Origin of the sequence: Pseudomonas sp. PvP001 (genome assembly GCF_040546375.1) — a bacterium.
Taxonomy (GTDB): Bacteria; Pseudomonadota; Gammaproteobacteria; order Pseudomonadales; family Pseudomonadaceae; genus Aquipseudomonas; species Aquipseudomonas coleopterorum.
Window position 1 is genome coordinate 1,199,476 of the sequence record NZ_JBEPNQ010000001.1, and the last position, 57,122, is coordinate 1,256,597.

General features: G+C 62.4%; 55 protein-coding genes, 2 tRNA genes and 2 pseudogenes (2 of these 59 only partly in view). 22 read left to right on the plus strand and 37 right to left on the minus strand.

Annotated features, from left to right (window positions below; all coding sequences use genetic code 11):
• Both ABMD26_RS05485 and ABMD26_RS05490 read left to right on the plus strand, forming a co-directional pair.
• Positions 1–811: the end of a DEAD/DEAH box helicase gene (locus ABMD26_RS05485; protein ID WP_354308513.1), read on the plus strand. 3,482 nt of this gene lie to the left of the window's left edge; 811 of the gene's 4,293 nt are visible here — the last part of the coding sequence; its start codon lies beyond the left edge, outside the window; it ends in the stop codon at positions 809–811.
• A 254-nt stretch (positions 812–1,065) separates the two neighbouring features.
• Positions 1,066–2,226, plus strand: a complete 1,161-nt coding sequence (locus tag ABMD26_RS05490) for an OpgC family protein (protein WP_134721607.1) — start codon at positions 1,066–1,068, stop codon at positions 2,224–2,226.
• Here the strand turns inward: ABMD26_RS05490 and nadA are convergent, their stop codons facing one another.
• From nadA to ABMD26_RS05585, 19 genes are all read right to left on the minus strand, one after another.
• Positions 2,227–3,285 carry a quinolinate synthase NadA gene (gene nadA / locus ABMD26_RS05495; RefSeq protein ID WP_134721608.1) on the minus strand — a complete coding sequence of 353 codons (1,059 nt, stop codon included), beginning with the start codon at positions 3,283–3,285 and terminating at the stop codon, positions 2,227–2,229.
• Between the two features lie 214 nt (positions 3,286–3,499).
• A tRNA-Lys gene (locus ABMD26_RS05500) sits at positions 3,500–3,575 on the minus strand.
• Positions 3,576–3,635: 60 nt separating this feature from the next.
• Positions 3,636–4,325 (minus strand): 7-cyano-7-deazaguanine synthase QueC, encoded by a 690-nt coding sequence (gene queC, locus ABMD26_RS05505; RefSeq protein ID WP_192000141.1) that lies wholly within the window; start codon positions 4,323–4,325, stop codon positions 3,636–3,638.
• 1 nt (position 4,326) lies between these two features.
• Entirely contained in the window at positions 4,327–4,974 is a 648-nt protein-coding gene (queE, locus tag ABMD26_RS05510; protein ID WP_043187201.1) for a 7-carboxy-7-deazaguanine synthase QueE, read from the minus strand.
• Positions 4,975–5,135: 161 nt separating this feature from the next.
• A complete protein-coding gene (gene ybgF / locus ABMD26_RS05515; protein ID WP_049861513.1) occupies positions 5,136–5,972 on the minus strand; it encodes a tol-pal system protein YbgF in 837 nt (278 codons plus the stop codon).
• Positions 5,973–5,978: 6 nt separating this feature from the next.
• A complete protein-coding gene (pal, locus tag ABMD26_RS05520; protein ID WP_043187198.1) occupies positions 5,979–6,482 on the minus strand; it encodes a peptidoglycan-associated lipoprotein Pal in 504 nt (167 codons plus the stop codon).
• Between the two features lie 52 nt (positions 6,483–6,534).
• Positions 6,535–7,839 carry a Tol-Pal system beta propeller repeat protein TolB gene (gene tolB, locus ABMD26_RS05525; protein ID WP_090356762.1) on the minus strand — a complete coding sequence of 435 codons (1,305 nt, stop codon included), beginning with the start codon at positions 7,837–7,839 and terminating at the stop codon, positions 6,535–6,537.
• Complete coding sequence (gene tolA, locus ABMD26_RS05530; protein WP_049861514.1) at positions 7,836–8,945, minus strand: cell envelope integrity protein TolA; 1,110 nt, start codon at positions 8,943–8,945, stop codon at positions 7,836–7,838. The genes tolB and tolA overlap by 4 nt, the downstream gene beginning before the upstream one ends.
• Positions 8,942–9,397 (minus strand): protein TolR, encoded by a 456-nt coding sequence (gene tolR, locus ABMD26_RS05535; protein ID WP_049861515.1) that lies wholly within the window; start codon positions 9,395–9,397, stop codon positions 8,942–8,944. The genes tolA and tolR overlap by 4 nt, the downstream gene beginning before the upstream one ends.
• Before the next feature lie 14 nt (positions 9,398–9,411).
• Positions 9,412–10,107, minus strand: a complete 696-nt coding sequence (gene tolQ / locus ABMD26_RS05540) for a protein TolQ (RefSeq protein ID WP_043187191.1) — start codon at positions 10,105–10,107, stop codon at positions 9,412–9,414.
• A 2-nt stretch (positions 10,108–10,109) separates the two neighbouring features.
• Positions 10,110–10,565, minus strand: a complete 456-nt coding sequence (gene ybgC / locus ABMD26_RS05545; RefSeq protein ID WP_192000143.1) for a tol-pal system-associated acyl-CoA thioesterase — start codon at positions 10,563–10,565, stop codon at positions 10,110–10,112.
• A gap of 140 nt (positions 10,566–10,705) precedes the next feature.
• Positions 10,706–11,761, minus strand: a complete 1,056-nt coding sequence (gene ruvB, locus ABMD26_RS05550; protein WP_049861517.1) for a Holliday junction branch migration DNA helicase RuvB — start codon at positions 11,759–11,761, stop codon at positions 10,706–10,708.
• Positions 11,762–12,370, minus strand: a complete 609-nt coding sequence (gene ruvA / locus ABMD26_RS05555; protein ID WP_049861518.1) for a Holliday junction branch migration protein RuvA — start codon at positions 12,368–12,370, stop codon at positions 11,762–11,764.
• A gap of 125 nt (positions 12,371–12,495) precedes the next feature.
• Positions 12,496–13,020 (minus strand): crossover junction endodeoxyribonuclease RuvC, encoded by a 525-nt coding sequence (ruvC, locus tag ABMD26_RS05560; protein WP_043193311.1) that lies wholly within the window; start codon positions 13,018–13,020, stop codon positions 12,496–12,498.
• A 224-nt stretch (positions 13,021–13,244) separates the two neighbouring features.
• Positions 13,245–13,991 (minus strand): YebC/PmpR family DNA-binding transcriptional regulator, encoded by a 747-nt coding sequence (locus tag ABMD26_RS05565; protein ID WP_049861519.1) that lies wholly within the window; start codon positions 13,989–13,991, stop codon positions 13,245–13,247.
• Positions 13,992–14,093: 102 nt separating this feature from the next.
• Positions 14,094–15,869, minus strand: a complete 1,776-nt coding sequence (gene aspS / locus ABMD26_RS05570; RefSeq protein WP_134721610.1) for an aspartate--tRNA ligase — start codon at positions 15,867–15,869, stop codon at positions 14,094–14,096.
• Between the two features lie 101 nt (positions 15,870–15,970).
• Complete coding sequence (locus tag ABMD26_RS05575; protein WP_049861560.1) at positions 15,971–16,192, minus strand: FmdB family zinc ribbon protein; 222 nt, start codon at positions 16,190–16,192, stop codon at positions 15,971–15,973.
• Between the two features lie 60 nt (positions 16,193–16,252).
• Positions 16,253–16,624, minus strand: coding sequence for a ribbon-helix-helix domain-containing protein (locus tag ABMD26_RS05580; protein ID WP_122741587.1), 372 nt, complete (start codon positions 16,622–16,624; stop codon positions 16,253–16,255).
• A gap of 223 nt (positions 16,625–16,847) precedes the next feature.
• Positions 16,848–17,318 carry a Dps family protein gene (locus ABMD26_RS05585; protein WP_043187180.1) on the minus strand — a complete coding sequence of 157 codons (471 nt, stop codon included), beginning with the start codon at positions 17,316–17,318 and terminating at the stop codon, positions 16,848–16,850.
• Between the two features lie 312 nt (positions 17,319–17,630).
• On the opposite strand from ABMD26_RS05585, the gene ABMD26_RS05590 reads away from it, so the two are divergent.
• Positions 17,631–18,221: a cold-shock protein gene (locus tag ABMD26_RS05590; RefSeq protein ID WP_049861522.1), complete on the plus strand. Its 591-nt coding sequence runs from the start codon at positions 17,631–17,633 to the stop codon at positions 18,219–18,221.
• A gap of 62 nt (positions 18,222–18,283) precedes the next feature.
• Here ABMD26_RS05590 and ABMD26_RS05595 read toward each other — a convergent pair whose 3' ends face one another.
• Positions 18,284–18,490 (minus strand): SlyX family protein, encoded by a 207-nt coding sequence (locus ABMD26_RS05595; protein ID WP_134721611.1) that lies wholly within the window; start codon positions 18,488–18,490, stop codon positions 18,284–18,286.
• Positions 18,487–18,918, minus strand: a complete 432-nt coding sequence (locus ABMD26_RS05600) for an HIT domain-containing protein (RefSeq protein WP_134721612.1) — start codon at positions 18,916–18,918, stop codon at positions 18,487–18,489. Before ABMD26_RS05600 ends, ABMD26_RS05595 begins: the two co-directional genes overlap by 4 nt.
• A 902-nt stretch (positions 18,919–19,820) precedes the next feature.
• Between ABMD26_RS05600 and ABMD26_RS05605 the strand changes: the two genes are divergently transcribed.
• The 3 genes from ABMD26_RS05605 to ABMD26_RS05615 all read left to right on the plus strand — a co-directional run bounded on the left by ABMD26_RS05605 (position 19,821) and on the right by ABMD26_RS05615 (position 23,935).
• Complete coding sequence (locus tag ABMD26_RS05605; protein ID WP_122741585.1) at positions 19,821–21,092, plus strand: OprD family porin; 1,272 nt, start codon at positions 19,821–19,823, stop codon at positions 21,090–21,092.
• A 161-nt stretch (positions 21,093–21,253) separates the two neighbouring features.
• The gene (locus ABMD26_RS05610; RefSeq protein ID WP_122741584.1) at positions 21,254–22,969 is read left to right on the plus strand and encodes a proline--tRNA ligase; all 1,716 of its coding nucleotides are present in this window, start codon (positions 21,254–21,256) and stop codon (positions 22,967–22,969) included.
• Positions 22,970–22,984: 15 nt separating this feature from the next.
• Positions 22,985–23,935, plus strand: a complete 951-nt coding sequence (locus tag ABMD26_RS05615) for a hypothetical protein (RefSeq protein ID WP_122741583.1) — start codon at positions 22,985–22,987, stop codon at positions 23,933–23,935.
• A gap of 9 nt (positions 23,936–23,944) precedes the next feature.
• Here ABMD26_RS05615 and dinB read toward each other — a convergent pair whose 3' ends face one another.
• A complete protein-coding gene (gene dinB / locus ABMD26_RS05620) occupies positions 23,945–25,009 on the minus strand; it encodes a DNA polymerase IV (protein ID WP_049861528.1) in 1,065 nt (354 codons plus the stop codon).
• Positions 25,010–25,264: 255 nt separating this feature from the next.
• On the opposite strand from dinB, the gene ABMD26_RS05625 reads away from it, so the two are divergent.
• Positions 25,265–25,341 (plus strand) — tRNA-Met (locus tag ABMD26_RS05625).
• 68 nt (positions 25,342–25,409) lie between these two features.
• Here the strand turns inward: ABMD26_RS05625 and ABMD26_RS05630 are convergent.
• The 8 genes and pseudogenes from ABMD26_RS05630 to ABMD26_RS05665 form a co-directional block, all read right to left on the minus strand.
• Complete coding sequence (locus ABMD26_RS05630; RefSeq protein WP_354308525.1) at positions 25,410–26,000, minus strand: nucleotidyltransferase family protein; 591 nt, start codon at positions 25,998–26,000, stop codon at positions 25,410–25,412.
• A gap of 53 nt (positions 26,001–26,053) precedes the next feature.
• Positions 26,054–27,076: a UDP-N-acetylmuramate dehydrogenase gene (gene murB / locus ABMD26_RS05635; protein WP_354308527.1), complete on the minus strand. Its 1,023-nt coding sequence runs from the start codon at positions 27,074–27,076 to the stop codon at positions 26,054–26,056.
• Positions 27,073–27,837, minus strand: a complete 765-nt coding sequence (gene kdsB / locus ABMD26_RS05640; RefSeq protein ID WP_122741580.1) for a 3-deoxy-manno-octulosonate cytidylyltransferase — start codon at positions 27,835–27,837, stop codon at positions 27,073–27,075. Before kdsB ends, murB begins: the two co-directional genes overlap by 4 nt.
• Positions 27,834–28,019: a Trm112 family protein gene (locus ABMD26_RS05645; RefSeq protein WP_049861532.1), complete on the minus strand. Its 186-nt coding sequence runs from the start codon at positions 28,017–28,019 to the stop codon at positions 27,834–27,836. The genes kdsB and ABMD26_RS05645 overlap by 4 nt, the downstream gene beginning before the upstream one ends.
• Positions 28,020–28,043: 24 nt before the next feature.
• Positions 28,044–29,039, minus strand: a complete 996-nt coding sequence (gene lpxK, locus ABMD26_RS05650) for a tetraacyldisaccharide 4'-kinase (protein WP_354308529.1) — start codon at positions 29,037–29,039, stop codon at positions 28,044–28,046.
• Positions 29,039–29,467 (minus strand): flagellar polar localization protein PocB, encoded by a 429-nt coding sequence (gene pocB / locus ABMD26_RS05655; protein ID WP_056843368.1) that lies wholly within the window; start codon positions 29,465–29,467, stop codon positions 29,039–29,041. The genes lpxK and pocB overlap by 1 nt, the downstream gene beginning before the upstream one ends.
• Positions 29,464–30,099: a flagellar polar localization protein PocA gene (gene pocA / locus ABMD26_RS05660; RefSeq protein WP_043193308.1), complete on the minus strand. Its 636-nt coding sequence runs from the start codon at positions 30,097–30,099 to the stop codon at positions 29,464–29,466. The genes pocB and pocA overlap by 4 nt, the downstream gene beginning before the upstream one ends.
• 80 nt (positions 30,100–30,179) lie before the next feature.
• Positions 30,180–32,411: pseudogene (locus tag ABMD26_RS05665) on the minus strand (DNA internalization-related competence protein ComEC/Rec2).
• A 147-nt stretch (positions 32,412–32,558) separates the two neighbouring features.
• Here ABMD26_RS05665 and ABMD26_RS05670 point away from each other — a divergent pair.
• The 3 genes from ABMD26_RS05670 (at position 32,559) to ABMD26_RS05680 (ending at position 35,319) form a co-directional block, all read left to right on the plus strand.
• Positions 32,559–33,071 (plus strand): DUF2062 domain-containing protein, encoded by a 513-nt coding sequence (locus ABMD26_RS05670; protein ID WP_122741577.1) that lies wholly within the window; start codon positions 32,559–32,561, stop codon positions 33,069–33,071.
• A gap of 177 nt (positions 33,072–33,248) precedes the next feature.
• A complete protein-coding gene (gene mlaY, locus ABMD26_RS05675; RefSeq protein ID WP_122741576.1) occupies positions 33,249–34,547 on the plus strand; it encodes a lipid asymmetry maintenance lipase MlaY in 1,299 nt (432 codons plus the stop codon).
• Positions 34,540–35,319 (plus strand): MlaA family lipoprotein, encoded by a 780-nt coding sequence (locus ABMD26_RS05680; protein WP_056843371.1) that lies wholly within the window; start codon positions 34,540–34,542, stop codon positions 35,317–35,319. Before mlaY ends, ABMD26_RS05680 begins: the two co-directional genes overlap by 8 nt.
• 76 nt (positions 35,320–35,395) lie before the next feature.
• On the opposite strand, the gene ABMD26_RS05685 is transcribed toward ABMD26_RS05680, so the two are convergent.
• Positions 35,396–36,328: a lipid A biosynthesis lauroyl acyltransferase gene (locus ABMD26_RS05685; protein WP_049861539.1), complete on the minus strand. Its 933-nt coding sequence runs from the start codon at positions 36,326–36,328 to the stop codon at positions 35,396–35,398.
• A 138-nt stretch (positions 36,329–36,466) separates the two neighbouring features.
• Here ABMD26_RS05685 and minC point away from each other — a divergent pair, with 138 nt between their 5' ends.
• The 6 genes from minC (at position 36,467) to ABMD26_RS05715 (ending at position 42,870) form a co-directional block, all read left to right on the plus strand.
• Entirely contained in the window at positions 36,467–37,192 is a 726-nt protein-coding gene (gene minC, locus ABMD26_RS05690; RefSeq protein WP_049861540.1) for a septum site-determining protein MinC, read from the plus strand.
• Between the two features lie 153 nt (positions 37,193–37,345).
• Positions 37,346–38,158 carry a septum site-determining protein MinD gene (gene minD / locus ABMD26_RS05695; protein WP_134721618.1) on the plus strand — a complete coding sequence of 271 codons (813 nt, stop codon included), beginning with the start codon at positions 37,346–37,348 and terminating at the stop codon, positions 38,156–38,158.
• Entirely contained in the window at positions 38,158–38,412 is a 255-nt protein-coding gene (minE, locus tag ABMD26_RS05700; protein ID WP_049861542.1) for a cell division topological specificity factor MinE, read from the plus strand. The genes minD and minE overlap by 1 nt, the downstream gene beginning before the upstream one ends.
• 89 nt (positions 38,413–38,501) lie before the next feature.
• Positions 38,502–39,137 (plus strand): RluA family pseudouridine synthase, encoded by a 636-nt coding sequence (locus ABMD26_RS05705; RefSeq protein ID WP_090356722.1) that lies wholly within the window; start codon positions 38,502–38,504, stop codon positions 39,135–39,137.
• A gap of 193 nt (positions 39,138–39,330) precedes the next feature.
• Positions 39,331–40,620 (plus strand): M18 family aminopeptidase, encoded by a 1,290-nt coding sequence (locus tag ABMD26_RS05710; protein ID WP_354308535.1) that lies wholly within the window; start codon positions 39,331–39,333, stop codon positions 40,618–40,620.
• 111 nt (positions 40,621–40,731) lie between these two features.
• Entirely contained in the window at positions 40,732–42,870 is a 2,139-nt protein-coding gene (locus ABMD26_RS05715) for a mechanosensitive ion channel domain-containing protein (protein ID WP_134721621.1), read from the plus strand.
• Between the two features lie 89 nt (positions 42,871–42,959).
• Here the strand turns inward: ABMD26_RS05715 and ttcA are convergent, their stop codons facing one another.
• Entirely contained in the window at positions 42,960–43,784 is an 825-nt protein-coding gene (gene ttcA, locus ABMD26_RS05720; RefSeq protein ID WP_049861546.1) for a tRNA 2-thiocytidine(32) synthetase TtcA, read from the minus strand.
• Positions 43,785–43,948: 164 nt separating this feature from the next.
• Between ttcA and ABMD26_RS05725 the strand changes: the two genes are divergently transcribed.
• From ABMD26_RS05725 to ABMD26_RS05735, 3 genes and pseudogenes are all read left to right on the plus strand, one after another.
• Positions 43,949–44,443 (plus strand): SprT family zinc-dependent metalloprotease, encoded by a 495-nt coding sequence (locus ABMD26_RS05725; protein WP_134721623.1) that lies wholly within the window; start codon positions 43,949–43,951, stop codon positions 44,441–44,443.
• 41 nt (positions 44,444–44,484) lie between these two features.
• A pseudogene (locus tag ABMD26_RS05730) lies at positions 44,485–45,193 on the plus strand (4'-phosphopantetheinyl transferase family protein).
• Entirely contained in the window at positions 45,190–47,049 is a 1,860-nt protein-coding gene (locus ABMD26_RS05735; RefSeq protein WP_354308541.1) for a DUF4350 domain-containing protein, read from the plus strand. Before ABMD26_RS05730 ends, ABMD26_RS05735 begins: the two are co-directional and overlap by 4 nt.
• 15 nt (positions 47,050–47,064) lie before the next feature.
• On the opposite strand, the gene ABMD26_RS05740 is transcribed toward ABMD26_RS05735, so the two are convergent.
• Positions 47,065–47,427, minus strand: coding sequence for a PilZ domain-containing protein (locus ABMD26_RS05740; RefSeq protein WP_320522444.1), 363 nt, complete (start codon positions 47,425–47,427; stop codon positions 47,065–47,067).
• Positions 47,428–47,547: 120 nt separating this feature from the next.
• Positions 47,548–47,922: a tetratricopeptide repeat protein gene (locus tag ABMD26_RS05745; RefSeq protein WP_056843377.1), complete on the minus strand. Its 375-nt coding sequence runs from the start codon at positions 47,920–47,922 to the stop codon at positions 47,548–47,550.
• Positions 47,923–48,112: 190 nt separating this feature from the next.
• On the opposite strand from ABMD26_RS05745, the gene pyk reads away from it, so the two are divergent.
• A complete protein-coding gene (gene pyk / locus ABMD26_RS05750; RefSeq protein WP_049861550.1) occupies positions 48,113–49,567 on the plus strand; it encodes a pyruvate kinase in 1,455 nt (484 codons plus the stop codon).
• An 82-nt stretch (positions 49,568–49,649) separates the two neighbouring features.
• On the opposite strand, the gene ABMD26_RS05755 is transcribed toward pyk, so the two are convergent.
• The 3 genes from ABMD26_RS05755 to ABMD26_RS05765 all read right to left on the minus strand — a co-directional run bounded on the left by ABMD26_RS05755 (position 49,650) and on the right by ABMD26_RS05765 (position 53,409).
• Positions 49,650–50,909 carry a delta-60 repeat domain-containing protein gene (locus tag ABMD26_RS05755; protein WP_354308544.1) on the minus strand — a complete coding sequence of 420 codons (1,260 nt, stop codon included), beginning with the start codon at positions 50,907–50,909 and terminating at the stop codon, positions 49,650–49,652.
• Positions 50,910–51,380: 471 nt separating this feature from the next.
• Positions 51,381–52,310, minus strand: coding sequence for an iron-sulfur-binding ferredoxin reductase (locus tag ABMD26_RS05760; protein ID WP_354308546.1), 930 nt, complete (start codon positions 52,308–52,310; stop codon positions 51,381–51,383).
• Positions 52,303–53,409 (minus strand): GGDEF domain-containing protein, encoded by a 1,107-nt coding sequence (locus ABMD26_RS05765; protein ID WP_122741565.1) that lies wholly within the window; start codon positions 53,407–53,409, stop codon positions 52,303–52,305. Before ABMD26_RS05765 ends, ABMD26_RS05760 begins: the two co-directional genes overlap by 8 nt.
• Before the next feature lie 330 nt (positions 53,410–53,739).
• Between ABMD26_RS05765 and ABMD26_RS05770 the strand changes: the two genes are divergently transcribed.
• Positions 53,740–55,263: a fumarate hydratase gene (locus ABMD26_RS05770; protein WP_049861553.1), complete on the plus strand. Its 1,524-nt coding sequence runs from the start codon at positions 53,740–53,742 to the stop codon at positions 55,261–55,263.
• A 139-nt stretch (positions 55,264–55,402) separates the two neighbouring features.
• On the plus strand, positions 55,403–57,122 hold the 5' portion of the coding sequence (locus ABMD26_RS05775; protein ID WP_354308549.1) for an RHS repeat-associated core domain-containing protein. The gene runs 1,142 nt beyond the window's last position; 1,720 of the gene's 2,862 nt are visible here — the first part of the coding sequence; it begins with the start codon at positions 55,403–55,405; the stop codon falls past the right edge of the window.

Sequence of the window (57,122 nt, forward strand, 5' to 3'; positions counted from 1 at the left end):
CCTGCCCCTGTGGCGCAGTCTGGCGCCGACAGTCCAACCGCAGGAATTGTCCATGCGCGCGCAGAAGGTCGAACAAACCCTGGCCTCACAGGGCGCGATGTTCTTCGACGATCTCGTACACGATGTGCGCCTGCTGCGCACCGAAGTGGAGAACGCGCTGCAGGAACTGGTCGCCGCAGGCCGCGTGAACGCCGACAGTTTCGCCGGATTGCGCGCGCTGATCACACCGGCCGGCAAACGTCAGGCGCGCAGCAGTCGCCGTGGTCGCGGTGCTTTCATTGGCGGCATGGACGATGCGGGGCGCTGGGCCTTGCTCCAGGCAAACGGCAGTGCCCCCGATGAAGCCGTCGAACAGATCGCGCTGGTGCTGTTGCGTCGCTACGGGGTAGTGTTCTGGCGCCTGCTGCAACGCGAAGCCGACTGGCTGCCCAGCTGGCGCGACCTGCTGCGGGCATTGCAGCGACTGGAGGCGCGCGGACAGATTCGCGGTGGGCGTTTCATCGACGGCTTGTCCGGCGAGCAATTCGCCTTGCCAGAGGCCATTCCAGCCCTGCGCGAGGTGCGCAAAAGACCTGTGGATGGCAGCCTGGTGTCCATTTCGGCCAGCGACCCATTGAACCTGGCAGGTACCCTGCTGCCATTGCCGGGCGCCGACCCCCAGCAGATCCACAAGACCGTGCCAGCGTTGCCGAGCAACCGTGTGCTCTACCGCGACGGACTGCCCGTGGCGGCCTTGATCGCCGGCAAGCCGGTGTACTGGAGCGAAGAAACCACGGAGCTACGCCAGCAGCTGATCCATCCCCCCCTGTAGCAGCGGCGCAAGCCGCGTCATCGGTGCACGCGGTGTGCCTTAACAGACGCGGTGAGGCCGGACGCGGCTTGCGCCGCTGCTACGGGGCTGCGGTAACTTGGCGTTGTGACATTCCGTAATAGCCAAACTTTTGCAATTCGTTGCGAAACCCGCCACCCTCCGCGCCGCTGGTCGATAATGGCCGCCGACGCGGAACCGCAATGCCCGCTGTCCCATCCCTACTACATCCTTCCTATTCGCAAGAGCCTGTCGCCATGACTAACGATCGAGACCATCGGATCGATTTCTATCGGGGTTTGGCGTTGATCTTCATTTTCTGGGATCACATACCGCAAAACCCGCTGGCCAGCTTCACGCTGCGCAACTTCGGCTTCAGCGATGCTGCAGAAGTGTTCGTGTTCCTCGCCGGCTATGCCGCCGTGTTGGCCTACGGCAAGATCGCCCTGCGCGACGGCTATCTGGTGGCCGGCATGCGCATCCTGCGTCGCGCCTGGGTGCTTTACGTGGTCCACATCTTCCTGCTGGCGGTCCTGATGGGCATCATCTTCGTCGCCAACAATCACGTCGAAACCCGCGACATGATCCAGGAGATGAACCTCACCTATTTCGTGTCCAACCCGCAACAGGCGATGGTCGACGAACTGCTGCTGCGCTTCAAACCCAACCTTATGGACCCCTTGCCGTTGTACATCGTGTTGCTGCTCGGCCTGCCGATCGTCCTGCCGTTGCTGATCAAGCGCCCAGCCCAGGCCATCGGCCTGTCGCTGGTGTTGTACCTGATGGTGCAATGGCTGGGCTGGAACATTCCTGCGCACGACAACGGCCTCTGGTATTTCAATCCTCTGGCCTGGCAGGTGCTGTTCGTCCTGGGTGGCGCCACGGCGCTGCATTCGGGGCGCGGGCAGGCCGCGCCGACCCGACCCTTGAGCCGCCAACCACTGTTCCTGGCGTGCGCCACGCTCGTGACATTCAGCGCGCTGGTTGCCCTGGGATGGCGCTGGCCGATGCTGCACGAGGCACTGGTGCCCGGCTGGTTCAGCCAACTGCTCTACCCCATCGACAAGACCAACCTCTCGCCGTCACGCCTTCTGCACTTCCTGGCCCTGGCCTACTGTGTGGCCAAGCTGATACCTCAGGGCGCATGGGTGAATCACCTGTTGGCACGCAAAGTCGGGCTGATGGGACGCTATTCGCTCGAGGTCTTCTGCCTCAGCGTGGTGCTGGCACCGTTGGCCGACATGGCCAATGCCCTGGCGGATGACCAGCTCGCGATGCAGATCGCCAGCGCGTTGGTCGGCGCAGGCCTGATGCTGGCCCTGGCCGAATGGCTGGAACTGAACAAACGACTGGGCCGTCCGCGGCTTGAGCTACCGAAGCCCGAACGGCCGGTGGTCGCACTGGGCAAAGGCCTCTGATCAGGCGTTGCCAGCCACTTTCAGGCGCGCTGCCTGGGTAAAGTCCAGCATGCGCTTGAGCGGCCGAACAGCCTGAGGAATCAGCGCCGGATCCACGGTGATTTCGTTGCTGCCGGCGCGCAGGCATTCCAGCGTACGCTCCAGCGTGTTCATGGCCATCCACGGGCAATGCGCGCAGCTGCGACAGGCAGCGCCGTTGCCCGCCGTGGGCGCCTCGATCAGCGTCTTGCCAGGCACGGCCTGCTGCATCTTGTAGAAGATGCCGCGATCGGTTGCCACGATCAGCGTCTGCTGCGGCAACGTACGGGCAGCGGCGATCAATTGACTGGTGGAGCCCACGGCGTCAGCCAGTGCGATGACCTCGGCCGGCGACTCGGGGTGCACCAGAATCGCGGCATCGGGATACAGCGCACGCATGTCGCTCAGTTGCCGCGACTTGAACTCCTCGTGCACGATGCAGGCACCGTCCCACATCAGCATGTCCGCGCCGGTGTGGGTCTGGATGTAGTTGCCCAGATGCTTGTCCGGCGCCCAGATGATCTTCTCGCCGTTGTCCATCAGACTCTCGACGATCTCCAGCGCGCAGCTAGACGTTACCACCCAGTCGGCCCGCGCCTTTACCGCGGCCGAGGTGTTGGCATAGACCACCACCGTGCGCTCGGGATGCTGGTCGCAAAAAGCCGAGAAGGCATCGACCGGGCAACCCAGGTCCAGCGAGCAGGTCGCTTCCAGGGTGGGCATGAGCACACGTTTTTCAGGGTTGAGGATCTTCGCCGTTTCGCCCATGAACCGAACACCGGCCACCACCACGGTGCGAGCTGAGTGCTGGTTGCCAAAACGCGCCATTTCCAGCGAGTCGGACACACAACCGCCGGTTTCCTCGGCCAGCGCCTGGATCACCGGATCGCAGTAGTAGTGAGCGACCAGCACCGCGTCCTGAGCCTTCAGCTCGGCAGCGATGGCTGAACGGTAGTCGGCTTCCTGCTCCGGTGTCAGGGGCTTGGGCTGCTTGGCATCCAGGTGAGCCTGAACCAGAAGGCGTTCGGATATCTGCGTCATGGGGCAAGACCTGCGAGCGCTGATGCGCGAGAGTCGAGTATAGACCGGGCCGACAAGGGCCTGGGAGTATATGCCCTGGCTTTCGTGAGGCTTTTGAGGGCTGGCGCAGGCTACAGAGAAACGAGGTGTTAGCAAAGCCCTATCGCTGCAAGGATCCCCACCGAATCCCGGGCATAAAAAAACCCGCAGCTTTTGCAAGCTGCGGGTTTCGAAATGGTGGGTCGTGTGGGATTCGAACCTACGACCAATTGGTTAAAAGCCAACTGCTCTACCAACTGAGCTAACGACCCGTTTCGTGGGGCGTATAATACCGAATTCTTTTGGTAATTCAACACCCTACAGAAAAAAAATCAAAAATAACGTGTAGGGTCACTCACACCGGCTGCAGTGAAGCCTTCCGCGCGCAAGCGGCAGCTGTCGCATTTGCCACAGGCTTGGCCTTCGTCGTCAGCCTGATAGCAGGACACCGTCAGACCGTAGTCCACACCCAGCGCCACGCCCGCCTTGACGATTTCGGCCTTGCTCATGTTCTGCAACGGCGCCTGAATAGTGAAGCCATTGCCTTCCACCCCGGCCTTGGTAGCCAGATTGGCCAGGCGCTCGAAGGCCTCGATGAACTCGGGTCGGCAGTCCGGGTAGCCGGAGTAGTCAACCGCATTGACACCGATGAAGATGTCCCGCGCCTCCAGCACCTCGGCCCAGCCCAGTGCCAGCGACAGAAAGACCGTGTTGCGCGCCGGCACGTAAGTCACCGGAATGCCTTCGCCGAGGGTTTCGGGAACGTCGATCGACGTATCGGTCAGCGCCGAACCGCCCATCCCGTCCAGATTCAGTCCAATGACCTTGTGCTGGACCACGCCCAGATCGCGAGCCACCCGCGCTGCCGCATTCAGCTCCGCGCGATGGCGCTGACCATAGTCGAAACTCATGGTGTAGCAGGCGTAGCCCTGGTCTTTGGCCATCGCCACCACGGTGGCGGAATCCAGGCCGCCGGAGAGCAGAATGACCGCTTTTTTCTGGTGCTCGGTTGTGTCGTTCATGTCAGCGCCCCGGCTCGTCGTTCCAAAGAAGTTTGTGCAATTGCATCTGCAGGCGCACCGGCAGGTTGTCGGCCACGATCCAGTCGGCCAGATCGGTTGCCCGCAGTTGATCCTTGCTCGGCGAGAACAGCACTTCACCAGCGCGCTGGTCCAGCCCGTACTGAATCAGCTTGGAGACGGCCCAGTCGTAGTCTTCGCGCGAGCACAGGACGAATTTGACCTGGTCGTTGCGGGTCAGCAGCTCGATGTTCTCGTAGCGATTGCGATGGACCTCGAGGGAACCCGGGGTCTTCAAATCAAGCACCCGGCTGACTCGCGTGTCCACTGCGCTGATGTCGAGCGCACCGCTGGTTTCCACTGAAACCTCATAGCCGGCATCGCACAGGCGCTGCATCAATGGGATGGCATTGGGTTGGGCCAACGGCTCGCCCCCAGTCACGCACACATAGCGGGGCTTGTAGCTGGCCACCTGCTCCATGAGCGAGTCGAGGGTGCGCTGGGTACCCCCGCTGAATGCATAGGCGCTGTCGCAGTATTGGCAGCGCAGAGGGCAACCGGTCAGGCGCACGAAAACCGTGGGCAAGCCAGCGGTCCGCGTCTCACCCTGCAAGGAGTAGAAGACTTCGGTGATACGTAGTGTGTCTTGCATAGGGTCCACGGGCGTGACAGCGAAACAGGCTGACCGCCTCCGTTGGGCACTTCAGGCAGCCCGCGCTCGCGTGGCTTCAAGAAGCGTGTTCATAAAATGGCGGCAAATTCTAACAAAAAACCCGCGCCAGGCGCGGGTTTCTTCGAATCACACGGCAAGCTTCACAATCTTTGCAGGTCTTTTTGCGCCAATTGCGCCGCAGAAGTACCCGGATACTGGGTCACAACCTGCTGCAGAATGCCTTTGACTCGATCGGTATGACCGAGGCGACGTTCGACATCGGCCAGCTTGTACAGCGAATCCGGCACCTTGTTGTGCTTGGGATAGAGCTGGCTAACCTTGGCAAAGGCTTGACCCGCGCCTTGCAGATCACCTTTGGCGAGGTTGACCTCGCCCAGCCAGTACTGGGCATTGCCCGCATACTGGCTGTTCGGGTATTTGCGCAGAAATGCGGCAAATGCCTGGCTGGCCTTGTCGAAATCCTTGGCTTTGATCAAGTCGAAGGCTGCATCGTAATACAGCTTCTCCTTGGCCGGATCGCCAGGCTCTGAACTGGCTGTCGATTGACCGCCAGCCGATGAAGCACCAGCGCCGCCGGAGGCGCCGCTGGCTGAAGAATTATCCGGTTGGGCAGCGGGTGCAGGTGCAACCCCGGCGCCAATCCGACGATCGAGATCCTGATACCGCTCGAGCCCTTCCTGTTTCAGGCGCTGGATATCATTTTGCTGGACTTCGACCTGACCTCGCAGACGCGCGATGTCTTCCTGCATTTGCTGCAGTTGCATGAACAGCTCGCCCTGGGCCGAGACAGGCGCTTGCGCACCTGACCCGGCCGAGGCGCCGTTCGTACCGTAACCTGCAGGCGGATAGCTGCCACCAACGGCGCCACTGTTACCGTAGCCTCCATTGTTGTTGCTATCGACCACAGGCACCGCGCCCCAAGCCATTACAGGCAGGGCGAAAGCCAGAACAGTTACAGCACGACGGCACGTTCGCATGACGAATTACTTACGCAGTTCGACGCGACGGTTTTGAGCCCACGACTGCTCGTCGTTGCCGGTAGCTACTGGACGCTCTTCGCCGTAGGAAACCAGTTCCAGCTGAGCTGGCGAGACGCCTTGCAGTACCAGGTAACGCTGAACGGCCTTGGCGCGACGCTCGCCCAGTGCCAGGTTGTACTCGCGAGTACCGCGCTCGTCGGTGTTACCTTCCAGGACGACGCGAGCGCCGTTGGCTTTCAGGTCCTTGGCGTGAACGTCCAGAGCGCGCATGGCTTCTGGCTTCAGGTCCGAGCTGTCGTATTCGAAGTAGAAGGTGGTGATTGCGCGCAGAGCAGCTTCTTCGCTCAGGGAACCGTCAACGGCACCGGTGTTTGCGCCGTAACCAGCGTTAGGGTCGACAGCAGCGCCGCCTTGACCAGCATCTTCGCCGCCTTTGGACGAGCAACCTACAGCTACGGACAAGGCCAGGGCCAGCGCAGCAAACTTACCAAACTTCAGCATTTCCATCGTGAAACTCCTAATGAACCCCAGTGTGTTAAGTACAACGTATTACGCCGCGTCAGTTCAGGTAAGGGGACCAGGACGGTTCTCTGACTTCGCCTTGAGCGGTAGGAAGCGGGAGCCTCACGCGGCCGTTTAGCGACACGAGCATCAAGACTCCCCGGCCCTGCTGGCGGGTGGCGTAGATTACCATGGTGCCGTTGGGCGCAACAGTAGGCGACTCATCAAGAGTTGAATCTGTGAGGATCTTTACGCTTCCGCGTTCCAAGTCCTGCGCCGCCACCTTGAAATTGGTGAAACCATCTTGCCGGTGAATCATTACAAGCGTCTTTTCGTCAGCCGAAAGTTTCGGGTTGGCGTTGTAGTTGCCCACGAACGTCACACGCTCGGCATTGGCGCCACCGGAAGTGCTGGTCTTGTAGATCTGCGGCTTGCCGCCACGGTCCGACGTGAAATAAAGCGTCGAGCCGTCCTTGCCCCAGAAGGGTTCGGTATCGATCGCCGGGCTGTTGGTCACGCGGGTCAATGCACGCGAAGACAGGTTCATCACGTAGATTTCCGGGTTGCCATCCTTGGACAGCACCAACGCCAGGCGGTTGCCGTCAGGTGAAAACGCCGGTGCGCCGTTCAGGCCTTCGAAGTTGGTCAGCTGCTCGCGGCGACCGGTGTCGACGTTCTGCAGGAAGATCCGCGGACGACGCTGCTCGAACGATACGTAGGCAATGTTGCGGCCATTGGGCGAGTAGCGTGGCGACAGGATCGGCTCGCGCGACTGCAGCAGGGTCACGGCACGTGCCCCGTCGTAGTCCGAACGCTGCAGGGTGTAGCGAGTGGCGTTGGTACCGGCGCGCTCGGCGGTGACATAGAGCATGCGCGTGGAAAACGCACCCTTGATCCCGGTCAGCTTCTCGAACGACTGGTCGGAGATGAAGTGGGCCATGTCACGCAACTGATCGGTCGTGCCCGACACGCTGCCGGTCAACACAGGTTGCTGAGTGTTGACGTTGAGCAGTGCGTACTGCACCTGCAGACGACCACCGGCCGGCGTGATGCTGCCGACCATGACGTACTGGGCGCCCAGCGCCTGCCAGTCGCGGTAGATGACTTCGCTGGCCTGGGACGGCTGGCTGATCATGTTCTGCGGTGGAATGGGTGAGTAGTAGCCCGAGTTGCGCAGGTCGTTGCCGACGATTTCGGCAATGTTGTCAGGCAACACGCTGCCACCCTGGAAGCCGAACGGGACGACCGCGATCGGCGTCGCACGGTCGGCACCGCTGGTGACCAGAATGTTCTTTTCGTCCGCAGAGGCCATGCCGGCTGCGCAGCACAGGACGACGAGCAGTCCTCGAAGAAGGGTAATCACAAGGCAAGATCCTCAGGTGTAAATGTCATCTTGAAGGAACGATAGGGGTTGAAGTCAGCTGGTTTCAAACCCTGCATTTCCGTTAAACGGCCAATGTTCTTGACCGCAGCAACCGCCGAACTGTCGAAAGGTCCATCGCCACTGGAGCGCGAAACGCTGACGTTGGTGACGGTACCATCGGGCAACATGTTGATCTGCAATACCACAGTCATGTTCTTGCGTGCAGAAGGCGGACGTGCCCAACCTTCGGCTGCTCGCGAGCGAATGAGATCGTCGAAGTTGCCCGCGACTTCATCACCCTGCTCATCGGCGAGCGCCTGCTGGCGTTCTGGCTTGTCGGAAAGCAGATCGGCCAATGCCTGCGCCTTCTTGTCTTCCGCCGCCTTGCGTGCCGCATCCTGGGCCTTCTTCTTCGCAGCGTCGGCTGCAGCCTTCTTCTTCGCGTCCTCGGCAGCCTTTTTCTTGGCATCTTCGGCAGCAGCGGCAGCGGCAGCTTTCTTGGCGTCGTCTTCGGCTTTCTTCTTCGCGTCTTCGGCGGCCTTCTTCTTGGCGTCTTCGGCAGCCTTCTTTTTGGCTTCCTCGGCCGCCTCCTTCTTGGCCTCCTCTTGCTCGGCTTTCTTCTTGGCTATATCGGCCAACTCGCTCTTCTTGGCTTCGGCAGCTTTTTCAGCCGCTTCGGCCTTGGCCGCTTCAGCCTTGGCCGCGGCCGCCTCTGCCGCTTCCGCCTTGGCGGCGGCGTCGGCTTTCTTGGCTTCGTCGGCCTTCTTCGCTGCTTCGGCCTTTTGAGCGGTTTCCTCTTTCTTTTGTTCCGCCGCCTTTATGGCTTCCTGTTCAAGCTTCTTGGTCTCCATCTGCTCGACTTCGGTCTGTCGCGCGGCAGACTTCTTCGCCTCGCCCGCCAGCTTCTGATTGGTCTGAGTGGTGGCCTGGCTCTTGGACTTGAGCTGATAGAGCGTAGCCTGCACGATGGGGCGCGCTTCGGGCAGTTCGGGCGTCATGGCGAAACTGACGAACAACATCCCGAAAATCAGCACGTGCAGGGCTACCGCCCAGACCGTGGGCCAGAAGAAGCTTTCCGAGGCTGAATGCTCTCGCTTTTGCATCACGGGGCCTCGGTAATCAAGCCAACGTTACCGACACCTGCCTGCTGCAAACCACCCATGGCACCCATGACAGCGCCATAATCCACGGTCTTGTCACCGCGAATGAAGACCTGGGTCTTCTTCCCGTTGGCATTGCCCTGGTTGATGATCGCGGTCGCGGCCTGGGTCATCTGCGCCAGGGTCATGGCCTTGTCCTGCTGCTTTTCAGTGTCTACTTCCTTGCCGACGTTCCAGTAGTAGGTCTTGTCGGCCTTGATGGAAATGGTGAGCACCTGAGTGTTGTTGTCCTGCGGCAACGCTTCGCTGGAAACCTTGGGCAGATCGACCTTCACACCTTGGTTGATCATCGGAGCGGTGACCATGAAGATGACCAGCAGTACCAACATCACGTCGATGTAGGGCACCACGTTCATCTCGGCGACCGGCTTGCGTTTTGGGCGACGACCTCGAGTCATTGGGTTATCCCTGCTCACTCTTCGCTGGTGTGCACTTTACGGTGCAGGATGGCCTGGAACTCGTCAGCGAACGTGTAGTAACGGTTGATCAGGGTTTCGCTGCGGGCAGCAAAACGGTTGTAGGCAATAACGGCCGGAATGGCAGCGAACAGACCGATGGCCGTGGCGATCAGTGCCTCGGCAATGCCCGGTGCAACGGTCGCAAGCGTCGCCTGCTGGGCCGAAGCCAGACCGCGGAACGAGTTCATGATGCCCCATACGGTACCGAACAGACCGACGTACGGGCTGGTGGAACCGACCGTGGCCAGAAACGGCAGGCCCTGCTCCAGCTTCTCTTCCTCGCGGGAGATCGCGACGCGCATGGCACGGCCGACGCCTTCCATCACGGCATCGGGGTCGACGCCCTGCTGCTGGCGCAGGCGGGAGAACTCCTTGAAGCCGGCACGGAAGATCTGCTCGACGCCCGAATCCGGATCCGGATTGCTACCGGCCTGGCGATACAGCTTGGACAGGTCGATACCCGACCAGAAGCGCTCCTCGAAGCTGTCCAGAGCACGACGCCCGGCGCGCAGCATCGAGCTGCGCTGAAAGATCATGATCCACGAAGTGACCGAGGCGGCCACCAGAATCAGCATGACCAACTGCACCACGACACTGGCATTGCTGACCAAACTCCACATGGAGGTATGGTCGACGACGTTAGCTTCCACGCTTAATCTCCTGCATTGGATTGTTTGCCCAGGTCGCCCGCGTCGGCAAGGGCCGCGCGCAAGGCTGGGGGAATGGCCTGGGGTTTGAAATTATCGGCGCGCACACAGGCCACCATGAACTGCCCTTCGCAGAGCAGCGTTGCATCCTTCACCCGCCATACCTGCTGCTTGAAACGCAGGCTGGCGCGATTCAATTCGGTTATTTCGGCGGTCACCTTCAGTTCGTCGTCCAACCGCGCTGGCGCATGGTAGCGCGCCTCTGCCGAATGGACGACGAACAGCAGGTTCTCCCCTGCCAACTGCGACTGGACGAACCCCAGCGCACGCAGGCGCTCGGTACGAGCCCGCTCCATGAATTTGAGGTAGTTGACGTAATAGACGACGCCGCCGGCATCGGTGTCTTCGTAATAGACCCGACACTGATGGGCGAACGCCTGAACCCCGTTTTGCGCGCGCATACTCTAGTGCTTACTCCTCAGGTTGCCAATCCGCCCAGGCAACTGTTTTTTCGTCGCGTGTGCAGGCAAAGCACAAGCGAAAGCTGCGTCAGCCCCTAGGACCACGCAAACCCGAATTAGATCGCTGCGCAATGGGCCTTTCATGCGTCGATTTCGTCGGGTTGGGCATCACCGGCAGGCATGTCGCCCAACCGGTTGGGAATGTTCAGGCCGAAATGCAGGTAGGCGTGGCGAGTGACGACGCGCCCGCGCGGGGTCCGCATGATGTAGCCCTGTTGAATGAGGTAGGGCTCCAGAACATCCTCGATGGTGTGCCGCTCCTCGCTGATGGCCGCCGCCAGGCTGTCGACGCCCACCGGACCGCCGTCGAATTTCTCGATCATGGTCAGCAGCAGGCGCCGGTCCTGATGGTCGAAACCGCGCTCGTCGACGTCGAGCATGTTCAGCGCCAGGTCGGCGATGGGCTTGGTGATGTGGCCCTTGCCCCGTACCTGGGCAAAATCCCGGACCCTGCGCAACAACCGATTGGCGATTCGCGGCGTACCGCGAGCGCGCCGGGCGATCTCGAAGGCGCCTTCATCTTCGATCGCCAGCCCCAGAATGTTGCCCGAGCGACTGACGATGGTTGCAAGGTCCGCCGTGCTGTAGAACTCCAGTCGCTGGACGATGCCGAAGCGGTCGCGCAACGGATTGGTCAGCATGCCGGCACGGGTGGTGGCACCGACCAGGGTGAACGGTGGCAGATCGAGCTTGATGGAGCGTGCCGCCGGCCCCTCGCCGATCATGATGTCGAGCTGGAAATCCTCCATGGCGGGATACAGGACTTCCTCGACGATGGGCGACAGCCGGTGGATCTCGTCGATGAACAGCACATCGTGGGGTTCCAGATTGGTCAGCAGGGCCGCCAGATCGCCTGGCCGCTCCAGCACCGGGCCCGAGGTGCTCTTGATCGATACGCCCATTTCCTGGGCAATGATGTTGGCCAGGGTCGTCTTGCCCAGCCCTGGCGGGCCGAAGATCAAGGTGTGATCCAGGGATTCGCTGCGCCCGCGTGCGGCCTGGATGAACAGCTCCATCTGCTCGCGCACGGTGGGCTGGCCGATGTACTCGGCCAGGCTGAGCGGGCGGATGGCCCGGTCCTGTACTTCTTCGCGATCGCGGCCAGTGGCGGCGATCAGGCGGTCGGCTTCGATCACTTAGATCATTCCCTTCAACGAGCGGCGGATCAATTCTTCGCTGCTCAGCCCCTTGGCGTCGATGGCTGCCACGGCGCGGCTGGCTTCCTGCGGCTTGTACCCCAGGGAGATGAGCGCGCTGACGGCATCGGCTTCGGCGCTGCTGACTGGCGCCGGGCCCTGGGGCCCACTGGGCACCAGTTCGAACATGCTCGGCGTGGTTTGCCAGGCCTTGAAGCGATCCTTGAGCTCGACCAGCAAGCGCTCGGCGGTCTTCTTGCCCACGCCGGGCACCTTGACCAGCGCCGAGGTGTCCTGCGCCTGTACGCAGCGCACCAGCTCATCGACATCCAGCCCCGACATCAGTGCCAGGGCCAGTTTGGGACCGACGCCGTTCAGGCGGATCAGCTCGCGAAACAGCTCACGCTCACGCTTTTCATAGAAGCCATAGAGTAACTGAGCGTCTTCGCGCACCACCAGATGGGTGTGCAAGGTCACGGTTTCGCCGACCGGCGGCAGGCGATAGAGCGTGGTCATCGGCACTTCGAGCTCATAGCCCAGCCCGTTGACGTCGAGAATCAGGTGCGGAGGCTGCTTTTCAGCCAGGGTACCGCGCAGGCGTCCAATCACGTTTGAATCCTTTGTCGGAAGGCGCAGTCACGCCCTGCTCATGCTGGCCGGATCTTCGAATCCGTGGCCATCATTGCAGGACTTGGGTGAGCTGCAAGCAAAAAAGTTTGAAACGATGTAAGCCGTTATAGACGTAAGCGTCCACCGCGGCTGCGGGCGGTGCTCAGGCCATGGGGCATCAGGCTCGAACGGGTGTGCGCGTGGGTCAGTGCGATCGCCAGGGCGTCGGAGGCGTCGATCTGGGGTTTCTGAGTCAGCTTGAGCAGGTGCATGACCATCATCTGTACCTGTTCCTTGTTGGCTGCACCGGTACCGACGATGGCCTGCTTGACCTGGGTGGCGCTGTACTCGGCAATCTCCAGCCCCTCCTCGGCCGCCGCAACGATGGCCGCGCCCCTCGCCTGACCCAGCTTCAGGGCCGAGTCGGCATTGCGAGCCATGAACACCCGCTCGATGCCCATGGTCACGGGACCGTAGGTCTGGATCACTTCACGTACGCCGCGGAAAACGATCTGCAGACGATCGTGCAGCAGCCCCCCGCCGGTACGGATGCAGCCTGAAGCTACGTACTCGCAGCCTCGTCCGGTTTCACGCACGACGCCAAACCCGGTGATGCGCGAGCCTGGGTCGATTCCAAGAATTAAAGTCATAAAGCCTGCAGTAGTGAGAAACACGGCTGACGCCTTCGCGGGTAGAACCCGCTCCCACAGGAGAATGAGCGGCCTGTGGGGGGAACACTGGGTTACGATTTTGCGGGTAGAGCCTGATCCCACAGTATGTGCACATCTTGTGGGAGCGGGGCGGGCGGCGAGCCATCTACCCGCGAAGAGGCCAGCCCTGTTGAAGCATGGCTTCGATGAAACAAACAGGCCGGTCAGCCGAGCTGTTCCATCACGGCATCGGATATTTCGGCATTGGAATAGACGTTTTGCACGTCGTCCAGGTCTTCGAGCATGTCGATCAGCTTGAGGACCTTCTCGGCACCTTCCGCGTCCAGTTCGGCGCTGGTGGTCGGGGCCATGACGATTTCCGCCTCGTCGGCCTTGAAACCTGCTGCCTGCAGCGCATTGCCTACCGCGTAGAAGCTGGCGAACGAGGTGAACACGTCCATCGAGCCATCAGCGTGGGTGACGATGTCGTCGGCATCGGCCTCCATGGCCGCTTCCATCAGGGCATCTTCATCGACGCCCGGAGCGAAGGACAACTGCCCCTTGCGCTCGAACAGGTAGGCCACCGAGCCATCGGTGCCCAGGTTGCCGCCGCATTTGCTGAACGCGTGGCGCACGGCGGCGGCAGTACGGTTGCGGTTGTCGGTCATGCACTCGACCAGCACCGCGACACCACCGGGACCATAACCCTCGTAGCTCAACTCGACCACGTCATCGCTACCGGCCGCTCCAGTACCCCGGGCGATCGCACGATCGATGATATCGCGGCTCATGTTGGCGCTCAGCGCCTTGTCCAGCGCCAGGCGCAGACGCGGGTTGGACCCAGGCTCGCCGCCGCCCTGACGGGCTGCAACAGTCAGCTCACGAATCCACTTGGTGAAGATCTTGCCCCTCTTGGCATCCTGGCGCTCTTTGCGGTGCTTGATGTTCGCCCACTTGGAATGACCAGCCATAACGCAACTCCGATTTCTGTGTGTTACCCATACGACCCTGCCTCGGCAAGGTTTTCCACTGCCCAACGCAAGGGCGCATCCGAAGATGCGCCCTGTCAGCCGTTATTCAGCCTTGGGCTGTTCGCGCAGACGAATGTGCAGCTCACGCAGTGCCTTGGCATCGACGACGCCAGGTGCCTGGGTCATGACATCGGCGGCACTCTGGGTTTTCGGGAAGGCAATGACTTCACGAATCGACTGCGCGCCGGTCATCAGCATGACCAGACGATCCAGGCCGAAGGCCAGGCCGCCGTGTGGTGGCGCGCCGTATTTCAGGGCATCGAGCAGGAAGCCGAACTTCTCTTCCTGTTCCGCCGCTTCGATGCCGAGCAGACGGAACACCGCCTGCTGCATGTCCTTGCGGTGGATACGGATCGAACCGCCGCCCAACTCGGTGCCGTTGAGCACCATGTCGTAGGCACGCGACAGTGCTGTGGCCGGATTGGCCTCAAGCTCGGCCGGGGTGCACTTGGGAGCGGTGAACGGGTGGTGCAGCGCGCTGAAGCTGCCGTCTTCGTTCTCTTCGAACATCGGGAAGTCGACGACCCACATCGGCGCCCATTCGCAGGTCAGCAGGTTAAGATCGTTACCCAGCTTGATGCGCAGCGCGCCCAATGCCTCACTGACGATCTTGGCCTTGTCGGCACCGAAGAACACGATGTCGCCATCGACCGCACCGACGCGATCCAGGATCACGTTGAGGTTGGCTTCCGGGATGTTCTTGACGATCGGCGACTGCAGGCCTTCGACGCCCTTGGCGCGCTCGTTGACCTTGATGTAGGCCAGCCCCTTGGCGCCGTAGATGCCGACGAACTTGGTGTAGTCGTCGATCTGCTTGCGCGGCATGCTCGCCCCGCCTGGAACGCGCAGTGCGGCAACGCGGCACTTGGCATCGTTGGCCGGACCGCTGAAGACCTTGAATTCGACGTCCTTGAGCTGGTCGGCAACGTCGACCAGTTCCATCGGGTTGCGCAGGTCCGGCTTGTCCGAACCATAGCGACGCATGGCTTCTTCGAAGGTCATGTGCGGGAACTCGCCGAATTCGACGCCCAGCACTTCCTTGAACAGCTGGCGCACCATGGTTTCGGTGAGGCCGATGATTTCCTTCTCGTCGAGGAAGCTGGTCTCGATGTCGATCTGAGTGAACTCAGGCTGACGATCGGCACGCAGGTCTTCGTCGCGGAAGCATTTGGCGATCTGGTAGTAACGGTCGAAACCGGCCACCATCAGCAATTGCTTGAACAGCTGGGGCGACTGCGGCAGGGCGAAGAAACTGCCGGGGTGGGTACGGCTCGGAACCAGGTAGTCACGTGCGCCCTCGGGTGTTGCCCGGGTCAGGATCGGCGTTTCGACATCGAGGAAGCCGTTCTCGTCGAGGTAGCGACGGATGCTGGTGGTGATGCGCGAGCGCAGGCGCAGCTTCTCGGCCATCTCGGGACGGCGCAGGTCGATGAAGCGGTAGCGCAGGCGGGTTTCCTCGCCGACGTCGGAGTATTCGTTGAGCGGGAACGGCGGGGTTTCCGCTTCGTTCAGCACTTCGAGCTCGTAGCCGAGCACTTCGATGGCGCCGGACGCCATGTTCGGGTTGACCGCGCCGGCCGGGCGCGCGCGGACCTTGCCGGTGACCTTGACCACGTACTCGCTGCGCACGCGATCGGCGGCGGCGAAGCTGTCGGCGCGATCGGGGTCGAAGACCACCTGGGCCATGCCTTCACGGTCCCGAATGTCGAGGAAGATCACCCCGCCATGGTCGCGACGGCGATGGACCCAGCCGCACAGGGTTATTTCCTGACCTTCCAGGGTCTCGTTCAGTTGGCCGCAATAGTGGCTGCGCATCATAGTAGTGGTTTCACTTCTCGTAATTCATGATTCGATGACGGCGTGTAGCTGGACACGCGGCACCCTGGACATCGTGCAGGAGCGGGCGGGAGCCGGACAACTCACTCGGCCTTGTCGCCACCCGCCAGATTCTTCTTGTTGCCGGTCTTGAAGTCGGTCTCGTACCAGCCAGTGCCGCTCAGGCGGAAACCCGGCATGGAAAGCATCTTCTTCAATTCCGGCGCCTGGCAGGCAGGGCAGTCGGTCAAAGGCTCGGCGCTGATCTTTTGAATGACTTCCATCTGGTGACCACAGGAAGCACATTGATAGTCGTACATCGGCATGGGTAGTGTCTCGGCAACCAAATAACCGCGGCGCGAGCGGCGCCAGGGTGAAACGCGGGATTATATCCGGTTAATCGGCGCCGCGCAGCCGTCCAAGGTAACAGACGACGTCCGATCGCGCCCCATCAGGTGAGTGACGCAGACCACGCGCACCAGCCCGCTGAAATTCTTCACGCCGCCGTGACGCAGGTGGACTTCGCGGTCGACGTAGGAAAGCAGCGCGTTCACGGTGCATTCATTGGCCAGGGCGATGCGTTCCAGGATCTCCCAGTAGATCCGCTCCAGGCGCAGGCACGTGGCGAACCCGTTCAGGCGAACCGAGCGGGAGACGGGGCGAGCCATGCCCATGTCGAAGTTTTCTGCGTAGGGATCGACGACAAGCCTGCTCGATCGGTCGAGCTGACGTGCTCGGGTGATGATGTTCCGTTCCATGGATCCGTGCCTCCTTGATGATCGCCGCCTCCAACCCTGAAGGTGTGCTGAGGGATCTATGGAAGCGTATCGAGGCGCGGTGACGACAGAGGAATAAAGAGTTGCAGGTGTGCGAAGGGCGGCGTCGTTGCGTAGGAGCGAACCGTGCTTCGACCAGCCGCAAAGCGCCCGGATCGATACGGCGGACACCCTGCAGGCGCAGGTGCCGCCGTACCGAGGAGGATCAGCCTTCGAGCAGCGAACGCAGCATCCAGGCGGTCTTCTCATGCACCTGCATGCGCTGAGTCAGCAGGTCGGCCGTCGGCTCGTCACTGACCTTGTCCAGCAGCGGGAAGATGCCACGGGCAGTACGGGTAACGGCTTCCTGGCCTTCGACCAGTTGCTGGATCATGTCCTGGGCCGAGGGCACGCCTTCTTCTTCCTTGATCGAAGACAAACGCGCATAGATCGAATATGCGCCGGGCGCCGGAAAGCCGAGGGCACGGATCCGTTCGGCAATGGAGTCCACCGCCAGGGCCAGCTCGGTGTACTGTTCTTCGAACATCAGGTGCAGCGTACGGAAAGCCGGGCCGGTGACGTTCCAGTGGAAGTTGTGGGTCTTGAGGTAGAGCACGTAGGTGTCGGAGAGCAGACGGGACAAGCCGTCCACGATCGATTTGCGATCTTCTTCGCTGATGCCGATATCGATTGCCATGTAATGTCCTTGTAGACGATGAATATACACCCCACTGGTGGATGCCCACTTTACCAAGACCCATCGACCCGCGCAGCCTTTGCCTTGCGTGTGTTGCGCCGACTATCCGCCCGACGGCGGTGGACGGCGCTCCGGTCGATTTGAGAAGGATCCGGGTTTGCTGTTAAATAGGTCGCGTGTCGCCCGGCGATTCATCAAGCCGCGGCGCATAGGCTGATCCCTGCAGATGCCCGGCAATTCTTTTCACCCCAACGCTGTGCGTGGTGCGGTATCAGCTCTTCCTGATGCCTGATCTTAGAGTGAGCCAATCAAATGTTGAAAATCGTCCACCTCCTGACGGGCGCAGCGGCCGTGCTGCTGTCCTTCATACCAAGCCTGCGGGCCGATGTAGCGCCTTACCTGCAACAACCCGACGCAATCTATCTGGCGCTGTTCGGTCTGCTCAATCTGCTTTTGGCTCCAGTGATACCGCGCTGGAACAAAGGTCCACGTCATCTGTTGCAAAATCTGGTCAGCGTACTGCTGGTCGCTTCGGTGATCACCCAGACCCTGACATTACTGGTACCACTGCCGGCCATCGGCATACTGCCGGGTCTGCTGTGCGCACTGCTCGCGTGCCTGGCGCACCTGTCGATCAGCTTCTACCGTGCGTCACCGGCGCCCAGCGCGGTGCAGTACGACATGACCAACCGCGATACGGGCACCGTGAAGTGGTTCAACACGTCCAAGGGCTTCGGCTTCATTTCGCGTGATTCGGGCGACGACATCTTTGTGCATTTTCGTGCCATCCGCGGCGAAGGTCATCGCGTATTGGTCGAAGGCCAGCGCGTCGAGTTTTCGGTGATGAACCGTGACAAGGGGTTGCAGGCCGAAGACGTGATTGCGGCGTCGCCACGTCGCTGAATCCAGCAGGCAATAAAAAACGCGGGCACTGCCCGCGTTTTTTATTGCCTCGAAAAAAGACCTCAATAATGAGGCGGCGGCGCTTCCTGAGTGACCGTCTCGAACTGGCCGACCATTTCTTCCTGACGCTTGAGCAAGGCTGCGAGTTGCATCTGCAGACGCTCGATGGCCCGCTGCTGCAGGATCAGTTCGTCGCTGAGCGAGGACAAGGTGTCATCCTGAAACGCCAGGCGCGTCTCCAGCTCCATCACTCGATCTTCCAGGCTCATGCCCTGCCCTCCGCGAAAACGAATTCGTCGCCCAGCAGGCTGGCCAGCTTTTCACGAACCGACGCCAGCTGCTCAGCGGTATAGGGTACGGCTGGCAACTTGCCCCAGACCGGCGCAGGCCAGGCGGCATCGGCGCGATACCGGACGATTACATGCATGTGCAACTGGCTGACTACATTGCCCAGAGTGGCAATATTGATCTTGTCGGCCTGATAGCCTTGGTGAAGCAACTTCGCCAAGGCATGGGTTTCATTCCACAGCATTTGATGGTCCGCCTCGTTCAACTGGAAGACTTCGCTGATATCGGGACGACGTGGCACCAGAATGAACCAGGGATAGTTGGCATCATTGCTGAGCAGCAGTCGACACAGTGGGAAGTCACCCATGACATGAGCGTCTTGGGCAAGTCGGGCATCCAGGCTGAACACGGGCGTTCTCCAGAAAGCGGGATGGGGGACCGGGCCGTGGCCACGAATCATCGGGCACCAAGGATACCGTGCCCGGTCGGTTTTTTTCGAGGTCATCGCGCATTCACGCTGATCAACTGCGCTACGCAAGCCCGTCAGTATGCCCGGAACGGGGCACAGTGCTGGTGCCCCTCGCCCCAGGATCGCTCGCCTCGTCCGAGCTTGCGCAGCATGCCCTGTTCGGACTTCACGCGTTCCATTCAGTACGACACGTAACTACCTGACCAGCGGTATTTCTTTAGGCCAGCACCACGTTGCCAATTTCACAAGCTGGGCTAGCCTTGCGATTCAGGGCGTCACTTTTCGCACCAAAAAGATCCACCAGGGACGCTGTCGGTGCACGGAAACTTCGGAATCTACCCACTCATGTCACCCTGCGGTAACGTTTGCGCGGCGAAATGGGAGGCGATCGCACTCACGACACGGTGACTGAAAAAACAGGACAGGGCTCGACAGGCTGGAATCCCGTGGGCTTCGCCGAAGCGAAGGAAGAAAAGTGAAAAATATGTGAACTGCTGGCACGTTTGTGCACGCTTGTTGCATTCACCATCGCAAGGTCCAGCGGGGACGTGGGAAGACGATAACCGTGGACAAAGAGTAAACCGTCGCAGGGTGTGTTCGTGCATTCGCAACTTGGCAGTGTCAACGGTTCAATCCACGGCAGTGCGTAAAGGCAAGACGGATGAAACAGCGTTAGTGCATACGCGCAAGCGAAGTGCAGTTGCAACAGCGAACTTGAAAGTATCGCCAACATGGCTGGCGTGGTATACGTTCCGCGCCGTCATAAAAAGAAAGAACTGCCTCAGATAAAAAAACAGGTGAGGCAGTGGTTACTCTTCTTAAAACCAAAGGAGCAAATCACGATGCGCGTGATGAAGTGGAGCATGATCGCACTGGCTGTAACAGCCGGCACCTCGCAGTTGGCTTTGGCGTCCGCCCAGGACGATTCCAAGGGTTTCGTGGAAGACAGCACCCTGAACCTCAAGCTGCGCGCCCTGTACATGAACCGTGACTACAAGCACGGCGCAGGCAACCCTACCCCTGGCACCGACAAGGGCTATCGCGAAGACACCGGCCTTGGCGCCCAGATGTTCTACGAGTCGGGCTTCACCCAGGGCACCATCGGTGCAGGTGTGGATGCAATGGGCTTTGGTTCGGTACGCCTGGACGGCGGTACCGGTCGCCGCAGCAACGGCCTGTTCGCAGCCGATGACGAAGGCAACCTGGAGCACAGCCAGACCAAGGGTGGCGCGGCCGTCAAGTTCCGCTTCTCCAATACCGTGCTCAAATACGGCCAACAGATCGTCGCCAGCCCGGTCTTCGCGACCGATGACGGTCGTCTGTTGCCTGAAGTCGCCACCGGCACCTCGATCACCAGCAACGAAATTCAGGACCTGACCCTGAACATCGGCCGCTTCACCTCGATGAGCGCGCAGACCGGCATGGGTCGCGACTCCCTGGGCCTGAAGTCCGCCGACATCGCTGGCGCCACCTACGCCTTCACCAAGAACTTCACCGGTACGGTTGCAGCGTCCGACGTGGAAGACTACTGGAAGCGTCAGTACGTCAACCTGAACTACACCCTGCCGATCGACGATCTGCAGTCGCTGAACTTCGACTTCAACGCCTATCGCACCAAGAGCCAGGGCGAAGACCTGGGCGGCGACGTCGACAACAAGATCTGGAGCACCGCGGTTGCCTACAGCCTGGGCGCGCACAAGTTCACCCTGGGCTACCAGCGCAGTTCCGGCGACACCGGTTACGCCTACGGCGTGGACGGCGGCGGCACCGTGTTCCTGAACAACTCCGTACAGTACTCCGACTTCGTCGGCGCCGAAGAGAAGTCGTGGCAGGTTCGCTACGACCTCAACATGGCCACCTACGGCGTACCGGGCCTGAGCTTCATGACTCGCTACATCACTGGCGACAACATCGAAGCCAGCAACGGCGAGGAAGGCAAAGAGCACGAGTGGGACTTCGAGACCAAGTACGTGGTACAGCAGGGCCCGATCAAGGACATGTCCTTCCGCCTGCGTAGCGCCATCTACCGTGCCAACAACGCCTACGACGCCGACTACGGTCCGTCGAACAACGATCTGCGCTTCATCGTCGAGTATCCGCTCAGCATCATGTAATTCCTGCGGATAGCTGCACCCTCGAAAAGCCCGGCCCTGCCGGGCTTTTCTGCGCCTGGGTACGAGCGCCCTGCAAAGCGCGGCCCTATGCCTGTACGTTGCCCAATCACCCCCGTACAATGCCAGACCTCGATAAAATTTCGCCAAGACAACGGTCAACCATGCGCACCAGTCAATATCTGCTCGCCACACAGAAAGAAACCCCTTCCGATGCCGTCGTGATCAGCCACCAGCTGATGCTGCGTGCCGGCATGATTCGCAAGCTCGCCTCGGGCCTGTACACGTGGCTGCCGATGGGTCTTCGGGTGATGCGCAAGGTTGAGCGGATCGTGCGTGAGGAAATGGACGCAGCTGGCGCCCTCGAGGTGCTGATGCCCGGCATCCAGCCGGCCGAGCTGTGGCAGGAATCGGGTCGCTGGGAGCAGTACGGTCCCGAACTGCTGCGTCTGAAGGATCGCCATGACCGCGAATTCTGTGCAGGCCCTACCCACGAAGAAGTCATCACCGACCTGATGCGCAACGAGCTGAACAGCTACAAACAGCTGCCCATCAATCTGTACCAGATCCAGACCAAGTTCCGTGACGAGATCCGTCCGCGCTTCGGCCTGATGCGTGGCCGCGAATTCATCATGAAGGATGCCTATTCCTTCCATGCCGACCAGCCTTCTCTGCAGGTCACCTACGACCGCATGCACCAGGCCTACAGCAACATCTTCACTCGCCTGGGTCTGAAGTTCCGCGCTGTGGAAGCCGACAACGGCTCCATCGGTGGCGCTGGCTCCCATGAGTTCCACGTGCTGGCAGAGTCGGGCGAAGACGATATCGTGTTCAGCGATACGTCCGACTACGCGGCCAACATCGAGAAGGCCGAAGCGATTCCACGCGAGACCGAGCGTGGCGCCGCCCAGGAAGAACTGCGCCTGGTCGACACGCCCAATGCCAAGACCATTGCGCAACTGGTGGAAAACTTCGGCCTGCCGATCGAGAAAACCGTCAAGACGCTAGTGGTCCACGCCGCCGAAGAAGGCAAGTTGATTGCCTTGATCATCCGTGGCGATCATGAGCTGAACGAGATCAAGGCGGCCAATCAACCTCAGGTCGCCAGCCCGCTGGTCATGGCCAGCGAAGCCGAACTGCGTGAGGCCATCGGTGCCGGCGCAGGCTCCCTGGGTCCGTTGAACCTGCCCCTGCCGTGCATCATCGATCGTTCCGTGGCCTTCATGAGCGATTTCGGCGTAGGTGCCAACATCGACGACAAGCATTACTTCGGCGTCAACTGGGAACGCGACCTGCCGCTGCCTGAGGTGGCCGATCTGCGCAACGTCGTGGACGGAGACGCCAGCCCGGATGGCCAGGGCACCCTGACCATCAAGCGTGGTATCGAGGTGGGTCATATCTTCCAGCTGGGCACAAAGTACAGCGAAGCGATGAAGTGCCAGGTGCTGGGCGAGAACGGCAAGCCGGTGACTCTGGCCATGGGCTGCTACGGCATTGGCGTGTCGCGCGTGGTCGCGGCGGCCATCGAGCAGAACAACGACGCCGGGGGCATCATCTGGAGCGACACCCTGGCGCCCTTCCAGGTGGCCCTGGTGCCGCTGCGCTACGAAACCGAGCAGGTCCGCGAGGCCACCGATCGGTTGTACGCGCAACTGACCGAAGCGGGCTTCGAAGTGCTGCTGGACGACCGCGACAAGAAGACCAGCCCCGGCATCAAGTTCGCCGACATGGAGCTGATCGGCATTCCTCACCGGATCGTCATCAGCGACCGCGGCCTGGCCGAAGGCAACCTGGAATACAAGAGCCGTACCGAGGACGCAGCCCAGGCTTTGCCTGTCGACGAAGTCCTGTCTTTCATCCAGGCTCGCGTGCGCCGCTGACAGACTCGAGAAACCATGTTCAAGCGAACTACCATGGCCCTCGGTGGTGCTGCCTTGTGCAGCACCCTGCTGGTCAGTGGCTGTGCCAACCAGATGTCGCAGCGCAACGAACACGAGGAGCGGATCGAGCGCAAGCTGCTCGAACACAGCCTGCAGATCGACCTCGGCAAGCCCGAGGTTCTGCAGACGCCGCAACGCCGCGTACGCATTCGCGAACTCAAGGATTTCGAAGTCACGGCGTTCGAGACCACCCGTCACTACGATCGCTACACCCCCTACCAACCCTGGCGCGAGGTCTACGAGATCCCGCTGGGCGCGGTTGCCGTCGTGGCAGGCGTGGGCGCCAATGTGGTGAACGTGGCGACCTTCGGCAGTCTGCCCGATAGCGTCACCAAGGACTGGGTCAGCTATGGGTTCGCCGGTCTCAATCCGTTCATGAACGTGCAATCCAACGGCCGCGCCGAGCAGAACCTGGCGAGCATCGACGAGGTGCAGACCGACAAGCGCGTGGAGCACAACAGCACGCCATGGAGCGAGCGGCCCGTCCAGGTCGGCACCGGTCGCAAGACCTTCGACCTGGAAACCGATGCCAACGGCGTGTTGCGCATCAACCTGCTGGACAGCCCGTTCGCGGAACAGGATCTGACCCGTGTCACGCGCTTGCAGCTGAGCGTGGTGGACGAGGATAGCCAGACCCGCGCCAGCGCCCTGCTGCCGGTCAGCCCGGATCTGCGCGGCAAGCTTGCCGAAGCGCACAGACTGATTTTCGATGACCTGGAAGGCGACGAGGTCGGTCAGTGGGTGTTTCGGGTCAAGCGACTGGCTGAACTGGGTCTGGAAGATGAAGCCAGTGAGCTGGAACAGAGCCTGATCGAATTGACCCGCAACGACCCTGAATTGCAGCAGGACTTCCTCAAGTCGCTGCGCAAGGAAACCGGGCGACTGGTTGCCGATCCTGGGACCTGAGCCCGCCGATCAGCGCTCGCTGAACAGCTCCAGCTGCTCGTGAGCGCCACGCAGGTCCAGCAGACGCACGCCGATGCCCAACAGCCGCACCGGCTTGCCACCCCGGGCGAAGGCCTGACCCAATAGCTGCTGGTAGCTTTCCAGGTCCCTGCCCGCCCCCGCCTGCTCCAGGGTGGTCTGGGTGAAATCGTGGAACTTCACTTTGACGAACGGCTTGCCGGGGCGGTAGCTGCTGTCGATCCGCCCGATGCGTTCGGCCAGGGTCTGCATCAGCTCCGGAAGCTTGCCCAGACAGCTGGCCAGATCGGGCAGGTCAGCCTCGTAGGTGTTTTCCACGCTGATGGACTGCCGCCGGGAATCGTTCTGCACCACGCGATCGTCGATGCCGCGGGCCAGGCTGTAGAGGCGCTCGCCGAAGCTGCCGAATTCGCGCACCAGCGCCAGTTTGCTCCACTCACGCAGCTCCAGGCAGCTGTCGATACCCAGGCGCGCCAGCTTGTCGGCAGTGACCTTGCCCACGCCGTGCAGCTTGGTGACCGGCAGGGCCGCGACGAAATCCTCGACCTGGGGCGGGGTGATGACGAACAGCCCGTCCGGCTTGCGCCAGTCGCTGGCAATCTTGGCCAGAAATTTGTTCGGCGCCACCCCTGCCGAAACGGTGATGTGCAGACGCTTGGACACCTTGCGCCGGATGTCCTGAGCGATACGCGTGGCGCTGCCGGAAAAATGCGGGCAGTCGGAGACGTCGAGGTAGGCCTCGTCCAGCGACAGCGGCTCGATCAGGTCGGTGTACTCGCGAAAGATGCCCTGAATCTCCCGCGATGCCTCCTTATAGGCATCCATGCGGGGCTTGACGATGGTCAGGTCAGGACAGAGTTTGACCGCATGACGTGAACTCATGGCCGAGCGCACGCCATAGGCGCGCGCCTCGTAGTTGCAGGTGGCGATCACGCCGCGACGCTCCGCGGAGCCGCCGACGGCCAGGGGCTTGCCGGCCAGCCGCGGGTCGTCACGCATTTCGATGGCGGCGTAGAAGCAGTCACAGTCGACATGGATGATCTTGCGCTGCGTCATGGTCTGGGCGAAGTACCGGGCGGGTAATGGATCGTACACATACCACGGTATTATCCCACTCGCAGCAGTAAGCGCCATCACCAAAGCCTGACGGCGCTGTCTCGGCTCATCGGAAAAATATCGGAAATACCGCTGAAAGCCCCGCCCCGCCTGCCTCTTCAGGCCATTGGCAAAGCTAAGCGATTGATGGAAAAGAGTTTTCTTGAAATCAGGGTTTGACAAGCGCGCGCTGCGCTGTAGAATAGCCCACACAGACGCGGGATGGAGCAGTCTGGTAGCTCGTCGGGCTCATAACCCGAAGGTCGTCGGTTCAAATCCGGCTCCCGCAACCAAACAACGAAGAAGGCCACTTGAAAAAGTGGCCTTTTTTGTTGCCTGCGTTTTGCCCTACCGCTGATTATCAAATCAGGTCGTCAGGCCGATCCACATCGCGGTAGATGCCCAGGTCATCGCACGCCACACGATGCAGGTGTTCTTCGGCAAACAGCCGTCGTGCACCTTGATCGCCACGCAACTGCAGCAGCTGTTCGCGGAAAGCGCGGCCAAAGCCCACCGGGTGCCCCTGCCCTTGGGGGCCATGGGCGATGCTGATGCGCTCCGGCGCCATGGACCGGTACACCTTGGCGAAGGTGCCAGCAGTCACGAACGGCATGTCGCCCAGGCACACCAACCAGCCATCGGCGTTGGCACTGGCCTCGACGCCGGTGCGCAGGCTGTCGCCCATGCCCGCGGAATCGAGCAGCACCACTTCGCAACCGTAAGTCTGGGCGAGATCTATCACCTGTGTCTTGTGCGCACGGGTGACCAGCACACGACGCTCGACTGCCTCGCCGAGATTGCGTAGCACCTGCTCAATGACGCTGCGCTCGATGCCATCCAACCCTCGACACCGAGCGAGCAGTTTGTCGCTACCCTGCCCTGCCGCTTCCTGAAAACGCCGACCCTCTCCCGCAGCGAGGATCAGGGCGCAAGGTGCAATGATGGCTGACATGTCGTTGAGCTCCGGTGATCACATGGCGCACTGCAGATGGCATGGCGTCGCGATCAATACAGGTTGGGTTCCATTTCCAGCGCTACGCCAAAGCGCGACTGGATATCGTCCTGGATGCGCTGGGCCAGCGCGTACAGCTGCTTGCCCGAGGCGCCGCCGTAGTTGACCAGCACCAGCGACTGCAAGCGGTGCACGCCAGCGTCGCCGTCGCGATAGCCTTTCCAGCCAGCGCGTTCGATCAACCAGCCGGCGGCCAGCTTGAAGAGCCCATCGGCCTGGGGATAGGCCACTGCATCGGGATGCTCGCGGCGAATGGCGTCCAGCACCCGCGCGGTCACTACCGGATTCTTGAAGAAGCTGCCGGCGTTGCCCAATTCGGCAGGATCGGGCAGCTTTTCGCGACGAATGTTGCAGATGGCGGCACTGACGTCCTTGGGCGTGGGGTGCTGGATACCCTGCTCGGCCAATCGTTGCCGCACTGGGCCGTAGTCCAGATGCACCGGCGCCGAACGCGACAGCTTGAAACGCACACGCAGGATCACCCAGCGTCCGGGCTGGCGCTTGAACACGCTGTCGCGATAGCCGAAGGCGCAGTCGGTGACACTGAAGTCGCGGACCTGCAGCGTGTCCCGGTCTAGCGCGGTCAGGCCGGCGAACACGTCCTTGATCTCGACACCGTAGGCGCCGATGTTCTGCATCGGTGCCGCGCCCACGGTACCGGGGATCAGGCTGAGGTTTTCCAGCCCCGCCAGACCCAGCTCGAGCGTCTGCAACACGAAAGGATGCCACGGCTCCCCGGCTTCGGCTTCCAGCAACACCTGATCGCCATTTTCTTCGAGCACACGGACGCCACGGTTGTCCATGCGCACCACCAGCAGCTCGCTCAGGTCGGTGGTCAGCAGCAGGTTGCTGCCGCCACCGATGACCAGCACGCGCAGATTTCTCGCCGCCGCCCACGCCAGTGCCTGCTCCAGTTCGCCATCGCTGTGCACGGAGACGAAGAACGCGGCTCGAACGTCGATGCCGAACGTGTTGTAGGGCTTGAGCGACTGGTTGGCACGGATGTCCAGGCTCATGACGCCAGCAGGCGCCGCACGCGCTCAAGATCTTCGGCGGTATCGACACCGGCGGGTGGCGCCTGCACGGCGTCGGCGACATGGATGCGCACACCGTGCCAGAGCGCGCGCAGCTGCTCCAGACGCTCGGTGCTTTCCAGCCAGCAAGGGCCCCACTGCACGAAATCCTGCAGGAAGCCGGCACGGTAGGCATAGATGCCGATGTGACGACGATAGGGCACCTGAGCCGGCAGGACGTCGCGATCGTTGGCGAAATCATCGCGAGCCCAGGGCAGCGGTGCGCGGCTGAAGGTCAGCGCCAGACCGTTCAGGTCCGTGACGACCTTGACCACGTTGGGGTTGAACAGTGCCTCCACGTCTGCGATCGGCTCGGCCAAGGTTGCCATGGCGGCTTCGCGACTGGCTGCGAGATTGGCCGCCACCTGGTCGATCACCACCGGCGGAATCAACGGCTCGTCGCCCTGCACATTGACCACGATCGCGTCGGCATCCAGGCCCAGCGCCTGGCAGACCTCGGCCAGGCGGTCGGTGCCCGATTCGTGGTCGGGGCGAGTCATCACCACTTCGGCGCCGAAGGCACGGCAGGCGGACTCGATGCGGCCATCGTCGGTAGCGACCACCACCCGTGCTGCCGAACTCTTGCAGGCCTGTTCCCAGACATGCTGGATCATCGGCTTGCCGGCGATCGTCTGCAGCGGCTTGCCCGGCAGGCGTGTCGACTGGTAGCGGGCGGGGATCACGACAGTGAAGGCCGTGCTCATTTATCCAGGCGCTCGTCGTCGGTGAGGGTGCGGGCTTCGGTTTCCAGCATCACCGGAATGCCGTCGCGAATGGGATACGCCAGGCCTGCGCCCTTGCTGATCAGTTCGGTCTTGTCGGCGCTGAGCTTGAGCGGACCCTTGGTGATCGGGCAGGCGAGAATGTCGAGCAGTTTGGTGTCCATGGAAAATCCTTCAGGGCAAGGGAATCAGGGCAAAAGGCCGGTCAGGCGCTGGTCGAGCCAACCGATGAAGCGTGGCGAGGGCTGGGCGTCGACGGCCAGGTACCACCAATCCGCGGCGGCGAACTCGCGGCACTTCACGGCATCCTTCTCGGTCATGACCACCGGCAGCGGCGGCTCGAAACTCAGGGCCTGGGGCGTGAACCGGGCATGGTCGGCGAAAGGGTGCGCGACAGGCTGCCAGTGTAGCGCCTGCAGGGTATCGAAGAAACGTTGCGGATTGCCGATCCCGGCCACGGCGTGCAGCGCCTGTCCAGGGGGGAAATGGCTCAGGGGGCGGCGTTCGCCGCTGCGCACGTTGATCAGCGCCTGGGCTTGCAGGGTCAAGCCGTAGCCTTGCGGGGAATCGTCGGCGGCACCGTTGCACAGCACGGCATCCACCGTCTGCAGGCGTTCGGCGGGTTCGCGCAGCGGGCCTGCAGGCAGGCAGCGACCGTTGCCCAGTCCGCGCGCGGCGTCGATCAGCACCAGTTCGATGTCACGAGCCAGGCGGTAATGCTGCAGGCCATCGTCACTGAGGACGAGGTCCACGGGTTCGGCGTCGAGCAGCGCACGCACGGCGCGGCCCCGATCGGGGTCGATCACCAGCGGTACGCCACTGCGCTGCACGATCAGCAGCGGTTCATCGCCCGCCTGGGCTGCGTCCTGATCGGCGCTGACCCGCCACGGCAGGCTCGGCGGCTGGGCGCCGTAGCCACGACTGACCACGCCGACGCGCAGGCCGCGCGCGCGGCAGTGCTCGATCAGCCAGAGGATCATCGGTGTCTTGCCGGTGCCACCGACGGTAATGTTGCCGACCACCAGCACCGGTACCGGTGCCCGGTAGATCTCGCCCTGCCCGGCCTCGAAGCGCCGCCGCTTGCGCAGCACGACGTGGCGGTACAGGCATTCCAGCGGACGCAACAGCCACAGCGCACGATGGCCGGTGTACCAGGCGGCGGACAAGCGGTCGGCGAAGCTCATCAGGGATTCGCCTGCGCCTCGACGGTGATCATGCTGATCTGGCTGAAGCCCAGCTTGCCGGCAGCATCCATGGCGCTGATCACCGCCTGATGGGGCGTCTTGCCATCGGCACTGATCGACAGGGGCAACGTGCTGTCACCCGCCGATGCGGTGCGCAGGGCCTCGATCAGGGTCGGCAGGTCGCTCTTGGGCAGCAGCTGGTTGTTGACCGCGTAGACGCCCTCGGCGCTGATGGCGATGTCGATGCGTTTGAGGTCGCTGGCCTGCTCCGGCGCGCCATTCACCGCTTCGGGAAGCTCGACACGCAGCTGGGTCTCGCGGGTGAACGTGGTGGTGATCACGAAGAACAGCAGCAGCACGAAGACGACGTCTATCAGCGAGATCAGGTTGAGCTCGATATTCTCCCGACTGCGACGACGAAACTTCACGCTTTTTCCTCGGCCAGGTCGACCTCGCGATCACCCTGCACGACTTCCACCAGCTTGATGGCTTCCTGTTCCATGCCCACCACCAGCTCGTCGATGCGGCGCTGCAGCAGGCGATGGAAGAACAGCGCCGGGATCGCGACGATCAGGCCGGACGCGGTGGTGACCAGTGCCTTGGAGATACCGCCAGCCATGACGCTGGGGTTACCGCTCACGGCGCCGCCGGTGAACGAGCCGAAGATCTCGATCATGCCGATCACCGTGCCGAGCAGCCCGAGCAGTGGAGCCATCGCGGCGATGGTGCCCAGGGTGCTGATATAGCGTTCCAGCTCGTGGATGACGCGGCTGGCGGCTTCCTCGATGCTTTCCTTCATGATTTCGCGACCATGACGCGAGTTGGCCAGGCCAGCGGCGAGAATTTCACCGAGGGGCGAGTCGGCGCGCAGCTCCTTGAGTTTTTCCTTGCTCAGCTGCTTGTCTTTCTTCCAGCGCCAGACCTGGCCGACCAGGTGGGCGGGCGAGACGCGGCTGGCACGCAAGGTCCACAAGCGCTCGGCGATGATGGCCAGCGCCACGATGGAGCTCACTATGATTGGCAACATCATCCAGCCGCCAGACTTAACCAATTCCCACACAGGTGCGATCCCCTCGAAAAAGTTCGCCACTCTACCATAGGGGTGCGGCGGGTCGAAGTGCGCGATGACCGCTGGGAAGCTCATGGCGTAATGGCCGCGTCACGCCAGAAACGTCGCTGGTCGCGCTGCCGCTGCACGGGAGCATAGGTCCCCAGCTGGATGCGCAATGCGCCCGCCTCGGCCGTATCGTGCGGGGTGATGCCCAATGCCTGGTAACGCGCCAGCACGTCAGCATGAGGATGACCAAAGGTGTTGTCATGCCCGCGCGATATCAGCGCGGCGTGAGGCTGCACCGCTTCCAGGAACGGCTTGCTCGATGAGGTCTTGCTACCATGATGCGGCGCCTGCAACCAATGCGCCTGAGGCGGCAGGCCACTGGCGAGCAGGGCCCTTTCGGCCGACGCGTCGATGTCGCCGCCGAGCAACAGCCGCTCGCCATTGGCTTCGACCCAGAGCACGCAGGAAGCAGGATTGCCGGGCACCGCCGACGGCCAGCGCCACAGCACGAACCTGACCCCATCCCATTCCCAACTACGACCGGGCTTGCAGGGCTGCGCCTGCCACGCAGCCGGCAGCGCGTCGGGTTCGCCGGCCAATGTCTGGGTGACTGGCAGGCGTCGCCGCACGGAGCCTGCACCGCCGGAGTGATCGAGGTGGGCATGACTGATGATCATCGCATCCAGGCGCCGTACGCCCAGCGCGACCAGGCTGGGCACGACGACACTGGCGCCGGCATCGACTTCGCCCAGCCCAGGACCGGTGTCATAGAGCACTTGGTGATGGGCGGTGCGCACCAGCACCGCCAGGCCCTGGCCAACGTCCAGCACCCAGATATCGGCCTGACCCACGGGCGGCGCCTGACGCGGGCCGAACAGCAGCAGCCCGAGCATCGGCACGCCCAGCCAGCGCAACGGCACGCCCGCTGGCAGCAACAGCAGCAGGATGCCGATCGCGAGCACCAGCCACACTTCTGGCGACACGCCGGGCGGCAACCAGGGAGGACTCCATTCGGCGGTCCAGGTCAGCCATTGAAACAGACCGTGCAATGCGCCCCCGGCCAGCCACAACAGGCTTTCGCCGATCCAGGGCACCGGTAGCAGCACAGCCCCGGCCATGGCCACCGGCAGTACCACGAGGCTGATCCAGGGTACGGCGAGCAGATTGACCAGCGGCCCGCTGACACTGACCGGCAGGGCCAGGGCCACCATCACCGGCAGCAGACCGACAGCCACGCAGCACTGCGCACGGGTCCAGGCCTGCCACCAGCGCCAACCGCCCAGGCGTCCGGAAAACGTCAGCAGCAAAACGGCCACCGCACTGAACGACAGCCAGAAGCCGGGCTGCAGGCTCACCAGTGGGTCGACCAGCAACACCAGGGTGAACGCCAGCAGCAGCGGCCACCAGACGCCCAAGTGGCGAAAGCGCAGCCGCCACAACAGCACCAGGCAAATCATGATGCAGGCCCGGCGTACCGGCACCTGGAAGCCGGCCAGCAATCCGTACGACAACGCGGCGGCGAACGCCAAGGCACAGGCGCAACGCAACCACGGCCACCGCGCCGGCCACAGGCCGACTTTGGCCAACAGCGCGACCAGGCCATACACCAGCCCCGCCAGCAGGCCGACATGCTGGCCGGAAATGACCAGCAGGTGCACGGTACCGGTCGCCTGCAACACCTCCCATTGCTGGCGCGACACACCAGAGCCGTCACCCAGCAGCAAGGCGGCCAAGGTACCGCCCTGTTGCTGGCTGTCGACCGCCAGCAGCCGCTGGCGCAGCCCGTCGCGCCAGGCCAGGCGGGCTGCACGCACCCGCTCGCCGGCCTTGACGCTGCCCGTGGCGCCGAACCCCTTGGCCAGGGCCCAGGCCTGGGCGTCGAAACCGCCGGGATTGACCAACGCCCGCGGGCGTTTGAGTTTCACCGCCAGGCGCCAGCGTTCACCGCTGGCCACCGGCGGCCCGCCGTACCAGGCCAGACGCAGCCGTGACGGCAACTGCGCGCGGCGCGACTAGGCATCCGTCAGCTCGAAGCGCACGGTGTTGCCGTTCACCGCCGGCAAGCCGACCACTTCGCCTTCGAGCCACAGGGTCTGCCCGTCGAGCGCCGGCGCCAGCTGATCGTTCGTCGCCCAGTGGGCATGCAGGCACGCCCAGCACAGCCCCAGCAGAAACAGCCCGCAGTGCCAGCGGCGCACCATCAGCGATAGCGATGCAACCGCCGCCATCCCCATCAACCAGCCCAGCGACGGCAAGGCTGGCAGCCCGCGCAGACACACCATCCCTGTCGCCAGCGCCAACATCGCCGTGCGCATACCTTCCTCCCTGGAAAAACCGCCGGCCAAGGCTAAGGGGAATCGCAGCGCGGCGCGCCTTATCAAATGTCACAAAGTCTGAGCTCCGACGCCGGGGAACTTGTGCATACTGCCGGACACATCCAGACAGATATGTGCGAGACCGCTATGCCGCGTCGCCTGTTCAAGCGCTACATGCCGGACCCAGAGACGATCCGCGAACACAAGTCGCTGCGATTTCTGGGTCGCCTCCTGCATGACGCCAACCTCTGGCACCTGAACCGTCATTCGGTGGCCCGGGCCATGGCGGTCGGGTTGTTCGCCGCGTTCATGCCGATTCCCTTGCAGATGCTTCTGGCTGCGGCGCTGGCGATCGTGGTGCGTGGCAACATGCCGATCGCGGTCAGCCTGGTGTGGCTGACCAACCCGATCACCATGCCGCCGGTGTTCTATTGCACATACAAGGTGGGATCGTGGCTGCTGGGCCAGCCGCCACGGCAACTGCCCGATTCCTACAGCTGGGACTGGGTCATGAGCCAGATGTCCACGCTGTGGCAACCGTTCCTGCTCGGTTCGGTGGTGACGGGCGTGGTCCTGGGTGCCCTGGCCTACCTGCTGACCATGCTGTACTGGCGCTGGTGGGTGAGCCGCCAGTGGCGCCGACGCAAGCAACGGCGCTAGCGCTGCCCTGGCTGGCAGGGAAATCGGCACCCGCGCATCGCGGGGTGATTTCGGTGTATCGTGCGGTCGGTCAGGACGAGTGGTCGCGTTAAAAGTTCAGCGGTTTGGCAACTTGCCACCAGTGCGCTTGTCCTAGCCTCGAACGTCAACACAGCATTCTCCTCTAGGGACTCCGTCATGCTCCGATCATTGCGCTTCGCTGCCCTGCTTGGCGGCCTCATCATGAGTGCGTCCGCGTTGGCGAAGGATATCGACCCCGCCACCTATGGCTATCCGCTCACCAACCCGTTCGAGGCCACCATCGCGTCGACGCCGCCGGAGTTGCGCCCCAAGCTGCCTCTGGACGAAGACATCGATCAGGCCGACTACAGCCTGAATCTGCGCCCGGAGCGCGAGTTCATCCTGCCGGACAATTTCTGGGCGGTGAAGAAACTGCGTTATCGCCTGGCCCAGCAGGACCACGCCGCACCGCTGATCTTTCTCATCGCCGGTACTGGCGCGCCCTATAGCAGCTCGCTCAACGAATACCTGAAGAAGCTGTATTACCAGGCCGGCTACCACGTGGTTCAGCTGTCCTCGCCGACCAGCTTCGATTTCATCAGCGCCGCCTCGCGCTTCGCCACGCCGGGCGTGACCCGCGAAGATGCCGAAGACCTGTATCGAGTCATGCAGGGCGTGCGTGCACAGCATCCGAAGCTGCCCATCACCGAGTTCTATCTGACCGGCTACAGCCTTGGCGCGCTGGACGCGGCATTCGTCAGCCAACTGGATGAAACGCGCCGCAGTTTCAATTTCAAGAAAGTGCTGCTGCTCAACCCGCCGGTCAATCTTTACACGTCGATCACCAACCTCGACAAACTGGTACAGACCCAGGTCAAGGGCATCAACAACAGCACCACGTTCTATGAACTGGTCCTGAACAAGCTGACGCGCTACTTCCAGCAGAAGGGCTACATCGACCTCAACGATGCCCTGCTCTACGATTTCCAGCAGTCCAAGCAGCACCTGTCCAATGAACAGATGGCCATGCTGATCGGCACCTCGTTCCGCTTTTCGGCCGCCGACATTGCCTTCACGTCCGACTTGATCAACCGCCGCGGGCTGATCACGCCGCCCAAGTATCCGATCAGTGAAGGCACCAGCCTCACGCCGTTCCTGCGCCGGGCGCTGCAGTGCGACTTCGACTGCTACCTGACCGAGCAGGTGATTCCGATGTGGCGCGCCCGTACCGATGGCGGCAGCCTGCTGCAACTGGTGGATCAGGTGAGCCTGTATGGCATCAAGGACTACCTGCAGAACAGCCCCAAGATCAGCGTCATGCACAATGCCGACGACGTGATCCTGGGGCCTGGCGACCTGGGCTTCCTGCGCAAGACCTTTGGCGATCGCCTGACCGTTTACCCTTATGGCGGCCATTGCGGCAACCTCAATTACCGCGTCAACAGCGACGCTATGCTGGAGTTCTTCCGTGGCTAGAAAATTCCTGTTGATGGCAACGCTGCTCTGCGCAGGCCTTGCCCAGGCCGACGACAGCACCGTACAGAAGGTCGACAGCGACGGCTTCAAGCAACCGTTGCAGGTTCTCAAATTCAACCCGGGCCTGGATCAGCGCGAGTTCGAGCGCTCCACCCTCACTGCGTTGAACGTGTATGACCCGCTGGAAAACCTGAACCGACGCCTCTATCACTTCAACTACCGCTTCGACGAGTGGGTGTTCCTGCCGGTGGTGAATGGCTACACCTATATCACGCCGTCGTTCCTGCGCACTGGCGTGAGCAACTTCTTCAGCAACCTGGGGGAAGTGCCGAGCCTGGTCAACAGCCTGCTGCAGTTCAAGGGCAAGCGTGCTCTGGACACGTCCGGACGGTTGTTGGTGAACACCACGCTGGGTGTGGCGGGACTGTGGGATCCGGCGACCTGGTTCGGCCTGCAGAAACAGTCCGAGGATTTCGGCCAGACCCTGGGCTTCTATGGTGTTCCGAACGGTGCCTACCTGGTGCTGCCGATTCTGGGTCCGTCCAACCTGCGTGACACCACTGGCCTGGTGTTCGACTTCGCCGTCGAGAACCAGATCAACTTCCTCAATGTGGCCGAGGTGAGCAGCAACCATCCGGAGCTGTGGGCACTGCGCGCCGTGGATCGACGCTACAGCAACAGCTTTCGCTACGGCCAGATGAACTCGCCGTTCGAGTACGAGAAGGTGCGCTACGTGTATACCGAGGCGCGCAAGCTGCAGATCGCCGAGTAGGTGCATCTGCGACGGGCCTCTTCGCGGGTAGAACCTGCTCCCACAGGAACCGCGCGAAGAGGCTGTCAGGGCTGGTTCATCGGCGCTTGTCGTAGAGTTTGGGGGCACCGGCCGGTCGTGACTTGAAGCGCCGGTGGGCCCACAGGTACTGCTCAGGGCATTCGGTCACGGCCTGCTCCACCCATTGGTTGATGCGCAACGCATCGGCCGCTTCGCTCTCGCCGGGGAACCCTTCCAGCGGCGGATGCAGAACCAGGCGATAGCCACTGCCATCTTCCAGCCGTCGTTGCGTGAACGGGATGACCCGTGCCTTGCCCAGACGGGCGAAGTGGGTGGTCGCTGTCACCGTCGCTGCTTCGATGCCGAACAACGGTACGAAAATACTCTGCTTGGCGCCGTAGTCCTGATCGGGTGCATACCAGATCGCGCGACCCTTGCGCAGCAGCTTGATCATGCCGCGCACGTCCTCGCGCTCCACTGCCAGCGAATCGAGATTGTGCCGCTCGCGGCCCTGGCGCTGCACGAAGTCGAATAACGCATTGCGATGCTCGCGGTACATGCCGTCGATGGTGTGACGCTGGCCCAGCAGCGCCGCGCCGATCTCCAGGGTGGTGAAATGCAGCGCCATCAGAATCGCCCCCTCGCCGTCACGCTGGGCCGCTTGCAGGTGTTCGAGCCCCTCGATGTGCGCGAGCTTGGCCAGGCGTGCCTTTGGCCACCACCAACTCATGGCCATTTCGAAGAAGGCGATGCCGGTCGAGGCGAAGTTTTCCTTGAGCAGGCGTTTTCTTTCGACGGGCGGCATCTGCGGGAAGCACAGCTCCAGGTTGCGCGCCGCCACGCGGCGACGTTCGCTGGCCACGCGGTACATGCCCAGACCCAGCCAGCGCCCCAGGCGCAGCAAGGCGCCATAGGGCAGTTGCACGACCAGCCACAACCCGCCCAGCCCCAGCCACAGGGGCCAGAAGCGCGGATGAAGAAAATATCGGCGAAAGCGCGGGCGTTCCATTGACGATTCCGTACAGGCAACAAGGCCGCGCATTCTACATGGGTTGACCTTCCATCGCTGCGTCGCGGCTTGCAGGGGAAGGTGGTTCTCGCTATAAGTCTCGGCACTTTTTTAGTTACAAGGCGCGTTTTGCCGACCATGAGCCAGACCGATCAGCTAGACCAGGAACCTGTGTTCCAACTCAAGGGCAGCATGCTCGCCATCACCGTGCTTGAGTTGGCGCAGAACAACCTTGCCGCCCTGGACCGCCAATTGGCCGCCAAGGTGGCTCAGGCACCGAACTTCTTCAGCAACACGCCACTGGTGCTGGCGCTGGACAAGCTGCCCGCCAACCAGGGCAGCATCGATCTGCCCGGCCTGATGCGCATCTGCCGTCATCATGGCCTGCGGACCCTGGCAGTGCGCGCCAGCCGTATCGAGGACATCGCCGCGGCGATCGCCATCGACCTGCCCGTGCTGCCGCCTTCGGGGGCGCGCGAACGGCCCCTGGAAGTCGAGGAAAAAAAGCCGGAAAAGCCGCCCGAGCCCTTGATCCAGCCCACCCGCGTGATTACCACGCCGATCCGCGGCGGCCAGCAGATCTATGCCCAGGGCTGCGATCTGGTGGTGATCAGTTCGGTCAGTTCGGGTGCGGAACTTCTCGCCGATGGCAACATCCATGTCTATGGCCCGATGCGCGGACGCGCCCTGGCCGGCATCAAGGGCGACCGCAAGGCGCGCATCTTCTGTCAGCAACTGGGCGCCGAGCTGCTGTCCATTGCCGGACAATACAAGGTGTCCGAAGACCTGCGCCGTGACCCCTTGTGGGGTTCACCCGTGCAAGTCAGCTTATCCGGGGATGTGTTGAACATCACCCGTCTTTAACGGATACTGCCGCCATTTTAAGCGCAACTTTCAAATAGCGCGGTTGTCGAGCGGTACCGCTTCCAGTACCGCCGGCTCATGCAGTCCGCCGATGTTTTGAAGTCATGTTTTTTCGGGGATTAACCGTCCCTTTTTCAGTAGAGGTGATACACCTTGGCCAAGATTCTCGTGGTTACATCCGGCAAGGGTGGCGTGGGCAAGACCACCACCAGCGCCGCCATCGGCACCGGCCTCGCATTGCGCGGCCACAAAACCGTCATCATCGACTTCGACGTCGGCCTGCGTAACCTTGACCTGATCATGGGCTGCGAACGCCGCGTGGTGTACGACTTCGTCAACGTCGTGAACGGCGAAGCGACCTTGCAGCAGGCCCTGATCAAGGACAAGCGCGTCGAGAACCTCTTCATCCTGGCTGCCAGCCAGACGCGCGACAAGGACGCCCTGACCAAGGAAGGCGTCGAGAAGATCATCAACGAGCTGTCCAAGACCCACGACTACATTCTGTGCGACTCCCCGGCGGGCATCGAGAAAGGCGCTCACCTGGCCATGTACTTCGCCGACGAGGCGATCGTGGTGACCAACCCGGAAGTCTCCTCGGTGCGAGATTCGGACCGCATGCTAGGCTTGCTGGCGAGCAAATCGCGCCGCGCCGAACAAGGCGAGGATCCGATCAAGGAACACCTGCTGATCACCCGCTACAGCCCATCGCGCGTCGAGAAGGGCGAAATGCTGGGCGTGGTGGACGTCGAGGAAATCCTCTCGGTCAGCTTGCTGGGCGTGATTCCCGAATCCGAAGCTGTGCTGAAGGCTTCGAACTCCGGTACACCAGTGATTTTCGACGACCAGAGCGATGCCGGCCAGGCGTACAGCGATGCCGTCGACCGTCTACTGGGCAAGCAAAAAGAACTTCGCTTCGTTGACGTCGTGAAGAAAGGCTTCTTCGAGCGCCTGTTTGGAGGTCGGTAATGAATATTTTTGACTTCTTTCGCGATCGCAAGAAAGGCAGCACCGCGTCGGTTGCGAAAGAGCGTCTACAGATCATCGTGGCGCATGAACGCGGCCAACGCACGACCCCTGATTACTTGCCCGCCCTGCAGAAAGAGCTGGTGGAAGTGATTCGCAAGTATGTGAACATCGAGAGCGACCAGGTACAGGTTGCGCTCGAGAATCAGGGTAGCTGCTCGATTCTGGAATTGAACATTACCTTGCCTGACCGCTGAGCCTCGCGCTCGGCTCCACGGCGGCCCGGCGGCCCTTTGTTGAAAAGGGTCGACGCGCCGCCGTTGGCGTTTCTGAGAGATAGACTTTCATGCCGTTGTCGAACATTCGCATCATTCACCAGGACGCCGCCGTGCTGGTCATCGACAAGCCGACCCTGTTGCTGTCGGTGCCGGGGCGCGCCGAAGACAACAAGGACTGCCTGATCACCCGCCTGCAGGAGAACGGGTTTCCCGAGGCGCGCATCGTGCATCGCCTGGATTGGGAAACCAGCGGGATTATTCTGCTGGCGCGGGATGCCGACAGCCATCGCGAGCTGTCCCGTCAGTTTCACGATCGCGAAACGGAAAAGGCCTACACCGCACTGGCCTGGGGGCAACCGGCGCTGGACAGCGGCAGTGTCGACCTGCCGCTGCGCTACGACCCGCCGACCAAGCCACGGCATGTGGTGGATCACGAACATGGCAAGCATGCGCTGACCTTCTGGAAGGTAGTGGAGCGCTGCGGGGAATGGTGTCGCGTCGAGCTGACGCCGATCACCGGGCGTTCGCACCAGTTGCGCGTGCACATGTTGTCGATCGGCCATCCGTTGCTGGGCGACCGGCTGTATGCCCATCCCCAGGCGTTGGAGGCCCATGAGCGGCTTTGCCTGCATGCGAGCATGCTGGCGTTCACCCATCCGGTGACGGGTGAGCGGATGAAGTTCGAGTGTGCTGCGCCGTTTTGAATGGTGGTGGGGTCTTCACGGGCACGTCGGATACACCGCGGTGGGGCCTTCGCGGGCAGAGGGCTCGCCGCCCGCCCCGATCCCACAAATACCTCGGTGGGGTCTTCGCGGGCAGGGGCTCGCCGCCATGGATTGGGCAGCCCTATCCGTGGGCAATCGGGTAAACTGGCGGCATTGCTGTCTGGAGTTTTCTATGCGCGAAGCTTTGAACCAGGGCCTGATCGATTTCCTCAAGGCCTCCCCTACCCCATTCCATGCCACTGCCACTATGGCACGACGCCTCGAGGCAGCCGGTTTTCAGCGGCTGGACGAGCGCGATAGCTGGAACACGGTGCCCGGCGGGCGCTACTACGTGACCCGCAACGATTCCTCGATCATCGCCGTCAAGCTGGGTAAGCACTCACCGCTGCTCAACGGGCTGCGCATGGTCGGCGCTCACACCGACAGCCCCTGCCTGCGCGTGAAGCCGCAACCCGAGTTGCAGCGCCAGGGCTTTTTCCAACTGGGTGTCGAGGTGTATGGCGGTGCCCTGCTCGCACCCTGGTTCGACCGCGATCTGTCGCTGGCCGGCCGGGTCACCTTCCGCCGCGACGGCAAGGTCGAGAGCCAGCTGATCGATTTCCGCCTGCCGATCGCCGTGATACCCAACCTGGCCATCCACCTCAACCGTGAGGCCAATCAGGGCTGGGCGATCAATGCCCAGACCGAACTGCCGCCCGTGCTGGCCCAGGTGGCCGGGGACGAGCGCGTGGATTTCCGCGCGCTGCTGACCGAACAGCTGGCTCGCGAACACGGGCTGAACGCCGACGTGGTGCTCGACTACGAGCTCAGTTTCTACAACACGCAGAGTGCTGCGGTCATCGGCCTGAACGGCGACTTCATCGCCGGCGCGCGACTCGACAACCTGCTGTCCTGCTATGCGGGCCTGCAGGCCCTGCTCGATACGCAAGGCGACGAGAGCTGCGTGCTGGTGTGTACCGACCATGAAGAGATCGGTTCCAGCTCGGCCTGTGGCGCTGACGGGCCGATGCTCGAACAGGTGCTGCAACGCCTGATCCCTGAAGGCGACGAATACGTGCGCAGCATCCAGCGTTCGCTGCTGGTGTCGGCGGACAACGCTCATGGCGTGCACCCCAACTATGCCGAGAAGCACGATGCCAATCACGGACCCAAGCTCAACGCCGGGCCGGTGATCAAGGTCAACAGCAACCAGCGCTACGCGACCAACAGCGAGACGGCCGGGTTCTTCCGGCACCTGTGCATGGCGGTGGAAGTGCCGGTGCAGAGCTTCGTGGTGCGCAGCGACATGGGTTGCGGTTCGACCATCGGCCCGATCACCGCCAGCCATTTGGGGGTGAGGACCGTCGACATTGGCCTGCCGACCTTCGCCATGCATTCGATTCGCGAGCTGGCCGGCAGCCATGACCTGGCGCACCTGGTCAAAGTGCTGGGTGCCTTCTACGCCAGCAACGAGCTGCCGTAGTCACGCCCCTGCCGCGGCGGGCCCGACCTGAACACCCGTACGCGGGCAGAGGTCGTTCTCTGTCCGCGCAGGGCGCACCACCCAGACACCGATCTACAGGTGATTCCACTGATGGTCCTTTTCCTGCGCCTGGCGCTTGCCGTTCTGCTTTTGCTGCCCATTACCGCCCAGGCGGTCGGCCTGCCCGGCCTGCTGGGGGGCAGTTCGGAGAAACCGGCCGAACAACCCGCCCAGCCGCTGGGCCAGTCTTTGGATCAGGTGATCCAGACCCTGGAAAACGACCAGCAACGCACCAAGCTGTTGAGCGACCTGAAAAAGCTGCGGGACAGTACCCGGCAGGCCCAACCGGCCGCCGAGCAAGGCGTGCTGGGCATGATCGGCAGCGCCCTGGCCCACGTCGACCAACAGTTTTCCGGGGACAACAGTCCATTCCAGCGCTGGGGTGAGGAAGTCGCCCTGGCCCACGATGAATTGCTGGCGCTGGCCCTGCCCATGGCGGAATGGCCGCCGATCATCGGCGCTTTTTTGTTGATCATGCTCGTGTGGAGCCTGCTCGCCTACAGCTTGATCTGGATCGGCCATCGCGTGCGCCTGCGCTTCGGTCTGTCGGAAGAACTGCCACAGCATCCACGCACCCTCGATCTACTGCGCTTTGCCTTGCGCAAGCTGGGGCCGTGGCTGGTGGCGCTGGTCATTACCGTGTACGTGGGTTACGCGCTGCCTTCGTCGCTGGGCAAGAGCCTGGCCATGGTCATGGCCTATGCACTGGTGGTGGGCACGCTGTTCTCCGCGATCTGCGTGATCGCGTTTTCCCTGCTGGACGGTCCGCACCGGCACCGCGCCCTGAACATCCTGCGGCACCGGGCCTTTCGGCCGCTGTGGCTGATCGGCAGTTTTGCGGCCTTCGGCGAGGCGCTCAGCGACCCGCGCATGGTCGCCGCGCTCGGTCAGCACCTGGCCCACAGCGCAGCGACCCTGGCCAACGTTCTGGCCGCCCTGTCGACCGGCCTGTTCATCCTGCGCTTCCGCCGGCCCATCGCCCACCTGATCCGCAACCAGCCTTTGTCGCGGCGGCTGACGCGTCGGGCGTTGAGCGACACCATCGAGATCCTCGGCAGCTTCTGGTACCTGCCGGCCCTGGTGCTGGTGGGCATCTCGCTGTTCGCCACGTTCTTCTCGGCCGGCGACACCAGCACGGCGCTGCGCCAGTCGCTGATGTGCGCGGTGCTGCTGATCCTGTGCATGGTCATCAACGGCCTGATCCGGCGCCATGCCCTGCGCCCGCCCAAGGGCCCTCGGCGCCATGCCTTGTATTCGGAGCGCCTGAGTCACTTCGCCTACACCCTGATGCACCTGCTGATCTGGGTGGTGTTCATCGACCTGGGCCTGCGTGTGTGGGGCATGTCGCTGATCGGTTTCACCGAGGGCGATGGTCACGAGATCTCGGTGCGCCTGGCCAGCCTAGTGGGCACCCTGATCTTCGCCTGGTTGGTGTGGATTCTGGCCGACACCGGCATCCATCACGCCCTCACCCGTTCGCGCAAGGGCATGGCCAACGCGCGCGCGCAGACCATGATGCCGCTGATCCGCAACGTGCTGTTCGTGACCATTTTCATCATTGCCGCGATCATCGCCCTGGCCAACATGGGCATGAACGTGACGCCGCTGCTGGCGGGTGCGGGGGTGATCGGTCTGGCCATCGGTTTCGGTGCGCAGTCGCTCGTTGCGGATCTGATCACCGGGTTGTTCATCATCATCGAGGACTCGCTGGCCATCGATGACTACGTGGATGTGGGCGGCCACCTGGGCACCGTCGAGGGCCTGACCATCCGTACGGTGCGCCTGCGCGACATCGACGGTATCGTGCACACCATCCCCTTCAGCGAAATCAAGAGCATCAAGAACTACTCGCGGGAATTCGGCTACGCCATCTTTCGTGTGGCGGTGCCCTACAGCATGGGGATCGACGACGCCATCAAGATGATGCGCGAAGTGGGCCAGAAGATGCGCAGCGATCCGTTGCATCGGCGCGATATCTGGTCTCCGCTGGAGTTTCAAGGGGTGGAAAGCTTCGAGTCGGGCACGGCGATCCTGCGCGCGCGGTTCAAGACCGGGCCGATCAAGCAGTGGGAAGTGTCACGGGCCTTCAACCTGGCGCTCAAGCGCCAGCTGGATGAAGCCGGGCTGGACCTGGCGACACCGCGCCTGAGCGTGCAGGTGGTCACGGCGGGGGCGGTTGGCGAGAAATAGGCTGCGGCTTTCGCGGCCGATGACCGCTCCTACAGTGATCCAGAGCTCCCGTAGGAGCGGTCATGGGCCGCGAAAGGGGCGCTGCGGTGTTACAGGTTCACCACATTGGCGATCCGCACCGGGGCGTTCTCGTCGATGCGCAGGTTGTGGAAATCGAACAGGTCGCGGTCGGCCAGCTGCGACGGCATCACGTTCTGCAGGCTGCGGAAGATGCTGTCGGTGCGGCCGGGCGTCTTGCGCTCCCAGTCCAGCAGCATGTCCTTGACCACCTGGCGCTGCAGGTTCTCCTGGGAGCCGCACAGGTTGCACGGGATGATCGGAAAGCCCTTGAAATCCGAGTACGCCTGAATGTCTTTCTCATGGCAGTAGGCCAACGGACGAATGACCACATTGCGCCCGTCGTCGGCGCGCAGCTTGGGTGGCATGGCCTTGAGCGAGCCGTTGAAGAACATGTTGAGGAAGAATGTCTCGACGATATCGTCGCGATGGTGACCCAGGGCCATCTTGGTCGCGCCGATCTGGTCGGCGAAGGTGTACAGCGTGCCGCGGCGCAGGCGCGAGCACAGCGAGCAGGTGGTCTTGCCTTCCGGGATCAGCTCCTTGACCACCGAATAGGTATCTTTCTCGACGATGTGGTATTCGACGCCCAGTTGTTCCAGGTAGGCCGGCAGCACATGCTCGGGGAAGCCCGGCTGCTTCTGGTCCATGTTCACCGCCACGATGCTGAACTGGATGGGCGCGACCTTCTGCAGGTGCAGCAGCACATCGAGCAGGGTGTAGCTGTCCTTGCCGCCCGAGAGGCAGACCATGACCTTGTCGCCGTTCTCGATCATGTTGTAGTCGGCGACCGCTTCACCGGCCAGCCGACGAAGGCGTTTCTGCAGCTTGTTCTGGTTGACTGAAAGAGTGCCCATGGCGACAGGATCCCGCGATGTGTGTGACAAAGGCCGGGCATTTTACGCACTTTGACGCGTGCCGTGTACCGTCTGCCGCGCATGAGGGCCGCGCGGGACCGACGGGTGGCTCGGCACCGCTCGGAGGTTGCGGCATAATCGCTGCACCTGGAGTGTGTCGAAGAATGCCCGAGCAACTCAATCAACGCGTCGAAGCCTGCTTTCGCCAGGCCGAGCTGTTTTTCAAGCGCCCTTTCCGGCGCCCGGTGGTCAGCACCCAGCTGCGCGGGCAGAAGGCCGGTGTGGCGCACCTGCACGAAAACCTGCTGCGCTTCAATCCGCAGCTCTACCGCGAGAATGCCGAAGACTTCCTCAAGCAGACCGTGCCCCACGAGGTCGCGCACCTGGTGGCGCACCAGCTGTTCGGCGATCGCATCGCGCCTCACGGCGAGGAATGGCAGCTGATCATGCGCGGTGTCTACGAACTGACCCCGCACCGTTGCCACAGCTACGCAGTGAAACGTCGCCAGGTCATTCGCTATCTGTACAAATGCCCCTGCCCCGAGAGCGAGTTCGCCTTTTCGGCGCAACGCCATGGCCTGGTCGGCAGAGGTCGTCGCTACCTGTGCCGGCGCTGCCGCCAGACCCTGGTGTTCAGCGGCGAAACGCGCATGCAATGATCGCCATTCCCTTGCACGACCAGGCTGGGCAGAATGCGCACATGAATACAGCCCTCCCCGCTTGCCTGAGCGATCTGCGTCAAACACTGGCCCCTGCCCGAGGACGTGCCCGGCGCACGCTTGTTCAGCAGCCGTTTCGACCACGGCGCACTGACCGCCGAAGACTTCGCGCAGTGCGGCATTGCCCCGCCTGCGTCGATCCAGCGTTCGGTGGCCAAGCGTCAGGCCGAGTACCTGGCGGGGCGCGTCTGCGCACGTGGCGCCCTGCTGGCGTTGACCGGCGAGGCGCAGGTGCCGGCCATCGGCGCCGACCGCGCCCCGGTCTGGCCTGAGCAAATCGTCGGGTCGATCACCCACGGCAGTGGTCGGGCAGCGGCCGTGGTCGCCCATCGGGATCACTGCCAGGGGCTGGGTCTGGATATCGAAAGCCTGCTGCCAGCGGCGCGCGCCGAACGGCTGTGCACGGAAATACTGACCCCAACCGAAATGAAGCGGATGGATCCGGCCCAGGTGGATACCGTGGTCACCCTGACCTTCTCGCTCAAGGAAAGCCTGTTCAAGGCGTTGTACCCGTTGGTCGGGCAGCGCTTCTATTTCGAGCATGCCGAAGTGCTGCAGTGGTCGGCCGAAGGGCATGCGCGGTTGCGCCTGTTGACCGACCTGTCACCAGAGTTTGGCGACGGATTCGAAATCGACGGGCAGTTTGCCTGGTTCGACGGACACCTGTTGAGCCTGGTAGCGGTCCGTTGAGGCCAGCCCGACCGCAGCGTATCCGGCGTCCTGCGGCCTTGCTCGCCGCGCTGGCCCTGTGGGTCAGCCTGACCGGCGCTAGCGGTCCCGACAGCCCGCGCCTGCTGGACCAGACGCTGGACAGCCAGAGCGCCCGGCAATCCATCGCGCGCATCGTCGCCTCCCCTCCGTCAGTGAATACGCCCTATCAAAGCGCCCGCGACTTTCTGCAGGCTCAGGGGCTGGCCAACCACACGACAACCACCTGGGGCGCCCTGGCCACCCTGCCTGCAGCGGGAAACAGCCTGATGCTGCTGGACCGGCAAACCCCGCTGTCCACCCAGCAGGTTGACCGACTGTTGGGCTGGGTAGAGCGCGGCGGACGCCTGCTGACGGTGGCCGACGCCCTGTGGGACGAGGCCGGCGCCACCAGTGGCGACGCCCTGCTCGATCGCCTGCAGATCCGCGTTCAGTTGAGCGCGCAGCTGCCGCAGCTTCCCCCTGCTCCGGACGATGAGTACCCGAGTCTGACCAAGCTCTATCTGGAAGACGAAGAAGCACCGGCGTATTTCAGCTTCGATACGCAACGCCATCTGGATGACCCGACCGGCAAGGTTCAGGCATGGGCCAACAGCAATGGCGCCACCCATCTGATGCAGATGGCCTACGGCGACGGTCTCATCACCCTGGTCAGCGATGCGCAACTGTGGAAGCGCGAGCAGATCCAGCGCTACGACAATGCCTGGCTGCTGTGGTACCTGAATCAGGCCAGTGAGGTGACCTGGCTGTTCGAACCGGCGGCCGAGCAGCCTGGACGATACGTGCCGTGGGCGCTGGTCGTGCTGCTGCTGGCCGCCGGGTCGGGGCTGTGGTGGATCAGGACGCGGCGACGTCCATACCAGGGCTCGAACGTGCTGGACCGACATGAGCTGCGCCTGCTGCGTGAGCACGGACGGCAATGCCTGCGCGAGCAGGGTCCGCAGGGGTTTCTCGGCACTCTGCGACGAGATGTGCTGCAACGCGCGTGTCTGCACCATCCCGGCTTCGACAAGCTCGCCGTTGCAGAGAAGTGGCAGGTGCTGGCGCAACTGTCGCAGCATTCGACCCGCAGTATCGGCGCCGCGTTGATGCCGACAGACCGCCGACGCCTGTCCAGTCGAGCATTCACCCGCGCGGTGGCGCAACTGCAAAGCCTGCGGGACAGCCTGGGACCGATGTCGGCCGGGGCGCGGGTCAACCGTCCTTCGAGTGCGGCCGCAAGGCAGGCCAGCCAAGCGGTGCTGGTGCTGCTCGACTGCGGCGCCTGGGCCGGCCACCGCCAAACCGACCTCAAGCATGCGACGCACGCTTGCCTGCAGGTGAGCGAAGCAGCGCTGGCTGACGGGTACGCCGTAGGCCTGCAGGTGTCCTCCTGCGAGCCGCCGGTAAGCCTGATGCCGCAGCGCGGCGCCGAGCATGTGCAGCACTTGGTCGAGGCACTTGCGCATCTGCAACCCACTTCACCGACCGCTAACTTAGCGGCAAACCTGGAAGCCCTCCTCGCCGATGACCAGGCGTGGGCGCTGGTGGTCATGGTGGCGGGCTTTCAAGGTGATGACGAACCGTCCACGGTCGCTGCGCTGAGCACAGTCGCCGCACGCCACCCGGTCTTGTTGCTCAGCTTGCGCGACGAGCCCCTCGAGCGCCTGGGTCAGCAGCCAGTCAGGACCTGGCCCGATGCCCTGCTCTATTGCGGTGTGATGCAGCGCCTGCTCTGGCGTCAGGGGCTGCACGATCGGCTGGCCGCCGCAGGCGTCACTGTCGTGGACGCCTGGCCGGGAGAAATCGCCACCGAAGCGCTGCTGCGCTATCGAAGCCTGCACCAGCCGCGGGTCTGAGCCCAGGGTCCCTGCTCAGGACGAAGTACCGTGAGGATGGAACGTGAAATAGTGGCGCAGTGCGTCCACCAGCTTGAGAAACTCCGTCGGTGCCGGGCCCTGCAATTCGAAGCCTGAATCGTAGTGCCCAGGGGTCGCGTCTTCCTTGCACCACAGGCAGTGCGCCGACAGGTCGATCAGCTTGGGCTCGCCCTCGACCGAGGGAATCTTCACCTGCAGTTCGAACACCGGACCGACCAGCAGCGGCAACTCGCTGATCAGCATCAGGCCGACGTCCGAAATATTGCCCATATAGCCCATGGCACGACCGGTGTAGCGGTTGTAGACCTTCAGGTAGTACGGCAACTGGTGCCGTTCGATCCGACGTTCGGTGTACATGATGGGTCTGCTGTAGATATCGGGCATAAGTGTCGCGTTCGTCCTCTGTCGTTTCACAGGTTCACCCGTTCAGGTGTCCCAGGCGTTTTCCAGATCGTTTCAGGGTACAGGAAATTCACCTCAGAATGCCGCCGGACGTGGCTGTGCAGGTACACCGGGACGCACGTGGCCAAGCTGATCCAGGGTTTGCAGACGCGCCTGGGCGCGGTAGGCGTATTCGCTGGAGGGATAGCGATTGATGATGTACTGGTAGGTCTGTGCCGCATCGACGTAGAGCTTCTGGCGCTCCAGGCACTGGCCTCGCAGCATCGAGACTTCCGGTTGCACGTACGGCCGCGAACGGCTCTTGCGGTCGACCTGGGACAGCTCCAGCACGACCTTCTCGCAGTTGCCGTCGTCGTAGGCGCGGTAGGCGCTGTTCAGGTGCTGGTCCATCGACCAGCGGGTGCAGCCTGACACGGCAATGGCCAGGGCAATCAATACAAGCGCGCGCATGGGACTCTCCTGCCGCAGGGGGTATCAGGCTTTATCGACCTGTTGCCGGGAATCTTCAATACCCGGGCGTCCGATGCCGGCGCGCGCCAATCTTCTGCGTCCAAATCCTCTGCATCGAGTGCAGAGGAACGATGACGCCAGCGCAATTGAGGAGTAGCCTTTGCCAGCGCTTCAATAAAGGAGTCAGTGCATGACCGTTCGCCGTACCAAAATCGTTGCCACCCTGGGCCCCGCCTCCAACTCGCCGGAAGTGATCGAACAACTGATCAAGGCCGGCCTGGATGTCGCTCGCCTGAACTTTTCCCACGGTACACCGGATGAGCACAAGGCTCGCGCCCGTCTGATCCGCGAGATCGCTGCACGGCTGGGGCGTCACGTCGCCCTGCTGGGCGATCTGCAAGGTCCGAAGATCCGCATCGCCAAGTTCGCCAACAAACGCATCGAACTGAAGGTCGGCGATCGCTTCACCTTCTCCACCAGCCATCCGCTCACCGAAGGCAACCAGGACGTCGTGGGTATCGACTACCCTGACCTGGTCAAGGATTGCGGCGTCGGCGACGAGCTGTTGCTCGACGACGGCCGTGTGGTCATGCGCGTGGAAACCGCCACCGCCGACTCGCTGCATTGCTCGGTGCTGATCGGCGGCCCGCTGTCCGACCACAAGGGCATCAACCGTCGCGGTGGCGGCCTGACCGCCCCGGCCCTGACCGAGAAAGACAAGGCCGACATCAAGCTGGCCGCGGAAATGGACCTGGACTACCTGGCCGTGTCCTTCCCGCGCGATGCGTCGGACATGGAATACGCGCGCCAGCTGCGTGACGAGTCGGGCGGTACCGCCTGGCTGGTGGCCAAGATCGAACGCGCCGAAGCGGTGGCCGACGACGAGACGCTGGACGGCCTGATCCGCGCCAGTGACGCCGTCATGGTTGCGCGTGGCGACCTGGGGGTTGAAATCGGCGACGCCGAGCTGATCGGTATCCAGAAGAAGATCATTCAGCACGCGCGCCGCAACAACAAGGCGGTGATCGTGGCGACCCAGATGATGGAGTCGATGATCCAGAACCCGATGCCGACCCGCGCCGAAGTGTCCGACGTGGCCAACGCCGTGCTCGACTACACCGACGCCGTGATGCTTTCGGCCGAAAGTGCTGCCGGTTCCTATCCGATCGAAGCCGTGCAAGCCATGGCACGCATCATCGTCGGCGCGGAAAAGCATCCGACCAGCAAGAAGTCCAGCCATCGTCTGTACACTCAGTTCGAGCGCTGCGACGAAAGCATCGCGCTGGCCGCCATGTACACGGCGAACCATTTCCCGGGCGTGAAGGCGATCATCGCCCTGACCGAAACCGGGTACACCTCGCTGATCATGTCGCGCCTGCGCTCGTCGGTACCGATCTTCGCCTTCTCGCCTCAGCGTGCCACCCAGGCCCGCGCCGCGATGTTCCGCGGGGTCTACCCGGTCGACTTCGATCCGGCCGTGTTGCCGCCGAGCGAAGTAAGCAAGGCCGCCATCGACAAGCTGCTGGAGATGGGCATCGTGCAGCAAGGCGACTGGGTCATCCTGACCAAGGGTGACAGCTACGCCACGACCGGTGGCACGAACGGGATGAAGATCCTGCACGTGGGTGATCCGCTGGTCGACTGATTGGTGATCGCTGAAACACCAAAGGCCCCGGCGTGAATACGCCGGGGCCTTTCATTTTCAGGTGCATGGAGCTGTTCGTCACTCAGAGCTGCCCATACCAGCGTTTGATCACGGGGGCCTGATCGGCTTTGTTGCGACCGAGTGTAAAAATGGCGCCGCTGGCGGACTCGGCAACCAGATCGAAAGGCTCCGCTGTCGGGTCTTCGACGATACCCTCTCGCCCGAACCGATCATCCTTGGCACCATTGGCAGTGGCGCGACTGAGCATTCCCAAACCGCGCAACCCACCCGCCACGGTCGAAAGATCCTGCGCGGCAGCTATCGAAAGGTCGTTACCTTTGAAATCGCCGCGCGTCAGCGCTACACCGGACTCTCCATACGTCGAGTCGAGCTGACCATCGCTGGTGAGTTTGAATCGGAGCAACTGGCTGGACTCCGGGTCGATATGCTCCAGCTCCCCCACGCACACGATGCCTGCGCCCATAGCCGGCGCCATGGCATGGATTCGCGACTTGAGTTTGGGGCTTAGATCCAGACTGTAGAATCCATCCGTGCCGAATGCTGTATCCAAGGTACCGTTGGCCGTGTAACGAGCCACCAGCCCGATATAAGGTGGCGTGGCCGTGTGGCCCGCCACCAGTATGTGACCACTGGGCTGTACATGGACGGCACTGATCAGCCTGTTCTGATTCCCCCAGACGAACTGCCGGAAACCCTGATTGCCGAATGAGCTATCCAACTGCCCGTCAGCCCTGACCGCCACCACATAGGCGGGATCAAGATAGCTTTCATGCAAGGAATTGATGCCTAGCAGCAGACGCCCGCCCGTTGCCCGTTGCGCTGTGCGCACGACAAACCGCGACGTTGCAACCTGGTTGCCGGAACGAAAGGCGGGCAGGGAAAATATCAGCCGACCGCCGTCGCCGAAGCTCGGATCCGGTAAACCCTGCGCCGTGAGCTTGACGACGAATCCCTTGGTTTCCAACGGTGAGGCGATTGTGTAAGCGCCCAGTACATAAAAGACTTTGGCATCCTCATCGCAGAACAGCGAGCCTACGTCGTAGCCGTAGGATGTTTGCGCGTCGAACCGATACCGCGTTGCACCGTGCGTACCGAACGATTCGTCCGGATCGCCGTCAGCGGTATATCGCGCAATCCAGAAACCATCTCTGTATCCATCGAGAACCACGGTCAGCGAACCATCGCGCAATGCTGCAAGCGCTGCCGGCCGAGCACCTTTACCGTTTTCGGCAGCCTGCCCCAGATCGGCGGTCCCGTTCTCGCCGAAACGCGTATCCAGATCACCGGCGGCATGGATCGACACTGTTGAAGTATTACCCATCACGAGCACTCCTTGAGAAAGCCAGTGGTTGTAGAGCCCTGAACGTTCACCGATACCAGCAATCACTTCTTCCAGAACGACAACGGCATATTGATTCTGGACTTACGGGTCGATGAGCGCCGATACAATTCAATGCACAGGCGCACGGGCGCTTGACCGAGTCGCTGAATCAGCAAACTTCCATAAACTCGGCACTCGTCAAAATATATAGGCAGTACTCGACAACATTCAACCATTGTAAATAATCTTTCAAGCCACGCTAACTTGAAAGTTATAGTTCACGTTTATTCAGCAATGAGCGCACCGCAACGCCCTGCCGCTTTATTCAAGCTCATATTTATTGACCACGACGACCGATATATTATTTGCACGTAAAGAACGCCTAGCGGCAAACGCCGCTGAGGAATATCAGGCACGTCGAGGTGTTCTTATCGGACGATGACCGCTATTGCACAAATAGACAGTCGGCGGTCAGCCGCGACCAACGAATACGTCGCTGTACAGCTGGCTTCTGGGCAGGCCGGCCAGGAACAGCCGTCGGGAGAATTCTTCCACGCTGATCGGTGATCCGCACACCAACGCGATGGTCTGGCGCGAGGAGAGTCGCAACGGCGGTGGTTCGCCGGCCGGGAACTGTTCGACGAGCAGGTTGGGATGAGCCTGGGCAAGCGACCGCAAGGGTTCATCCAGATAGTGCTCATCGGCCATGTGCAGCACGCGGATCGGGCCATGATGCCCCTGCCGCAATGCCTCGCGCAGCACACCCCACACAGGTGCCAGACCGGTACCGGCGGCGAACAGCCACAGTGGCCGGGACTGCCATTCGGGATCGTAATGCAGGGCGCCGCCACGGACTTCGCCCACCTGCACGACATCGCCTACCTTGAACTGACGAGCCTGGTCGATGAAGGCCCCGGAACGTCGACAGCCCAGATGAAACTCCAGAAACTCGTCGGCTTGGGCGAGGCTGGCGATGGAATAAGGCCGCGCGACCCGCACACCTTCGGCTGTGGTGGTCCAGAGCACCATGTGCTGCCCGGCGTGATAGCGCAGCGGGCGTTCCGCCAGCAAGCGCAGGCGCAGCACGTTGGCCGACAGCCAGTCACAGCCGATCACTCGCGCAGCCGTACCGTCACCTTGGGGGTCGAACACCGCCACCCGCAAGTCCTCGACGACCTGGCACTGGCAGGCCAGGCGCCAGCCCTGCTCGCGCTTGTCGACACTCAAGGCATCGGGCTTGCGGTCCTGTGGCTCGCCGGCAAGGCAGCGCACCAGGCAAGCGTGGCAACTGCCCGCGCGACAACTGAAAGGTACCTGCAGGCCAGCCTGGTTAAGCGCCTCGAGCAGGTTGCTGCCGGCCGCGACGGTCCAGCGCTGCCGACCTGTCTCCAGTTCAGGCATCGGCCATGTCCCAGGCTGCCGCGCAGCGGTTGCGCCCCTCGCGCTTGGCCCGATACAAAGCCTGGTCGGCACGCTGCAGTGCGTCATCCAGATCGTCGCCTGGCACCAGCAGGGTCATGCCCACCGACAGGCTCAGGTTGGCCGCACCCAGGCCTTGCGGGTCGGCGTCGGCAAACGCGCGCCGTAGCCGCTCGCAGCTGCGTACCAAGTGATCCCCATCGACTTCCGGCATCAGCAGCACGAACTCTTCGCCGCCATAGCGCGCCAGTACATCGGTATCGCGCAGGCAGTCCTGGGTCACGGCGGCAAAGGCTTGCAGCACCTGATCACCGGCTGCATGGCCGTGGATGTCGTTGATGCGCTTGAAGTGGTCGAGGTCGATCAGTGCAAGGCCGTGCTCGACACCCGGCTTGAGCGTGGCCAGTTCGCGCGACGCCAGGCGCAGGAAATGCCGACGATTGAACAAGCCCGTGAGCTCATCGGTGGCGACCAGGTCTTCGAGCTGGCGCATCATGCCGCGCAGGGTCTCCTGATGCGCCTGCAACGCGTAACGACGCTGGCGCATGCGCTGGCGCGAGCTCTGCACGTAGCTGGCGTACATGCATAACCACAGCAGCACCACCAGCATGGCGCAGATCTGCAGCGTGGCCAGCCCCGGGTCAGGCAGGGCCATGCGGTAAGCCTCGCACAGGTTGACCCCGACGAAGGCGACGAACACCACCAGGGCACAGCGCACGAACGCCAGGCGCGGCAGGTGAAACACGCCGAACAGCAGGATCAACACGTACACCACCATGAAGGTGCCGCGCGCCACTTCCAGGTTACCGATCAGCCAGGTGTGCCAGGCCACGGCCAGCAGCACCTGAAACTCGGTGAGGCTGGGGTCGCTGAAGCGTTGGTTGGTCCCGCTGCGAAAGACCCAGTACAGCACGCCTTGGCTGGCGACGACCAGGCCGGTCGAACCCACCGCCGTCACCAGCGACACGCTGCAATACTGCGTCAGGATCGCCACCCACACGAGCACGAGCACCAACCCATAGGTGCAGGCAGCCAGCGAGAAACGCTTGATCAGTAATTGTTGAAGGGCGGACTCGGTCACTCGCAGACTCGCTGTGCTGAATGGGAATCCATCCCCTGAATGCACCGTAACAGTGCAAAGGTGTGATGCCATAATAATGGCCAAGGGGTGAAATAACTATTCAATTTTGGATGGCGCGACGAAGTCTACCGGGTATCGGACCAACGGTGTATCCGCCTCAACGCCACGCCATTCAATCGATCCAGCGTGTCAGCTCGGTCCAGCCGCGCTATACTGCCGCGCCTTTTTCGCGCCAACCTGCTACACGTTGACGCACCTCGAAAGCCGTGCGCCAGGCTAGACCTGACCCGCTTTCTTAACGAATGTTCCCCACCAAGAGGAGCGCGCCCCATGACCGTGATCAAACAAGACGACCTGATTCAGAGCGTCGCCGACGCCCTGCAATTCATTTCCTATTACCACCCCGTGGACTTCATCCAGGCCATGCATCAGGCCTACCTGCGTGAAGAGTCCCCGGCGGCGCGCGACTCCATCGCCCAGATCCTGATCAACTCGCGCATGTGCGCCACCGGCCACCGGCCGATCTGCCAGGACACCGGCATCGTCACCGTGTTCGTGCGTGTGGGCATGGACGTGCGCTGGGACGGCGCCACCATGGGCCTGGACGACATGATCAACGAGGGCGTCCGTCGCGCCTACAACCTGCCGGAAAACGTCCTGCGTGCCTCGATCCTGGCCGACCCGGCGGGTGCTCGCAAGAACACCAAGGACAACACGCCGGCGGTGATCCACTACTCCATCGTGCCCGGCAACACCGTGGAAGTGGACGTGGCGGCCAAGGGTGGCGGCTCCGAGAACAAGTCGAAGATGGCCATGCTCAACCCGTCCGACTCGATCGTCGACTGGGTTTTGAAGACCGTGCCGACCATGGGCGCCGGCTGGTGCCCGCCCGGCATGCTCGGCATCGGTATCGGCGGCACGGCCGAGAAGGCCGCGGTGATGGCCAAGGAAGTGCTGATGGAGTCCATCGACATCCACGAGCTCAAGGCCCGCGGCCCGCAGAACCGTATCGAGGAGATCCGCCTGGAGCTGTTCGACAAGGTCAACCAGCTGGGCATCGGCGCCCAGGGCCTGGGCGGCCTGACCACCGTGCTCGACGTGAAGATCATGGACTACCCGACCCATGCCGCCTCCCTGCCGGTGTGCATGATCCCCAACTGCGCCGCGACCCGTCACGCCCACTTCGTGCTCGACGGTTCCGGCCCGGCCGAGCTGGAAGCGCCGGACCTGGACGCCTACCCGGAAATCGTCTGGGAAGCCGGCCCGTCGGCTCGCCGCGTCAACCTCGACACGCTGACGCCTGAAGAAGTGCAAAGCTGGCAGCCGGGCGAGACCATCCTGCTCAACGGCAAGATGCTCACTGGTCGCGACGCGGCGCACAAGCGCATGGTCGAGATGCTGAACAAGGGTGAAACCCTGCCGGTGGACCTCAAGGGCCGCTTCATCTACTACGTCGGCCCGGTTGATCCGGTCCGCGAAGAAGTGGTCGGTCCGGCTGGCCCGACCACCGCCACGCGGATGGACAAGTTCACCCGGCAGATCCTCGACCAGACCGGCCTGCTGGGCATGATCGGCAAGTCCGAGCGCGGCCCGACCGCCATCGAGGCGATCAAGGATCACAAGGCCGTGTACCTGATGGCCGTGGGCGGCGCCGCCTACCTGGTGGCCCAGGCCATCAAGAAATCGCGCGTGGTGGCCTTCGAAGAGCTGGGCATGGAAGCCATCTACGAGTTCGACGTCAAGGACATGCCCGTGACCGTGGCCGTGGACAGCAAGGGCGAATCGGTACACATCACCGGCCCGGCCATCTGGCAGGGCAAGATCGCCGAAAGCCTGGCGGTGGAAGTGCAGTAGATTTCTCCTGCGGTAACTGAAAGCCCGGCCATAGTGCCGGGCTTTTCATGTACGGGCAAAAGCGACAAATCCTACAAATAGTCGTAATTTGTAAAAAAAAGTAATAACAGGGGTTTACACCTCTGAGATCTAAATCTGTATGAATACCCGCTCCTCCATCTCGTCCAGCGCCGCACTGTGCGCGAAAACCCCCACGATCACCGTGGTATCTCCTGAGCGACAAACGCTACGCACCGTTGACTATCATCGTGCCGAGCAGGGTCAAGCACAGCGTCGCATCCACAAGCATTGCCATGACCTGTCGCTCCACATGACCGAGCAATGGGATCCTCGCCAGTACACACGCTTGCAGGAAGGTGAACAGCAACCGGCCAATATCAGGACACTGCACAGCCTATCTGGCAGGACGCTGGCGACCCGAAGTGTCGATGCCGGCAATCGCACCACATTGTTCAACGTCTCAGGCATGGTCGCTCAAACCTGGGACAGCCGCGGTACGCAGAATGCTATCGACTATGACGCCCTGGGGCGGCCACAGACGCTGTGGCAATCATTGGCGGATCAGCCGCGCCAGGCCGTCCAGCGTTGCGCCTATGGAGATGCCAGCGCTGACAAAAGTCGTAACCATTGTGGACATCTTCTGCGCCAGGACGACAGTGCAGGGACGCTACTGAATCAGCAATTGAGCATCGATGGAACGCCTTTGGCCCAGACCAGGCAGTTCTTGCTTGAGCTTGCACAGCCGGATTGGCCCGAGTCGCTGGCAGAGCGAGAGGCCATCGTGGAACCTCGTGGATATTCCAGCACATTGCGCCATGACGCAGTCGGACAGCAGCTCGAACAGGTCGACGCAGCCGGCAATGTCCGTCGCTACGGTTACACCGTCGGCGGCGCCCAAGACAGTGCAACGCTGCAGTACGCCGATGGCACTGTCTGTGAGTTGCTGCGTAGCATTCGTTATGACGCCTACGGCAATATCCAGACCCAGACCAGTGGCAATGGCATCGTTACCGACAATGAGTATTGCCCCATGACGGGGCGCCTTTCACGGCTGCGGGTCAGACGTGATGGCCAAGCCTTGCAGGACCTCAACTACGAGCATGATCCAGTGGGCAACATAGTCCGCATCGCCGATGCGGTACTGCCTACTCGCCACTATGCCAATCAGCGTATCGAACCTATTACTCATTACACCTATGACACCCTGTACCAACTCACTGCAACGCAGGGTCGCGAATCGGTATCTGCCAACAGCATCAGCCCTGGCCTGCCGGAACTTGGCGCGCTCAACGGTCCCGGACAACTGCTCAATTACACGCAACGCTATGAATACGATGCTGGGGGCAACCTCACGCGTTTGCGCCACCAGGGTCAACGCAGTTACACCCGCGACATGCAGGTCGAAGCAGGCAGCAATCGAGCAGTTGCCGGACTCGAGTCGGCAGCGGTCATGGAGTCGGGAGCATTCGATGGCAATGGCAACCTCACTCGTCTGACGCATGGCCACTCGCTGGAGTGGGATGGTTTCAATCAACTCGCCGGTGTGAGGACGATCACCCGCGCCTCAGGCAGCGATGAACAACGCTATCAATACGATGGAGCGGGCCAACGCGTGCGCAAAGTCGATGTGGCGAAAGCAAAAAACGCGCTGATCGAAAAGGAGGTGCGCTACCTGCCAGGGCTGGAAATCCATACCGACAGCGCCGGGCAATGTCTGCACATCGTGACTCAACAGACCGGTCAGACACAGGTGCGCGCTCTGGACTGGATCAGCGGCAAACCCGATGGCGTGCTTGCCCAGGATCTACGCTACAGCTTCCAGGATCATTTGCAGTCCTGTGCACTCGAGTTCGATGGTT

Coding starts and splice junctions, on each gene's coding strand:
- ABMD26_RS05595 (WP_134721611.1), bottom strand. CDS start 18,490: ATGAGCCTGGAAGATCGAGTGATGGAGCTGGAGACGCGCCTGGCGTTT.
- ABMD26_RS05630 (WP_354308525.1), bottom strand. CDS start 26,000: ATGTCAGCCATCATTGCACCTTGCGCCCTGATCCTCGCTGCGGGAGAG.
- ttcA (WP_049861546.1), bottom strand. CDS start 43,784: ATGGGCACTCTTTCAGTCAACCAGAACAAGCTGCAGAAACGCCTTCGT.
- queC (WP_192000141.1), bottom strand. CDS start 4,325: ATGAACGACACAACCGAGCACCAGAAAAAAGCGGTCATTCTGCTCTCC.
- tolR (WP_049861515.1), bottom strand. CDS start 9,397: ATGACTCGAGGTCGTCGCCCAAAACGCAAGCCGGTCGCCGAGATGAAC.
- ABMD26_RS05745 (WP_056843377.1), bottom strand. CDS start 47,922: ATGCGCGCGCTTGTATTGATTGCCCTGGCCATTGCCGTGTCAGGCTGC.
- lpxK (WP_354308529.1), bottom strand. CDS start 29,039: ATGAGCTTCGCCGACCGCTTGTCCGCCGCCTGGTACACCGGCCATCGT.
- ABMD26_RS05490 (WP_134721607.1), top strand. CDS start 1,066: ATGACTAACGATCGAGACCATCGGATCGATTTCTATCGGGGTTTGGCG.
- aspS (WP_134721610.1), bottom strand. CDS start 15,869: ATGATGCGCAGCCACTATTGCGGCCAACTGAACGAGACCCTGGAAGGT.
- queE (WP_043187201.1), bottom strand. CDS start 4,974: ATGCAAGACACACTACGTATCACCGAAGTCTTCTACTCCTTGCAGGGT.
- ABMD26_RS05580 (WP_122741587.1), bottom strand. CDS start 16,624: ATGGAACGGAACATCATCACCCGAGCACGTCAGCTCGACCGATCGAGC.
- ABMD26_RS05615 (WP_122741583.1), top strand. CDS start 22,985: ATGTTCAAGCGAACTACCATGGCCCTCGGTGGTGCTGCCTTGTGCAGC.
- ABMD26_RS05565 (WP_049861519.1), bottom strand. CDS start 13,991: ATGGCTGGTCATTCCAAGTGGGCGAACATCAAGCACCGCAAAGAGCGC.
- murB (WP_354308527.1), bottom strand. CDS start 27,076: ATGAGCCTGGACATCCGTGCCAACCAGTCGCTCAAGCCCTACAACACG.
- ABMD26_RS05610 (WP_122741584.1), top strand. CDS start 21,254: ATGCGCACCAGTCAATATCTGCTCGCCACACAGAAAGAAACCCCTTCC.
- ABMD26_RS05710 (WP_354308535.1), top strand. CDS start 39,331: ATGCGCGAAGCTTTGAACCAGGGCCTGATCGATTTCCTCAAGGCCTCC.
- pal (WP_043187198.1), bottom strand. CDS start 6,482: ATGGAAATGCTGAAGTTTGGTAAGTTTGCTGCGCTGGCCCTGGCCTTG.
- ABMD26_RS05715 (WP_134721621.1), top strand. CDS start 40,732: ATGGTCCTTTTCCTGCGCCTGGCGCTTGCCGTTCTGCTTTTGCTGCCC.
- ABMD26_RS05725 (WP_134721623.1), top strand. CDS start 43,949: ATGCCCGAGCAACTCAATCAACGCGTCGAAGCCTGCTTTCGCCAGGCC.
- kdsB (WP_122741580.1), bottom strand. CDS start 27,837: ATGAGCACGGCCTTCACTGTCGTGATCCCCGCCCGCTACCAGTCGACA.
- ABMD26_RS05755 (WP_354308544.1), bottom strand. CDS start 50,909: ATGGGTAATACTTCAACAGTGTCGATCCATGCCGCCGGTGATCTGGAT.
- minC (WP_049861540.1), top strand. CDS start 36,467: ATGAGCCAGACCGATCAGCTAGACCAGGAACCTGTGTTCCAACTCAAG.
- ABMD26_RS05705 (WP_090356722.1), top strand. CDS start 38,502: ATGCCGTTGTCGAACATTCGCATCATTCACCAGGACGCCGCCGTGCTG.
- ABMD26_RS05685 (WP_049861539.1), bottom strand. CDS start 36,328: ATGGAACGCCCGCGCTTTCGCCGATATTTTCTTCATCCGCGCTTCTGG.
- ABMD26_RS05585 (WP_043187180.1), bottom strand. CDS start 17,318: ATGGCAATCGATATCGGCATCAGCGAAGAAGATCGCAAATCGATCGTG.
- minE (WP_049861542.1), top strand. CDS start 38,158: ATGAATATTTTTGACTTCTTTCGCGATCGCAAGAAAGGCAGCACCGCG.
- pyk (WP_049861550.1), top strand. CDS start 48,113: ATGACCGTTCGCCGTACCAAAATCGTTGCCACCCTGGGCCCCGCCTCC.
- ABMD26_RS05670 (WP_122741577.1), top strand. CDS start 32,559: ATGCCGCGTCGCCTGTTCAAGCGCTACATGCCGGACCCAGAGACGATC.
- ABMD26_RS05645 (WP_049861532.1), bottom strand. CDS start 28,019: ATGGACACCAAACTGCTCGACATTCTCGCCTGCCCGATCACCAAGGGT.
- ybgC (WP_192000143.1), bottom strand. CDS start 10,565: ATGCGCGCGCAAAACGGGGTTCAGGCGTTCGCCCATCAGTGTCGGGTC.
- mlaY (WP_122741576.1), top strand. CDS start 33,249: ATGCTCCGATCATTGCGCTTCGCTGCCCTGCTTGGCGGCCTCATCATG.
- ABMD26_RS05575 (WP_049861560.1), bottom strand. CDS start 16,192: ATGCCGATGTACGACTATCAATGTGCTTCCTGTGGTCACCAGATGGAA.
- ABMD26_RS05605 (WP_122741585.1), top strand. CDS start 19,821: ATGCGCGTGATGAAGTGGAGCATGATCGCACTGGCTGTAACAGCCGGC.
- ABMD26_RS05770 (WP_049861553.1), top strand. CDS start 53,740: ATGACCGTGATCAAACAAGACGACCTGATTCAGAGCGTCGCCGACGCC.
- ruvC (WP_043193311.1), bottom strand. CDS start 13,020: ATGACTTTAATTCTTGGAATCGACCCAGGCTCGCGCATCACCGGGTTT.
- dinB (WP_049861528.1), bottom strand. CDS start 25,009: ATGACGCAGCGCAAGATCATCCATGTCGACTGTGACTGCTTCTACGCC.
- ABMD26_RS05590 (WP_049861522.1), top strand. CDS start 17,631: ATGTTGAAAATCGTCCACCTCCTGACGGGCGCAGCGGCCGTGCTGCTG.
- ybgF (WP_049861513.1), bottom strand. CDS start 5,972: ATGCGAACGTGCCGTCGTGCTGTAACTGTTCTGGCTTTCGCCCTGCCT.
- nadA (WP_134721608.1), bottom strand. CDS start 3,285: ATGACGCAGATATCCGAACGCCTTCTGGTTCAGGCTCACCTGGATGCC.
- ABMD26_RS05760 (WP_354308546.1), bottom strand. CDS start 52,310: ATGCCTGAACTGGAGACAGGTCGGCAGCGCTGGACCGTCGCGGCCGGC.
- ABMD26_RS05740 (WP_320522444.1), bottom strand. CDS start 47,427: ATGTACACCGAACGTCGGATCGAACGGCACCAGTTGCCGTACTACCTG.